Origin of the sequence: Komagataeibacter xylinus (genome assembly GCF_031081985.1) — a bacterium.
Classification (GTDB): Bacteria; Pseudomonadota; Alphaproteobacteria; order Acetobacterales; family Acetobacteraceae; genus Komagataeibacter; species Komagataeibacter xylinus_E.
Genome location: NZ_JARWSK010000006.1, coordinates 111,604 through 164,968, shown reverse-complemented (window position 1 = coordinate 164,968; position 53,365 = coordinate 111,604). Strand labels below are relative to the sequence as shown.

62 protein-coding genes (2 of these 62 running past the window's edge) are annotated in these 53,365 nt (G+C 62.7%); 24 read left to right on the top strand and 38 right to left on the bottom strand.

Features of this window, described 5'->3' with window-relative positions; translation table 11 throughout:
* From QEG70_RS12705 to QEG70_RS12695, 3 genes are all read left to right on the top strand, one after another.
* Positions 1-115, top strand: partial view of a hypothetical protein gene (locus QEG70_RS12705; RefSeq protein ID WP_308721006.1) — the final stretch only. 218 nt of this gene lie to the left of the window's left edge; only the last 115 of its 333 coding nucleotides appear in the window; the start codon falls outside the window, past its left edge; the stop codon is at positions 113-115.
* 177 nt (positions 116-292) lie between these two features.
* Positions 293-883 carry a twin-arginine translocation signal domain-containing protein gene (locus QEG70_RS12700; RefSeq protein ID WP_308721005.1) on the top strand — a complete coding sequence of 197 codons (591 nt, stop codon included), beginning with the start codon at positions 293-295 and terminating at the stop codon, positions 881-883.
* 556 nt (positions 884-1,439) lie between these two features.
* Entirely contained in the window at positions 1,440-1,859 is a 420-nt protein-coding gene (locus QEG70_RS12695; RefSeq protein WP_308721004.1) for a hypothetical protein, read from the top strand.
* Between the two features lie 144 nt (positions 1,860-2,003).
* Here the strand turns inward: QEG70_RS12695 and QEG70_RS12690 are convergent, their stop codons facing one another.
* Positions 2,004-2,513, bottom strand: a complete 510-nt coding sequence (locus tag QEG70_RS12690) for an HD domain-containing protein (protein WP_308721003.1) — start codon at positions 2,511-2,513, stop codon at positions 2,004-2,006.
* Between the two features lie 36 nt (positions 2,514-2,549).
* On the opposite strand from QEG70_RS12690, the gene QEG70_RS12685 reads away from it, so the two are divergent.
* Together QEG70_RS12685 and QEG70_RS12680 are read left to right on the top strand one after the other, a co-directional pair.
* A complete protein-coding gene (locus tag QEG70_RS12685) occupies positions 2,550-3,350 on the top strand; it encodes a hypothetical protein (protein ID WP_308721002.1) in 801 nt (266 codons plus the stop codon).
* Positions 3,347-3,955: a hypothetical protein gene (locus QEG70_RS12680; RefSeq protein ID WP_308721001.1), complete on the top strand. Its 609-nt coding sequence runs from the start codon at positions 3,347-3,349 to the stop codon at positions 3,953-3,955. The genes QEG70_RS12685 and QEG70_RS12680 overlap by 4 nt, the downstream gene beginning before the upstream one ends.
* Positions 3,956-4,282: 327 nt before the next feature.
* Here QEG70_RS12680 and QEG70_RS12675 read toward each other — a convergent pair whose 3' ends face one another.
* On the bottom strand, positions 4,283-4,540 hold the full coding sequence (locus QEG70_RS12675; protein ID WP_374762604.1) for a tyrosine-type recombinase/integrase: 258 nt from the start codon (positions 4,538-4,540) through the stop codon (positions 4,283-4,285).
* A gap of 92 nt (positions 4,541-4,632) precedes the next feature.
* On the opposite strand from QEG70_RS12675, the gene QEG70_RS12670 reads away from it, so the two are divergent.
* Entirely contained in the window at positions 4,633-4,767 is a 135-nt protein-coding gene (locus QEG70_RS12670; protein WP_308721000.1) for a hypothetical protein, read from the top strand.
* A 280-nt stretch (positions 4,768-5,047) separates the two neighbouring features.
* Here the strand turns inward: QEG70_RS12670 and QEG70_RS12665 are convergent, their stop codons facing one another.
* Entirely contained in the window at positions 5,048-6,946 is a 1,899-nt protein-coding gene (locus QEG70_RS12665; RefSeq protein WP_308720999.1) for a bifunctional diguanylate cyclase/phosphodiesterase, read from the bottom strand.
* Complete coding sequence (locus tag QEG70_RS12660; protein ID WP_308720998.1) at positions 6,943-7,473, bottom strand: heme NO-binding domain-containing protein; 531 nt, start codon at positions 7,471-7,473, stop codon at positions 6,943-6,945. Before QEG70_RS12660 ends, QEG70_RS12665 begins: the two co-directional genes overlap by 4 nt.
* A gap of 411 nt (positions 7,474-7,884) precedes the next feature.
* Between QEG70_RS12660 and QEG70_RS12655 the strand changes: the two genes are divergently transcribed.
* Together QEG70_RS12655 and QEG70_RS12650 are read left to right on the top strand one after the other, a co-directional pair.
* Positions 7,885-8,346 (top strand): hypothetical protein, encoded by a 462-nt coding sequence (locus tag QEG70_RS12655; RefSeq protein WP_308720997.1) that lies wholly within the window; start codon positions 7,885-7,887, stop codon positions 8,344-8,346.
* The gene (locus QEG70_RS12650) at positions 8,343-8,846 is read left to right on the top strand and encodes a hypothetical protein (RefSeq protein ID WP_308720996.1); all 504 of its coding nucleotides are present in this window, start codon (positions 8,343-8,345) and stop codon (positions 8,844-8,846) included. Before QEG70_RS12655 ends, QEG70_RS12650 begins: the two co-directional genes overlap by 4 nt.
* Before the next feature lie 509 nt (positions 8,847-9,355).
* Here the strand turns inward: QEG70_RS12650 and QEG70_RS12645 are convergent.
* Positions 9,356-10,615: a peptidoglycan-binding domain-containing protein gene (locus QEG70_RS12645; RefSeq protein WP_308720995.1), complete on the bottom strand. Its 1,260-nt coding sequence runs from the start codon at positions 10,613-10,615 to the stop codon at positions 9,356-9,358.
* A 957-nt stretch (positions 10,616-11,572) separates the two neighbouring features.
* Between QEG70_RS12645 and QEG70_RS12640 the strand changes: the two genes are divergently transcribed.
* Together QEG70_RS12640 and QEG70_RS12635 are read left to right on the top strand one after the other, a co-directional pair.
* Positions 11,573-11,761, top strand: coding sequence for a CsbD family protein (locus QEG70_RS12640; protein ID WP_308720994.1), 189 nt, complete (start codon positions 11,573-11,575; stop codon positions 11,759-11,761).
* A gap of 121 nt (positions 11,762-11,882) precedes the next feature.
* Positions 11,883-12,122: a hypothetical protein gene (locus QEG70_RS12635; RefSeq protein WP_308720993.1), complete on the top strand. Its 240-nt coding sequence runs from the start codon at positions 11,883-11,885 to the stop codon at positions 12,120-12,122.
* On the opposite strand, the gene QEG70_RS12630 is transcribed toward QEG70_RS12635, so the two are convergent.
* A complete protein-coding gene (locus tag QEG70_RS12630; protein ID WP_308720992.1) occupies positions 12,097-13,371 on the bottom strand; it encodes a DUF2075 domain-containing protein in 1,275 nt (424 codons plus the stop codon). The two genes, QEG70_RS12635 and QEG70_RS12630, sit on opposite strands and share 26 nt — an antisense overlap.
* 140 nt (positions 13,372-13,511) lie before the next feature.
* Between QEG70_RS12630 and QEG70_RS12625 the strand changes: the two genes are divergently transcribed.
* On the top strand, positions 13,512-13,763 hold the full coding sequence (locus QEG70_RS12625; RefSeq protein ID WP_130731662.1) for a hypothetical protein: 252 nt from the start codon (positions 13,512-13,514) through the stop codon (positions 13,761-13,763).
* A gap of 81 nt (positions 13,764-13,844) precedes the next feature.
* On the opposite strand, the gene QEG70_RS12620 is transcribed toward QEG70_RS12625, so the two are convergent.
* Positions 13,845-14,060, bottom strand: coding sequence for a hypothetical protein (locus QEG70_RS12620; protein ID WP_308720991.1), 216 nt, complete (start codon positions 14,058-14,060; stop codon positions 13,845-13,847).
* Between QEG70_RS12620 and QEG70_RS12615 the strand changes: the two genes are divergently transcribed.
* Both QEG70_RS12615 and trhA read left to right on the top strand, forming a co-directional pair.
* On the top strand, positions 14,059-14,295 hold the full coding sequence (locus tag QEG70_RS12615; protein WP_308720990.1) for a hypothetical protein: 237 nt from the start codon (positions 14,059-14,061) through the stop codon (positions 14,293-14,295). The two genes, QEG70_RS12620 and QEG70_RS12615, sit on opposite strands and share 2 nt — an antisense overlap.
* Positions 14,296-14,322: 27 nt before the next feature.
* Positions 14,323-15,000, top strand: coding sequence for a PAQR family membrane homeostasis protein TrhA (gene trhA / locus QEG70_RS12610; protein WP_308720989.1), 678 nt, complete (start codon positions 14,323-14,325; stop codon positions 14,998-15,000).
* Positions 15,001-15,050: 50 nt separating this feature from the next.
* Here trhA and QEG70_RS12605 read toward each other — a convergent pair whose 3' ends face one another.
* The gene (locus tag QEG70_RS12605; RefSeq protein ID WP_408887018.1) at positions 15,051-16,445 is read right to left on the bottom strand and encodes a sugar porter family MFS transporter; all 1,395 of its coding nucleotides are present in this window, start codon (positions 16,443-16,445) and stop codon (positions 15,051-15,053) included.
* 214 nt (positions 16,446-16,659) lie between these two features.
* On the opposite strand from QEG70_RS12605, the gene QEG70_RS12600 reads away from it, so the two are divergent.
* Positions 16,660-17,988 (top strand): DUF6056 family protein, encoded by a 1,329-nt coding sequence (locus QEG70_RS12600; protein ID WP_308720987.1) that lies wholly within the window; start codon positions 16,660-16,662, stop codon positions 17,986-17,988.
* 18 nt (positions 17,989-18,006) lie between these two features.
* Here QEG70_RS12600 and QEG70_RS12595 read toward each other — a convergent pair whose 3' ends face one another.
* The gene (locus QEG70_RS12595) at positions 18,007-18,315 is read right to left on the bottom strand and encodes a hypothetical protein (RefSeq protein ID WP_308720986.1); all 309 of its coding nucleotides are present in this window, start codon (positions 18,313-18,315) and stop codon (positions 18,007-18,009) included.
* 199 nt (positions 18,316-18,514) lie between these two features.
* On the opposite strand from QEG70_RS12595, the gene QEG70_RS12590 reads away from it, so the two are divergent.
* Together QEG70_RS12590 and QEG70_RS12585 are read left to right on the top strand one after the other, a co-directional pair.
* On the top strand, positions 18,515-18,703 hold the full coding sequence (locus tag QEG70_RS12590; protein ID WP_130731669.1) for a hypothetical protein: 189 nt from the start codon (positions 18,515-18,517) through the stop codon (positions 18,701-18,703).
* Positions 18,704-18,812: 109 nt separating this feature from the next.
* The gene (locus tag QEG70_RS12585) at positions 18,813-19,283 is read left to right on the top strand and encodes a hypothetical protein (RefSeq protein WP_308720985.1); all 471 of its coding nucleotides are present in this window, start codon (positions 18,813-18,815) and stop codon (positions 19,281-19,283) included.
* A 209-nt stretch (positions 19,284-19,492) separates the two neighbouring features.
* Here the strand turns inward: QEG70_RS12585 and QEG70_RS12580 are convergent, their stop codons facing one another.
* The 4 genes from QEG70_RS12580 to QEG70_RS12565 all read right to left on the bottom strand — a co-directional run bounded on the left by QEG70_RS12580 (position 19,493) and on the right by QEG70_RS12565 (position 23,182).
* Positions 19,493-19,789, bottom strand: a complete 297-nt coding sequence (locus QEG70_RS12580) for a hypothetical protein (protein WP_308720984.1) — start codon at positions 19,787-19,789, stop codon at positions 19,493-19,495.
* A 102-nt stretch (positions 19,790-19,891) separates the two neighbouring features.
* A complete protein-coding gene (adhP, locus tag QEG70_RS12575; protein ID WP_130731674.1) occupies positions 19,892-20,926 on the bottom strand; it encodes an alcohol dehydrogenase AdhP in 1,035 nt (344 codons plus the stop codon).
* Positions 20,927-21,059: 133 nt separating this feature from the next.
* Positions 21,060-22,319, bottom strand: a complete 1,260-nt coding sequence (gene metC / locus QEG70_RS12570; protein WP_308720983.1) for a cystathionine beta-lyase — start codon at positions 22,317-22,319, stop codon at positions 21,060-21,062.
* An 11-nt stretch (positions 22,320-22,330) separates the two neighbouring features.
* Positions 22,331-23,182: a sulfurtransferase gene (locus QEG70_RS12565; protein WP_308720982.1), complete on the bottom strand. Its 852-nt coding sequence runs from the start codon at positions 23,180-23,182 to the stop codon at positions 22,331-22,333.
* Positions 23,183-23,301: 119 nt separating this feature from the next.
* On the opposite strand from QEG70_RS12565, the gene QEG70_RS12560 reads away from it, so the two are divergent.
* Positions 23,302-24,378: an AI-2E family transporter gene (locus tag QEG70_RS12560; RefSeq protein WP_308720981.1), complete on the top strand. Its 1,077-nt coding sequence runs from the start codon at positions 23,302-23,304 to the stop codon at positions 24,376-24,378.
* A complete protein-coding gene (locus QEG70_RS12555) occupies positions 24,375-25,088 on the top strand; it encodes an endonuclease/exonuclease/phosphatase family protein (protein WP_308720980.1) in 714 nt (237 codons plus the stop codon). The genes QEG70_RS12560 and QEG70_RS12555 overlap by 4 nt, the downstream gene beginning before the upstream one ends.
* On the opposite strand, the gene cls is transcribed toward QEG70_RS12555, so the two are convergent.
* Positions 25,079-26,497 carry a cardiolipin synthase gene (cls, locus tag QEG70_RS12550; RefSeq protein ID WP_308720979.1) on the bottom strand — a complete coding sequence of 473 codons (1,419 nt, stop codon included), beginning with the start codon at positions 26,495-26,497 and terminating at the stop codon, positions 25,079-25,081. The genes QEG70_RS12555 and cls overlap by 10 nt on opposite strands.
* A 218-nt stretch (positions 26,498-26,715) precedes the next feature.
* Between cls and QEG70_RS12545 the strand changes: the two genes are divergently transcribed.
* The gene (locus QEG70_RS12545) at positions 26,716-27,105 is read left to right on the top strand and encodes a YraN family protein (RefSeq protein WP_308720978.1); all 390 of its coding nucleotides are present in this window, start codon (positions 26,716-26,718) and stop codon (positions 27,103-27,105) included.
* A gap of 99 nt (positions 27,106-27,204) precedes the next feature.
* Here QEG70_RS12545 and QEG70_RS12540 read toward each other — a convergent pair whose 3' ends face one another.
* The 10 genes from QEG70_RS12540 to purB all read right to left on the bottom strand — a co-directional run bounded on the left by QEG70_RS12540 (position 27,205) and on the right by purB (position 34,875).
* The gene (locus tag QEG70_RS12540) at positions 27,205-27,537 is read right to left on the bottom strand and encodes a hypothetical protein (protein ID WP_308720977.1); all 333 of its coding nucleotides are present in this window, start codon (positions 27,535-27,537) and stop codon (positions 27,205-27,207) included.
* A gap of 143 nt (positions 27,538-27,680) precedes the next feature.
* The gene (grxD, locus tag QEG70_RS12535) at positions 27,681-28,016 is read right to left on the bottom strand and encodes a Grx4 family monothiol glutaredoxin (RefSeq protein ID WP_308720976.1); all 336 of its coding nucleotides are present in this window, start codon (positions 28,014-28,016) and stop codon (positions 27,681-27,683) included.
* A gap of 42 nt (positions 28,017-28,058) precedes the next feature.
* The gene (locus tag QEG70_RS12530) at positions 28,059-28,292 is read right to left on the bottom strand and encodes a BolA family protein (protein WP_061274211.1); all 234 of its coding nucleotides are present in this window, start codon (positions 28,290-28,292) and stop codon (positions 28,059-28,061) included.
* A gap of 19 nt (positions 28,293-28,311) precedes the next feature.
* Entirely contained in the window at positions 28,312-30,522 is a 2,211-nt protein-coding gene (purL, locus tag QEG70_RS12525) for a phosphoribosylformylglycinamidine synthase subunit PurL (RefSeq protein WP_308720975.1), read from the bottom strand.
* Positions 30,519-31,223, bottom strand: a complete 705-nt coding sequence (gene purQ / locus QEG70_RS12520; RefSeq protein WP_308720974.1) for a phosphoribosylformylglycinamidine synthase subunit PurQ — start codon at positions 31,221-31,223, stop codon at positions 30,519-30,521. Before purQ ends, purL begins: the two co-directional genes overlap by 4 nt.
* Positions 31,220-31,603 (bottom strand): Rap1a/Tai family immunity protein, encoded by a 384-nt coding sequence (locus QEG70_RS12515; RefSeq protein WP_308720973.1) that lies wholly within the window; start codon positions 31,601-31,603, stop codon positions 31,220-31,222. The genes purQ and QEG70_RS12515 overlap by 4 nt, the downstream gene beginning before the upstream one ends.
* Positions 31,600-31,842 (bottom strand): phosphoribosylformylglycinamidine synthase subunit PurS, encoded by a 243-nt coding sequence (purS, locus tag QEG70_RS12510; RefSeq protein WP_061274203.1) that lies wholly within the window; start codon positions 31,840-31,842, stop codon positions 31,600-31,602. The genes QEG70_RS12515 and purS overlap by 4 nt, the downstream gene beginning before the upstream one ends.
* Entirely contained in the window at positions 31,839-32,603 is a 765-nt protein-coding gene (purC, locus tag QEG70_RS12505; protein ID WP_130731683.1) for a phosphoribosylaminoimidazolesuccinocarboxamide synthase, read from the bottom strand. Before purC ends, purS begins: the two co-directional genes overlap by 4 nt.
* Positions 32,604-32,739: 136 nt before the next feature.
* Positions 32,740-33,480, bottom strand: coding sequence for an NRDE family protein (locus tag QEG70_RS12500; RefSeq protein ID WP_308720972.1), 741 nt, complete (start codon positions 33,478-33,480; stop codon positions 32,740-32,742).
* 42 nt (positions 33,481-33,522) lie between these two features.
* A complete protein-coding gene (gene purB, locus QEG70_RS12495) occupies positions 33,523-34,875 on the bottom strand; it encodes an adenylosuccinate lyase (RefSeq protein WP_308720971.1) in 1,353 nt (450 codons plus the stop codon).
* Between the two features lie 229 nt (positions 34,876-35,104).
* On the opposite strand from purB, the gene QEG70_RS12490 reads away from it, so the two are divergent.
* From QEG70_RS12490 to QEG70_RS12475, 4 genes are read left to right on the top strand one after another with little or no spacing between them, the layout of a single operon-like run.
* Positions 35,105-35,707, top strand: a complete 603-nt coding sequence (locus tag QEG70_RS12490; protein WP_308720970.1) for a YjbE family putative metal transport protein — start codon at positions 35,105-35,107, stop codon at positions 35,705-35,707.
* A complete protein-coding gene (locus QEG70_RS12485; protein ID WP_308720969.1) occupies positions 35,707-37,680 on the top strand; it encodes a lytic transglycosylase domain-containing protein in 1,974 nt (657 codons plus the stop codon). Before QEG70_RS12490 ends, QEG70_RS12485 begins: the two co-directional genes overlap by 1 nt.
* Positions 37,680-38,144 carry a phosphatidylglycerophosphatase A family protein gene (locus QEG70_RS12480; RefSeq protein ID WP_308720968.1) on the top strand — a complete coding sequence of 155 codons (465 nt, stop codon included), beginning with the start codon at positions 37,680-37,682 and terminating at the stop codon, positions 38,142-38,144. Before QEG70_RS12485 ends, QEG70_RS12480 begins: the two co-directional genes overlap by 1 nt.
* Before the next feature lie 34 nt (positions 38,145-38,178).
* The gene (locus QEG70_RS12475; protein ID WP_308720967.1) at positions 38,179-38,682 is read left to right on the top strand and encodes a CinA family protein; all 504 of its coding nucleotides are present in this window, start codon (positions 38,179-38,181) and stop codon (positions 38,680-38,682) included.
* A 162-nt stretch (positions 38,683-38,844) separates the two neighbouring features.
* Here the strand turns inward: QEG70_RS12475 and QEG70_RS12470 are convergent, their stop codons facing one another.
* The 14 genes from QEG70_RS12470 to QEG70_RS12405 form a co-directional block, all read right to left on the bottom strand.
* On the bottom strand, positions 38,845-39,126 hold the full coding sequence (locus tag QEG70_RS12470; protein ID WP_308720966.1) for a hypothetical protein: 282 nt from the start codon (positions 39,124-39,126) through the stop codon (positions 38,845-38,847).
* A gap of 33 nt (positions 39,127-39,159) precedes the next feature.
* Positions 39,160-39,642 carry a type II toxin-antitoxin system RatA family toxin gene (locus QEG70_RS12465; RefSeq protein ID WP_308720965.1) on the bottom strand — a complete coding sequence of 161 codons (483 nt, stop codon included), beginning with the start codon at positions 39,640-39,642 and terminating at the stop codon, positions 39,160-39,162.
* A complete protein-coding gene (gene lipA, locus QEG70_RS12460) occupies positions 39,643-40,635 on the bottom strand; it encodes a lipoyl synthase (RefSeq protein WP_129551302.1) in 993 nt (330 codons plus the stop codon).
* 150 nt (positions 40,636-40,785) lie between these two features.
* Entirely contained in the window at positions 40,786-42,195 is a 1,410-nt protein-coding gene (gene lpdA / locus QEG70_RS12455) for a dihydrolipoyl dehydrogenase (protein ID WP_308720964.1), read from the bottom strand.
* A gap of 13 nt (positions 42,196-42,208) precedes the next feature.
* Positions 42,209-43,441, bottom strand: coding sequence for a pyruvate dehydrogenase complex dihydrolipoamide acetyltransferase (locus QEG70_RS12450; RefSeq protein WP_308720963.1), 1,233 nt, complete (start codon positions 43,439-43,441; stop codon positions 42,209-42,211).
* Between the two features lie 12 nt (positions 43,442-43,453).
* Entirely contained in the window at positions 43,454-44,809 is a 1,356-nt protein-coding gene (locus tag QEG70_RS12445; protein WP_308720962.1) for a pyruvate dehydrogenase complex E1 component subunit beta, read from the bottom strand.
* 7 nt (positions 44,810-44,816) lie between these two features.
* On the bottom strand, positions 44,817-45,776 hold the full coding sequence (gene pdhA, locus QEG70_RS12440; protein ID WP_308721108.1) for a pyruvate dehydrogenase (acetyl-transferring) E1 component subunit alpha: 960 nt from the start codon (positions 45,774-45,776) through the stop codon (positions 44,817-44,819).
* Positions 45,777-45,911: 135 nt separating this feature from the next.
* Positions 45,912-46,403: a cyclic pyranopterin monophosphate synthase MoaC gene (moaC, locus tag QEG70_RS12435; RefSeq protein WP_308720961.1), complete on the bottom strand. Its 492-nt coding sequence runs from the start codon at positions 46,401-46,403 to the stop codon at positions 45,912-45,914.
* Positions 46,400-47,293 carry an indole-3-glycerol phosphate synthase TrpC gene (gene trpC / locus QEG70_RS12430; RefSeq protein ID WP_308721107.1) on the bottom strand — a complete coding sequence of 298 codons (894 nt, stop codon included), beginning with the start codon at positions 47,291-47,293 and terminating at the stop codon, positions 46,400-46,402. Before trpC ends, moaC begins: the two co-directional genes overlap by 4 nt.
* An 18-nt stretch (positions 47,294-47,311) precedes the next feature.
* Entirely contained in the window at positions 47,312-48,646 is a 1,335-nt protein-coding gene (gene trpD / locus QEG70_RS12425; RefSeq protein WP_308720960.1) for an anthranilate phosphoribosyltransferase, read from the bottom strand.
* A gap of 6 nt (positions 48,647-48,652) precedes the next feature.
* Positions 48,653-49,249, bottom strand: coding sequence for an anthranilate synthase component II (locus tag QEG70_RS12420; RefSeq protein ID WP_308721106.1), 597 nt, complete (start codon positions 49,247-49,249; stop codon positions 48,653-48,655).
* A 101-nt stretch (positions 49,250-49,350) separates the two neighbouring features.
* Complete coding sequence (gene trpE / locus QEG70_RS12415) at positions 49,351-50,856, bottom strand: anthranilate synthase component I (RefSeq protein ID WP_374762603.1); 1,506 nt, start codon at positions 50,854-50,856, stop codon at positions 49,351-49,353.
* 56 nt (positions 50,857-50,912) lie between these two features.
* Positions 50,913-52,847, bottom strand: coding sequence for a peptidylprolyl isomerase (locus QEG70_RS12410; RefSeq protein WP_308720958.1), 1,935 nt, complete (start codon positions 52,845-52,847; stop codon positions 50,913-50,915).
* Between the two features lie 124 nt (positions 52,848-52,971).
* Positions 52,972-53,112, bottom strand: a complete 141-nt coding sequence (locus tag QEG70_RS12405) for a hypothetical protein (protein ID WP_156470301.1) — start codon at positions 53,110-53,112, stop codon at positions 52,972-52,974.
* Between QEG70_RS12405 and tpiA the strand changes: the two genes are divergently transcribed.
* A protein-coding gene (gene tpiA, locus QEG70_RS12400) for a triose-phosphate isomerase (RefSeq protein ID WP_308720957.1) crosses the window boundary here: on the top strand, positions 53,111-53,365 show its 5' portion. It continues 489 nt past the right edge of the window; only the first 255 of its 744 coding nucleotides appear in the window; it begins with the start codon at positions 53,111-53,113; its stop codon lies off the right edge, out of view. The genes QEG70_RS12405 and tpiA overlap by 2 nt on opposite strands.

Genomic DNA, 53,365 nt, shown 5'->3' with positions numbered 1-53,365 from the left:
GAAAACGGCGATCGAGACCGGACCCGCAACAGCCAGCGCCACTCCGGCCGCAACACCTGCCCCGGAAAAGGTCGAGGCCCCGCGCCCGGTCGTGCCCGGCCAGCCCGCGCGCTGAGCGGCAGGCCTGAACGGTCGGAAAATTTAAGGGAGACAGCCCCGGTGCTAGGTGGATGGCCGATGCACTCCGGGGCTGCGCTTTTCATCATACGCAACTTTAGGGCGAAAATATGTCCTGAATTGCAACCCAAAGTAACCGCCCCGCAGCCGGGCGGTTTTTGAACGGGAGCCCTCCATGCACAACCCCACCCGCCGCGCCTTCCTGCGCGGCTCGTCCGCCCTGGTCGCAGGCGCGGCCCTGACGGCCTGCACGGTCACGAAAAACGGTGAAGTCACCACCCTCACCCTCAACGTGGCGGCCATCAAGGATTACGGGCAGGCAGGCCTCAATGCCGTCTCGACCATCCTCAGCATCGCAGCCCTGGCCAGCGCCATTGGCGCGCCGACCGTGGCCATCATCAATGCCGGTGATACCGCCCTGGGCGCGGCCCTGAACGCCTTCTCCTCGGCAGCTGGGTCCACGCTGACCATCACCTACGATGACACGAACTGGAAAAGCCGGGTGGACAGCGTGCTCTCCGCCCTCGGCACGGTCGAGAAAGACCTGAGCGCCGCCATCACCGGCGTGGAGACCAAGGTCGCCAGCACTGACCTCTCCAACGCCAACACCGCCCTGAACGCGCTGGCCACCATCGTGTCGGCCTTCAAGGCCCTGCTCGACAGCGTGGCCGTCCGGCGTCCTGTCGGGGCCATGGCCAACGCCACGCTTGCCCCCTCGCAGGCACAGGTGCAGCAGGCGCTCAGGGTGCTGGGGGTGACGGCATGACGCGCACCGGCATCTTCGCCCTCTGGGCCGCCAGTACCATTGGCGGCGTGCTGGCAGGCGTCATCCTGCTGGCCTATCTGGCGAGCAATTCACGATGACGCCCTTCATGGAGGGCGTCATCTCCGGTGCGGGCGCGACTGTCATCCTGATCGGGTTGCTGGTAACTATCCCGCTTAAACTGCATGCGCTTTATGTCGCAGCTGAATTGCGGGATCGGGGGCTAGAGTAACGGCCAGATGTATGTCAATATGACAACCTTTCCTGCGATTATGGAAGGTATAAATCACCCTTTATAATATTTATAGGAACCGAATATATTTATCCGTAATTTATTGTAGAAAAAATGATACTGAAATATTCCGTTTTTATAAATCTCACCTAATGAAAATAGATAGGTTATATAATGCAGAATAAAAAACACATTGATACGGTTGAATTCTTTTTCGGTTCGGAGCCTATTGGAAAAAAGTATAGTTCATTAGCGCTATTGCGCAACGACATACGTTCTATGGGTAGAGAGATAAATACATATTACTTTCCACGGTCAATCTGTCTTATGGTTGTAATTGATCTTCTTTCCAAAATGAGATTTGGCGATAGCGGAGATTATGGCCAAGTAGGTAAAAGATTTAAAGATTTTGTAAACGAATTTCACAATGAAGAAAACATTTCTATAGATATAGGAGTGATTTTGTACGCATTCAGAAATGCATTGCACCATTCCTTCAATATGGCAACGAATGTTAGACTTGGTGATGTAGACGCTTATAATTTTTGTCTTATTAGTGCACCAAGCGATCAACGTCTTTTGTCAGTAAATTCAAATGTTGTAAAAATAAATTTTAATGCACTAGAAGTTTTTGTAAATAACCTGATAGAATCCTATAAAACACATATACTACACTGCGAAAATGATGCTGAATGCGATAAATTCTCCGTTATGCTGCAAAAGTATGGAATAATGAGAATAGGTTGAATAATTATCAGTGTCTAATACTACAAATACGGTCTCTATGGGAAAATGTATTATCTTCCCGTAGTTTCTGTCCATGAGCGTCCCGAGTGCAGGCTAGGTTGCAAACATGGATTACTGATTATTAACAGAGCTTACATTTGCATTCTATACTTTCTCCACAAGTATCGAAGCACGTCGGTGCAGCCTCTTGTCTCCTTTCTTCAGAATACCAAGAAGCTCCGCTTTCTCCCGCATGTAGACCCTTGCAAATCCCGGATCATATCGGGTGATGGATGCCGTATTGTCGATCAGGTCCGCCAGCTTGATGGTCTGACCTTCGGCCGAGGCCTGGGCCAGATGATCCCGATCCATCGCCTTGCGCACCCTGCGGTTGCCGTCTTCCGGTCGGCTGACATCTGTCACCATCTCGACCAAAGTCGCCACATCTTCACCAAATACAGCTTTGATTTCCTCCAGCGTGACCGGTGTATCTTCCACCACGTCATGCAGGAGCGCTGCTGCGATTACCTCATCGCGGGCACCTGTCTCTTTCACGGTCTGCGCAACGCGCCGCGGATGCACGATGTACGGATCGCCCGTGTATTTGCGGCGCTGGTCGATGCTGGCGTGTGCCGTCGCGGCAAACGCATCGGCTCGTGAGATCAGGTCTGTCATCCGTCGATAATTCCATAAAATTCAGATAGGTAAAATATGACACAGCGAATGCTTGGCTGTCGTCCTGCGCAAACACGCGCGGGCCAGCCCTCCATGTCGACCATGCGCGGCTTCATGGCCCGGCAGGCTCCTGTCCGGCTGGACCGCAGCCATATCGATCCTGCCCCGCTGCTGCTGGGCAATGACGAACTGGGCGACTGCACCTCGGCCGGTATGGGCAACCATATCCGCGCCACGTCTGCGCTGAACGGATTCCAGACTGACATCACCACGCCACAGGCCGTGGCGTTCTACTCCCGCTCCACCGGCTACGTGCCGGGCAACCCGGGCACGGATCGCGGCGGCGTGGAGGTCGATGTGCTGACCACCGCGCTGCGCGATGGGTATGCCGTAACCAACCAGACCCTGTTCCCGCTATGGGGCAGCGCGGATCCGGCTGACCTGAATGGCGTGCGCAATGTCATGGCTGGCCTGTCAGCGGCCTATCTCGGCGTGCAGCTGGCTGACGCCGACCTGTGGGAAGATGAGAACGGCGCACTGGCTCCGGTGTGGGATACCGACACCCCGGCCGGGCATGGCGATCCGAACCCCAACCCCGCGAACGGCCACTGCCTTCTGGGCTGGGATTACACCGGCACCAATGACACGGACATCGTGACCCTGCTCACCTGGGGCACCACCCAGCGCGCGACCTGGCGCTGGGTGCGCTCACGCATCATGGAGGCCCATGCGCTCGCCTGGCGCCAGCTGCTGCCCGCCACGGCTCTGGCACCAAGCCAGCCGGACTGGGAGGCTCTGGTCGCAGCCAATGATGCCTATCTGCGGGGTGTGGCGTGAGGGCGGTTCTGGCGCTGGCCTGCGCCCTCAGTCTGCCTGCCTGCGCCCATCAAGCGCCCGTGCAGACCACAATCCCGGCAGCCATGGCGTCCATACAGTCCAGTCTGGCGCAGGCCGGGGTGGTGTCGGTATCGCATGCGGGCGACTGGACGGCGGAACAGGATGCCCAGTTCACGCGCGCCGTGCGTGCCGTCCAGTGCAGCCAGCACACGCCCGACCCGGTGGTGGGCACGATTGCAGGCGACGTGACGTTGCAGCTCTCCGGCGAGTTCACGCAGGGCGGGCAGTTCAGCGTCGGCGCGGCCACCACTGTGCCCACATTCGGGGTACAGGCCGACGCCAGCCGGACGCGCGAGCAGGCCATCAGCCTGCCGGTGGCCTATGCCCCGTTGTCGTCCATTCCTGATGTGGAGATGGGACGCCAAATTGGCTACGAGGCGTCCGTGTTTGCGCAGAACGATGAAGCACGGCATGCCGAAGCACAACGCTTGATTGTTGACCGCGAGGAACTGCGAGGCAGGGTTCAAGCGATGATTGATACCTGGGCCGATAGCGAGTGCGTCGGACCTATATCGGTCAAGCCGTTTGTAGGCAGCCGCCGATAATTCGAATCGTAGACAGCGTTAGTCAATCTTCTAACGACTCGTGATTCTACGGTGTGCTGCATATGGACAGTTTTTGACCAACGTCTTTGATTTCATGGGGAAAATAGGAAAATCATAATCCCTTGGTCGGCGGTTCAAATCCGTCCACCGCTACCATCTGCGTTAGGATTGATTTCCCTACATTTTTATGCTTTTTCAGGCCCGTTGCCGGATCCGGTAACTTGCGGTTTTAGCACTCCGCCCTCCCCTGTTGTAGCACTCCCCTGTTCCAAACGGTATCGGGAGACCTTTGTTGCGGCGCTCTGCGCGCGGCGCTTCTGGCTTGCCTCACGCACGTAGCGGCTGATCATGGCCGGTGATGGCCATGATCTCGCGTTCAGAGCACCCGGCCTCAGCCATCCACTTCGCCGCCGTTGTTCTCAGCCCATGCGTGACGATGCCAGACAGGCCTGCCGCGCGGATCTGCGCGCCCATCTCGTGCCGAAAATGATCGATCTTCCATGGCCTGCCGCCTGCCCGGGTCAGGATTGTCTCGACGTTGTGTCGGGGCATTGTGTCTAGCAGCCGCCTGCCCTGCTCATGCAGCGGAATCCAGACCGGTGCATTGGTCTTGAGCTGGACAACATAAATCCCCTCGCGCGGATCTGGTCGAGGATCACCGGGCGTGGTCTCCGCTGATGCAGGAACTGGGGGATTACGGCCGCGCGAAGCGCAAATGGGTCGACATCGCTGCCAAGCGTGGCCGCCCCACTACGGAACTGACCCTTGAAGCTTATCTGACCGCCTACCGCCCGCAGGACGTGGCGGCATAAGCTATATATGCAAACTGATCACGCAGGCTTAAGCCAAAGGCTGGCGCAGCAGATTGACCAGCAAAGGTCATATCCGCCTGATGCATGACCCTGCGGTGCGGCTTGTCATCGCATCTGGCACAACGTCCGATTCCGGTCATACTGGCCCACATGAATCAGCTGGGACCAGCTTAAAAACTGTGCCTAAGTTGCGAAAATACCCCGCCATGGCAGGTCCGGTTTGAAGATGCCATAGCGAACACGACCGACAATCCTTTCCTGGCATGCCGGCCGCGTGACGTCAGGCTGGACGACCGATATGGAAGCCCTGCATATAACGAAAACCCAACGTCCGTAGCTGGTCCTGTTCAGCCTGCGTCTCCACCCCCTCGATAATAACCGTTTTGTCCAGCCTTTTGCCCAGATCGGCCATAAGGCGCAGCACATCCACCGTATGGCCATGGGTGTCCATGGTTTTCACGAAGCCACGGTCGGTCTTGATGATGTCAAACGGCATGATGCCGAGATGCGAGAGCGAACTGCGGCCGCCACCAAAGCTGTTGATCGCAATCCGTGCGCCTGCACCGCGCAAGGCGGCAAGATGGCGGACGGATGCGTCCATATCCGGCAGCAAGGCGTCCTCGGTTACTTCCAGTACAATCCATTCAGCCTTCGCACCGGTTATGGCCAGCAGTTCGCGTACCTGTCGCGGCATGTCGGGCTGGCGAAGCTGGTTCGCGCTCAGATTGATATGGGCTGCGATTTCATACCCCGGCGCCTGGTCACGGTTGAAGGCCACAACATGGCGCAGCGCCTGTTCCAGCACCCAGTTGCCAATAGGAACGATCAGACCTGTTTCTTCTGCATTGCGGATAAAGGCCGCCGGGTCATGCAGCACGCCGCGCCGGTCACGCCAGCGCAGCAGGGCCTCATGCCCTACCACACGTCCACCCTGCACATCCACGATGGGCTGGTAATGCAGCAAAAACTCGTTGCGTTCCAGCGCATCGGGCAATTCACCCTGCAAGATAAGCGCGTGGTGCATGCGTGCCAGCAGGTCGGGTGTAAACAGGATAACCCGGTCGCCACCACGACGCTTGGCTTCATACATGGCGAGATCGGCATCGCGCACGATATCAGCCGAGGATTTATGATCGTGATCGGACGTGACAATGCCGATACTGGCGGAAGGCTGCAGGTGATGCCCATCAATCACCATTTCCGCCTCCAGTTCCTGACAGATGCGCGCACCGATCTTCTCAAGGCCGGCTTGGTCGCGCGGGCCGGTCATGATGGCGGTAAATTCGTCACCGCCCAGACGGGCGATAAAGCAGTTCTCCTCGGTATCGAACACGCGGCGCAGACGGTTGACGATCTCGATCAGGAACATGTCGCCTGCATGATGGCCGAAGCTATCGTTCACCATCTTGAACTTGTCCAGGTCGATGAACATTACCGCATGATCGTGGCCAGCTTTCCGGTCGCGCTCCATGATGGCATCCAGCCGCGCAAGAAAAGCCTTGCGGTTGGGCAGGCCGGTCAGCGCATCATGCGTGGCCTCGTGGCGCAGGAGGTCGGCGGTCTCCCGCCGTTCGAGTACATGAGACAGCTGTCGCGCGATGTTGGAGAACATGGCCAGCGTATAGGGATCGCTTTCGTGGCGCGACAGGGCATCGAATTCCAGCACCATCGCCATGCGGCCACTCACCATGACCGGTACCATCAGTACGGTCTGCATGCCTGAGCGGGTACCCTCACCCACGAGCCACAGAGGCGCTGACTCGATCTGCAAACGTGAGCAGATGCTGGGCAATAGCGCATTGTCAGACCCGGTAGGCAGTGCACGGCCGGCAGCCGCATTCTCATGCCCGGAAAGATGGCTGGCCAGACGGAACACCCGGCCGCTGCCCTTACTGTCCGGCAACCATGCCAGTGCCATGCACCATGGCCCCATCTCGCAGGCCTGCGAAAAAGCAAAGCGGACGATGTCCTCCACTGAAAGACCACTATTGGCCTGGGCGGCAACCGCCTCCATCAAGGCCTGCTGGCGATTACGCGCATACAGCTGGCTCAACCCGTCCTCCGCGATGCGTTCAGCTTCCATGCGCACTTCGCGTTCGCGCTCATAACGGCGGCGGATGCGGCGGTACAGGGCTTCATAATCCGTTACTTCTGACTCCGGTCCAGAATTGATGGTCATAGCCACTTCACCCGCAGCATGTTTTCCTTGCCAGATCCGGGTGGGAAACGCTCGACTTCAACCCTGTCGCCAAACACATCGGCCGCACCGAGCACAAAGCCCTGCGCCAGGTCGATCAGGTGGCGTTCGGAACTGTAGGTCATGTCCAGCGTGCCATCATCGTTTTCCTTCATGTGGAAATACGGACACATCGCGCCGGGATAGAGCTTTCGCACTTCGGGATGGATGATGCTGTTCACGCTCAGGATAAAGCTGCGCGAATTGGGATGCGTCCTGAACAGTTCCGGATAGCGTTGCTTGAGGATGGGCATGGCATCCCGCCCGAAGCTGTGCAGCAATTCAGCCGGCGTAATACCCAAATGCTTTGAAGCTGCTACTATCAGCGCCTGCATTTCCGCATCGGGGTAGCTGCCCAGCGAAGTATAGGTGCCGCTGACATTGGCGGCCTCCAGCAGGGTATCCCATGCTTCCGCGCCGTGGTTCTTTTCCACGACCTCTTCCAGAATATTAAAAACAATACCCTTCATTATTTCATAACCTCTTGTAATATATATGCATTTAAAGATGTATCGCGGATATATAATAACGATGTATTCTGATGTCACTTTATGTCTTGTATGCGTTTTGTGCATACCTAATCGATTTTTCAGAAATCTAGGAAATCGCATGCTGAGCATGTGACACCTAATTACAATAAGAATTCGCGGTTTTCTCTAAAATTTCGAACCATCACATTCATTATTGAAATAAATAAGCCTATTATTTATACATATAAAAAATATGTGTTATGGGCTCGTAATAACATAATTTGCAGCATGGGCCATGCATCCCAGGCAGGGCAGATGCAGGCAGCATGATAGAAACGGGGCAGACAGGGCTGCGTTGCCTCTGGAATACCTCATGGCATTTCCGTTACACGCAGTTCAGGGCATCCTCTCATGGCAATACCGCGCCTACTCAAGATTACCTTCCTGGGGTCCGTCATGTCATCGGGCATGGCCATGGTACAGGCCCGCAGGCAGACGGGCGCGTATGGGCCGGGCATAAACTGCACCGCGCACTGGCTTTATGGTGACAAAGCCGCCCATATGAACCAGCCGGGCACGCGGGCCGCCCTTGTGGGGCTGGCCACCAATACGGCCGCCACCCTGTTCTGGTCATGGCTGTATGACAGGGCGCTGGGTAGTCAGCCGCGGCTTATGCGCAGGCTGGTGGTAACCGCAGCCCTCGGTCCGGTTGCCTATATGGTGGATTACAAGGCCACGCCCAAACGTTTTACGCCGGGGTGGGAGTTGGTCATGGCGCCACGGAGGATGGCGCTGGTCTATCTCTCTATGGTCATCGGCATGGCGGTGGGCGCGCGCAGGCGCGGGGCCGATGCGGGGGCGACCCGGTCATGACGGTACGGATTCATGACGGATGCGAAGCCACCGCCACCCGCACCCCACTCGAAGACGGGCTACTGGGCTGGGCTGCAGTCGCCATGCTGGGGGTGTGCCTGATAGGCGTGCGGATGGTGCCCCGGCCACTTGCACCCCTGGTGCTCAGCTTTGCGCGCATGTGGGTGGCAGGGTTGTTCTGCTTTTTTGGCGGGGTGCATCGAGGGGCAAGTTTCTACAACCCGCGCGGGCCGCAACTGTCCGATCCGATTATCTTTCTGGCCATGCACTTCATGGGGCTGGGCATCATGATCCTGCCGCCTCAGGCCGCGTGGCGGCTCGCCGCGCCGGGCATGCTGGCCACGCTGGGCGGCGACCTGTACCTGGCGCGCAGGAACAGGCTACCGCGTTTTTTCCTGCGCCTGCGCCCGCTGCAGCTTATGGTAGCATCCGGCCTGATTGCCCTGCTTGGCCAGATCAAGCCGGAACACGATGATCGCGCGCGCCGGAGCGCTCCGTAATAAGAGAGTGAGCCGATCTATTCTCACCAGCTGCGCGTGCCCGCTCATCTGCGCGCACCGCCTCCGCCGGTGCTTGCCATGCTGGAAATTTCATACTGCCTGTGATTTTGCCCTGAATGGTCCATGGGCAATCAGCCAGAGGTGACGTCAGCGAATGGATTTTGCAAAGACCAGATGTTTCTGATCACTTGATAAGAGGCCGTTTGAAAAGTGAACCCGAAAAACATCCAGCAATCATAAGGACGTTTTTGGTGAAGCTTTTCTCAGAAGCTTTGAAGAAAGCCGCCTTTTTGAAAAAAGGCGGTACCCAAAAACTTTTATCATTTCTTATCAATACGTTGTTTTTAAATAGTCTATAAAATAGTAAAAAAGCAACAAACCATATAAAAAAGAAATGGCACGGCTGACTTTAACAAGAACATCCTAGCAAAAACATAGTAACAAGACCATGATAGCATGCGTAGTTACTTCCAGACACAGGCATTAAGAGACAATGCCGGGATCTTCTTTTACTGACCGCACTGCCCATTGATGTCCTGGCCAATAACCGACTCTCCCCTGCCTACAAAAATCTCCTTTACCCCGACATCGCGCATGGCATGAAGCCCCTCGGTAGCGTATCTGCCATCGCAGTTGAACTTGCCCTTCACGATATCATCGTCGGTTTCGTGCTTCCTGAGTGCATTCTGCCAGTTTGATGCAGCATTAAGGGCCGTTTCATCTATTATCGGGGCATAAACCTCAATATTCACGTAATCCTCGGCATGCGATCCCTGCTTCATCAACCCGATATTGGGGTCAGTGGCGTTACCGCAGCTTTCAAGGCAGTCAGCCACCGGCCGGGCACTGCCGTCCAGCGCGGCGCTCATGTCGCCCATTGTCAGTTCGGCCACTGAGGGGGTTGAGTTCTGGATGAACGGCGTCAGCGGCACCGAACAGGCCGGGGTCACCTTCAGCCCGTAGCCCTGAATCTGGTCGCCCTGTTCATAGGCGGTCAGTTCGCAGCCTTTTATTATGTAAGTATAAGTTGTGGTCTTGTCGGCATAGTGGTTCACATATTTGGCTATCCCCGTAATCTGCTCAAGAAAAGGGCGCTGGATGCCCAGCATGTCCAACTGGAAGATACGCAGCAGGGGCGGCGCATTCGTATCGCTGCTCAGGGAGGGTTCGGGCGGCTGACTGGCCCAGCGCACGGCACGCGAGACGCCAAGCTTCTCGATATGTGGCACTTCAGCATCTGAAATAACGCCCGTCTGGTCATCCCCATAGGCGGCCTGCCAGCTTTTGATGGCCGTGCGCGTGCCCTCGCCGTAAATGCCATCAGCCGCAAGCATGGGAGAGGACGCATACCCGGCATTAATGAGCTTCTGCTGCAGGGCAATATGCAGGTCGATATCGCGCGCGGCTTCCTGCGCATAGACGCCGCTCAGTGACTTTGCCCACTCGCCAGCATGCTGCTCCGTTACTTTCACGTAGCATGAATCTGCACCCGATGGCAGGACCGCGCCCGGCGTGCCCTCTGCCGGAATGCCGCATGCGTTACGCACTGCGGTAGCATAAGCAATGGCCTGCGCCTTGATGGCCGGATAGGCTCCTGCCCCATCTTGGGCGCGATGGGCATAGAATACTTTTTCAAGGTCGAGTTCGGCTTTCGCCATGGCAGGATCGGCACAGATCGCCGTAGCCAGAACATCGGACCCGTCAGGCCGGGGGCAGGCAAAGCCGGGATGGTAGGCCGGGGCCGCAAAGGCCGGCGCCCAAAGGAGCATAACGGGCAGAAAACTGCCACCCAACCAGCCAGAAACGCGCATGGGAAAACCTTTTCTTCGTGAAATATCAGGCAGCAATGAAAGATCTGCCTGTACAATCAAGTCTGGTCTATGGATCGGAACAGGAACCCCACCAGGGCTGATGGCTTTCGCGGTTATAATGCCCCCATGGTCTGCCGCCCATTACCTTTGTACGGGCATGCAAGGCCTGACCGGCATTGAAATCAGGTTGGGCCGTAACCCCGTTGATCTGATTGCGCCCCTGTTATTTCAAACGTGTTTTCAGATCGAGATGCACCCTTTATTCCTGCCATGATTTTTTCATCTGGGCAGATACGCCATGATCTTGTCCAGGTCGTCCGTCATTTTAGGGCATATGGTCTTGTATTCATCGCTCTTGTAGCGCCTTACAAAAGCAAAATCCCCAAGCATGCAACGGATTATACACAACATAACGCCCCGGCTACGTTCATATTCCTGATAGCCGCCAAATAATGATGCCTTGTATTTTGGATAAAAAGCCCTAAGCATCTTTTTTCACTTGAAAAATCATAATGTTTTCCAAGAAAAGAAATTCCCTGCATGAGCATGCGCTCAATCATGTCAGGCAGTTCAGAAATGTCTTTCATATGAGGATGGCGGATTTAATATTTTTGCTTCTCCCACGCATTATTCATAAAGACCGATACAAGATTTTTTCTGCGAATAATTTTATACCAATAAGACAATTTTTGGAACGTCTATCGCATCAGATGCTGCACTCCCTCGGCCCCGCCTGATCCTGTTGACGGCGTGTTCCACGTGTTTCTTGCGCCAAACCCCGTTCATTCCCTCCATTCATGCATTAAATGTCTGTCAGGTATGCATTAGGCGTTGCATTTCTCCATGCATCATGCTGTTATCTGGCATGCGTTCAACGCAGCATTGTTCTGTAAATCTTTGTAGGGGAGACGTGACATGGATCGTTTCAAGACGATGCTCCGCGGTCGCACCAACATGCTGCTCGGCCAGCTCAAGCAGGAAATTGGCTATGCCACGGGCCTGCGGCGGCTGGAGCGCCAGGGCATCGCACAGGAAATGCGTGGCTTTTCACAAACGGCGCGCCTGCACCGCATGACCTCCATGGACCAGCCCGAACAGGGCTGAAAGCCTGCCTGACACCTGTCATGGCAAACGCATAACCGCATCGCGTGCAGGGTGGTTGCCGGGAAACCGGCAACCCGTACCATGGCCTGACTTCCTTTATCCATGCAGGAAATTGATGGCCATGAGCAAAGACCAGATTATCGACATGCCTTTCACCACCGACGCCATGAAGGCGGCGATCGAACGGCGCATCATCCAGTCCCCCCAGCTTTCCGATGCTGACAAGCATGACCTGAGCGTAATCCTCGCGCGGCTTGATGCGCAGGGTCTTGCAACTCTTGTCGAGACCGTTCTCGGCCACGCCATTGAATCCGGCTCCGAAATCCTGCCCTACCTCAAGCGCCTTGGCGAAAAGGGCTGACCCCCTGCGGCGCGGCGGGGGCAGCCTGCCGCGCGTTCCATAAGGCATTGAGCCGTGCATGCAGGCGGGGATCGCTTGCATAGATGTAAAGCCCCCTCACCCCACGCGTCATGAGCACGTTGATGGAGTTGAGGATGATCCGCGCCATGACCACAGGCGGGTTCTCCACCCCGTCGCGCCCGGTAAAGGCGGCGCGGTCCTCATAGCGGGTCGGGTCGATCACAATCCGGTCTGTGGCCGGGTCATAGGTTACGGACGGGCCAAGGATCACGCCCGCGTAATTCAGGTCAAAACCCTGGATGGTATAGACCGAGCCCACTTCATCAATCGTATCGGGCCGTTCCGCCCAGGGCAGGCGGGCCTGCGGCATTGCGCGGTCCCAGCGCAGGTGAAAGCGCCTCTCGGTAATGAAATGGTCATGCCCGTTCAGGGTGTAGGGATAATCGTAGGTGGCCAGCATGCGGCACAGCCCGTACTGCGCGTTGCGCTGACATATGGCCTCGTACAAATCCTGCGCATCATCATAAATACGCAAATCAAAGGGCTGCGGTGCCGGTAACGCGCGCAGGTGGCCATCACGCAGGGCGCGGATCCACTCCATCACATCCGCATGGGCATGCATGCGGAACTGCTGGTCAAGCCGACGGATCACGACCGGATAGCCCGCCACGAGCGCGCGCAGGCGTTCATCGGTCCATAGGCTCTTGAACTTGAGCACCTGCCTTGCATCAAACACGATGACCACGATGCGGGCATGGCGGATGATCTCGGCAAGCTGGTTGTCCTGCCTAAAGCGGTTATAGGGGTCGCTGCGGGTCAGCAGCAGATGGGCCTCATCGACCAGCACGATATCGGCCCGCTGCCCGCTATCTGCCATCTGGTTGATGAAGGTGGTCGGCCGCTCGAAATCCTTCTTGCGCAGGCAGGGCTGGGATTCGGAAATATTGCGGTACAGTTTGATCATTTCCGGGTGGTTGACCAGCAGGGCGTTATGCGTGCCATGCAGCGGGTCGCCTGCATCCCGGTCGCGGGCCGCGTGCTGGATGGCGGTGAACAGCGTGTTGAGCAGCAGGCTCTTGCCCGTGCCCGCATCGCCCTCGATCACGAACAGCGCATGCGCATCGGCCGTGTGGGCACGGCAGAAGGCCAGCACTTCATCCATCAGGACCTGTTGCGGGCCGGTCAGCCCCACAGTGGGGGCCAGTCGGGTCAGGGCGCTGTCGGGCGCGGGGGGAGCGGGCGTTTGCATATGGGTTTCCGTCAGGGGCGTGCCTGCACCGGGCAGGACAAAGCTGATATGTAAAATACGACGTGAGGCCGCGCATCCTATAAGTTATAACACACCCTTACGCGCAGACCGCGCGCCACGTTAACAGGATAGCCTGAACCATGACTGACAAACCCACCGCCGCTGCCCGCGAACACATGCACAAGCTTGCAGCCCGTGGCCTGAAAGAGCCCAAGCTGCTGCAGAAGGAAGAGGTGATCGCCCTCGCCCAGCATGTTGCCAAGGAACATGGCCGCGCCTCGGGCACCGAGCACGAGATTGCCAAAAAGGCCGAGCACAACCCCGAAGGCGTGACCGCAGCCGAAATCCAGGCTCTGTGCGCCCATGTGACCGGCGAGCGCACCGCACGCTGAAGCGGCCTCGCGCCACGACGAGAAACAGGGGGAGACCCCTGTTTTTTTATGTACGGAACAAGCCGCCGCGACACCGCCACTTTACCACCGCATCTTGCTGCCCGTACGCTCAAGCAGGCTGCTGACATAGGCCAGCAGCATCAGGCCGCCCAGAAACAGCCCCCAGACCAGCGCAAAGCAGCCCAGCCCCACCAGCACCATGGCAGCAATATGCCACGGCGTAAGCGCCACGCCGCACACGAAATGCCCGACGCCCAACGCAATCAGCACCCAGACCAGTAGCCATGATCGGGCCATGTCCCGCTTTCTCCCTGTCATCTGGGGCGCGTTGTGCGCCACAAGGCCCCTGCCCCGCAAGTCCGCCCGCATGGGTGCGGCTTTGCGTGGCGCGGGGCCACACACCATGACGGCAGGCATGCCGCAGGCCGGGCAGCGCGTCATTGTGGCACGCGGGTTGGCCCGCCATCACGCAAGCCTGAACGCTTACACATATGGGGAAACAGACTTATTCACGCTACAGGACCGGACCTGAGCAGAAATAAGGAGTAATTTGCGCCGCATGAGCACCCGCACGCGCTTCCCCATCTATTCCGTGGCCGAACGGGCGGCCGACCTTGCGGTCCATATCATCGGTGTCGTGGGGCTTGGCTATGGCGTCGTGTGGCTGCTGCGCACGGCCATGCTGGCGCATTCGGGCCTCGCAGCGGGTGTGACCATGCTGTACTGCGGCGGCATACTGGGCACCTGCCTGTCATCGGCGGCCTATAATTTCTGCCCGCCATGCCGCCTCAAGGGCGGGTTGCAGCGCATTGACCAGTCCATCATCTTCGTAGCCATCGCCGCGACCTACACACCCTTCATCGTGCTCGGAGGGCAGGGGCGCGCCAGCCTGTGGTTCTGCGGGGTGCTGTGGGCCATGGCGGCAGCAGGCATCGTGGCCAAGATGTGTTTCTTCACCTGGTCACGCCGGTTTCATGTAGTGCCTTACCTGTGCGTGGCATGGGTTTTCTTCCTGTGTCCCGACCCGCAGGTCTGGATGCTGCCCAGCCCGACCTTTTTCCTCATCGTGCTCGGGCTGTTCTTCTTCAGCATCGGGGTCGTGTTCTACATGCGCGAGAACATGCCGTTTTCCAACGCGCTATGGCACGTGATGGTGGTGCTTGGCGCAGGCACCCACATGGCGGCGGTGGGCTGCATGCTGCTGCATTACAGCCATGGGCCGGTGCGCGGGTTCTAGCGCAATTCCACTTCACCAGTTCGAACGTGTCCATTCAAACTGGATCTGCCCTAGCGCCCGATGCGGCGGAGCGGCAGGCCAGCCTCAAGGTGCTGCTCAATCACCTCCAGCGGCACATCGCGCGTCTCGGGCACCAGCAGCACGGTAAACAGCACGAAACCGATATTCATCACGCTGAACCCGGCAAAGGTCCATCCCGCCCCCATTGCCGCGACAATGGTGAGGAAGGTGTTGCTCACCGCCCAGTCCATGCCCCAGTTGGCCAGCGTGGAGCACGCCACGCCAAAGTCACGCCCTGCTATGGGCTGGATTTCGGAGCACAGGGTCCACACCAGCGGCCCCGCCCCCATGCCAAAGCCCGCCACAAAGGCCAGAAGCGCCGCCACCAGGCTCAACGTGGCGCCCAGCCCCTGCAGGTGCATCCCCTCGATCATGGCTGCGCAGCCCAGTGCACAGGCCATGATGACGCAGCTTGAAACCAGCAGCGGCCTGCGCCCCCAGCGCGAGACCAGATAGATGGCCGCGATGCCCACCACGGCATTGACCAGCCCGACCAGCACCGTGGCCCATGCGGCGGCGGTGGTGCCAAAATGCGCGCCTTCCAGAATCTTGGGGGCGTAATACATCACCACATTGATGCCGGTGAGCTGCTGCATGATCTGCAACCCTATGCCCAGCGCCACCGAGCGGCGGAAATAGGGTCTGGTCCGCAACAGGGCAAAGCCGCTCACGGCGCGGCCCGCGCCGAGTTCTTGGCGGATGCAGTCAAGTTCGCGGTCGGCCTCGGCTTCATCACCCCGCAGGTCGCGCAGCACCTTGCGCGCCTCCTCAAAGCGCCCGCGCGCCGCAAGCCACGACGGGCTGGAAGGCAGCACCGCGCACGCGGCGAACAGCGCCAGGGCTGGCACCACCGGCAGCCCCACCATCAGCCGCCAGTGCCCGCCGCCCGCAAGCAGGCCGCCCGCCAGATAGCCCAGAAGGATGCCGCAGGACTGGAGCATGGAAAAGGTGGAGACCATGGTGCCGCGCATCTTGCCTGTGGTCAGTTCCGATATGTAGAGCGGCGCGGTAAAGGTGCAGATGCCAATCGCCACCCCGATCAGGAAGCGCCCGAGCAGGATCTGCCCGATCAGCCCGGCCGTTGCGCAAAGCAGCGCGCCTGCCCCGATCAGCACAGTCGCCGTGCCCAGCGCCAGCCTGCGGCCAAAGCGGCGCGAGAACACCCCTGCCCCGAGCGAGCCGAGCAGCGCGCCGATCATCAGCATTGACACGATCCATTCCTGCGCGCGGGCGCTGGCGTGAAAATCGTGGCCTATAAAGCCAAGCGCCTCGGCAATCAGCCCGGTATCAAGCCCTACGAGCAGACCCGCCATGGCGGTGGTCAGCGCCGCGCGCACCCCCGTGGCGCCCGGCGGCGAAGCCTGAGGCGGGCATGGCGTGGCGATGGGCGAAGATACGGGCTGTGACACGTGACTTGATCCCCTGCGCTGCGGCGCCATCCGGATCGAGCGCGCCGCTCACTCTCCCTTCATAGGCTATGCCTCAGGCCTTTATCCATGACACAACCCCGCCCCGAAGCGCATTATGGGCCATCATTTTCACGTATGCGCCGCGCCGTGTTACGCACGCAGGCCCCACACCGCAAAAAAGACCCTGCCCATGACCGTGCCAGCCCATGCCGCCCCCCGCTTCCTGCCTGGCGAGAAACTGGCCCTTGGCCTGTGCTTCGTGTTCCTGCTGTGGGCCAACTGGGTCACGCCGCTCTGGGCTGATGATTACTGCCGCACCATCCCGTTCAGCCCGCGCATGATCTTCCATATTGTATGGGGCAACTATTTTTTCTGGACCGGGCGGTGGTTCATCACCCTTGTCACCTTTTTCATCCTCGACCTGCATCATTACGGCTCGCTGGCCGCGTTTGCGGTAGTGAATGCGGGCGTGTTCGTGTTCCTGGTGCATGTGGTGGTGCATATGTGCTGGCGCGAGGCGGGGCATGAGCCTGCCCCTTCGGCGCGCACCGGCTTTATGCAGTGCCTGCTGGTTTTTCTGATGTTGTGGTGGCTGCCTCGCACCATAGCCGAGGTCGCCTTATGGAAAACTGGCGCCATTGGCTACCTGTGGGCTGTTACGGGCGAGATGTGGATTCTCTCGCGGTTACTGGCGGGGCGCACGCGCATGAACGTGGCGCAGTACACGGTGGTGTTCCTGATCGCCACGGCCATGGAATCGATTTCGCTGCTGATGACGATCATCCTGCTGGGATGGGTCGCATGGGCGTGGAAAAACAGCCGCCCGGTGCCCTGGGCGCTGGCGGCAAGCCACGCGCTGGGCACGTTCACGCTGGGCATCGCTCCCGGCAACTACGTGCGCGAACGGCTGATGACACCAAGCGCGCCACTCGACCGGTTTGATGCGCTGATTGGCAATCTGGGCAGCCTGTTCGACCCGTTCTGGGTGCCCTTCGTGCTGCTGATTGGCGTGGGCCTGTTTCTGGGCAGGCGGCAACTGCGTTTTCCCGCCTGCCTGCGCTGCGGGCGGGGCTGGGTGTTTGCTGCCCTTGCGCTGGCCTACATGCTGCTGCTGCTCATCTTCCCCCGCGCGGCGCTGGCTGCCCGCGTATCGTACCCCGCCAGCGTGTTTCTGGTGTGCTATCTGGCCTGCCTGCTGTTTTCATGCCCGGTGGGCGCCGTTTTCAGCAAGGTCATGGCAGCTGGCTGCGCGGGGCTTGCGGTCACGCATCTGGCCATTGTCATCCCCGACCTCACACTGCTTGCCCGCATCAGCCATGACTGGGCAGTGAGCACGCGCGCGCAGGTGGCACGTGACCAGCCGGTCGTGCTGCACAAGGTGACCATGGGGCCACGGCACAAGCTGCTTTATGTGCACAAGGACATCATTTTCGTTGGCATCAACCCCGACCCGCGCAACCAGTTGACCATGTGTTACGCGTGGGCGATGGGGGCGTCCTCCGTCAGGGCGGTACCCTGACGGCGGGCGGCGCTGGCCTTATTCGCTGCTGCCATTGGTAGGCGGCGGGGGTGGTGCGCCATTGCCACCGGGCTGGCCGCCCTCGGGCTGCTGGTTCTGCTGGGCCGCCCCTTCCCGCTCGGCCTTGCGGGCATTATGCCTGCGCACCATGCCTGCGGCACAGCCTGCCGCGGCACCGCCCTTGCCATGACCACTGCCAACAAAATGTCCAGCCACCCCGCCAGCCACGGCGCCCTTGACGCAGCCACCCGGCTCGGCATGGGCTACAACCGGCAGGGCGATTACTGCCGTGGTGGCGAGGGCGAGTGCGGTAAGCCTTGAAAACATCGGATATCCCATCTGGTCTGTGTCTGTTCAAAGCAACGGGAGCATGGGCGTGAAGTTCCCCGCCACAGACGATACGGACCCTGTGATGGCCATGTGCCAAATCAAGGGCCAGGAAGGGAACGGCAGTCATGCAGGGCGCATGGTTGCCAGCGCGGAGGTCCTATTCCATCGTGACGCATCACGTAACGGAGAGAATTCCATGAGCAAAGAACCGTCTGACATCATCCACGCAGCCCTGATCCACGCCGCTGCCACCCTTACGGCCGCCAAGAAGGACGTGATGGAAAAGGCCTCGCCCGATGAGGTGAAGAAGCACTTCAAGACCTTCCTGCACGCCATTGAAAGCGGCTGGCGCGAGCATGAGGCGGCTGATCACCACCATTCCTGATTGCTGCCAAAACCAGACATGCAGGGGGAGACGTGCGCAACGCCTCCCCTTTTTTCATATGCGCTGACGGCACCCATGCCTGGCGCAGCGTGCAGTCATTGAGGGGCAGATGCGCGGAACACCCAAACCGCTCTACAGAAAGGTCAATACCAAGACGCATGGCGTAACGCATGGTTCTGGCAAAAAATTCCGCTGGGAGCGCCATGCAAAGAAAGCCCTGAACAACCCGTCCCTGCAGGCATCCATGCATGGTGGGCAGCGACATGGGCGCGATTATACGCCGCTGTTCCGGTTTTTATTATCGCGCGTGGGGCAGAAATGGGATGATGTATTCAGGGAAGCCTGTGCACGGCTGGACGACGTCGAGCCAATATCCTGGATGGTCGCAACCTGTGCTGCGGACAGGCGCGCCTATTTCGTGGCCTATGAGAACTCTTATTTCAGTGGTCTTTTTGTAGATGAGGATGGCATCCTGTCCCTTGTTGATCCGGCTCTGGACGAGGACAGCCTGAAACCCACCTGCGCCTGCTGCACGCATAGTTTTAATGGCAAGGTGTTTACGCAACGCTTTGGCGCGTAATAGCTGGTCAATCTGGCATGTAATGACATGTTTAAAAATAACAAAATTTCTGGGTGCCGCTTTTTTGAAAAAATCTGCTCCAAAAAATTCCTTATGATTTCTTGATATTGCCTGAACTGACTTTTCCAAAATTTGGTCATAAAAAATGCCGCCTTAAAAAAAGGCGGCATCCATCAATTTTCATCAATGCGTTGTTTTTAACAAGCGCCTTAACGGTGCCCCGTAAAGAACTGGCTCATGTCACCCTTGGTGTCATGCCCCCAGTTATCGAGCTTCTTGCCGGTGCGGTCGCCCCAATCCTTGGCGCTATCGGTGCCTTCCTCGGCCTTTTTGTGGGCCTTGTGCGCGGTGTGGCGCGTGCCTTCCTTGGTCTCGTGCGCCTTGAGCCGCACTTCGCATTCGGCATGGTCGGTCACGCCATCGCACGAATCAGCCAGTGCTGGCGCAAGCGTCGCCACGTTCAGGCCGGTTGCACACAGCACTGCCGCAATCACTGTCTTTTTCATGATATCCTTACCTGTCCGTCCGTTGGCTGTTGCGGCAGGGCACCCGCAGGGGGCACCCTGCCCTGTCATTGACCCAAACGCCCAAAAACGGTCCGGGTTGCCTTACGCCCCGTTACGGAAGTCAAGCACCACGCGTCCGGCCACCCGGCCATGTTCGAGGTTATCGAAAATGGTGTTGATGTTTTCCAGCCGGTCGGGGCTGACCACGGTGGTCACCTTGCCATCGGTGAAGAAGGACATCGCCTCGATCATGTCGAGCCGCGTGCCCACGATCGAGCCGCGCACCGTGGTGCCGTTCATGACCATGTCAAAGATGGACAGCGGGAAGTCGCCCGGCGGCAGGCCATTGAGCACCACCGTGCCGCCACGCCGCGCATAGCCCACGGCCTGGCTGAAGGCCTTGTCCGACACTGCCGTGACCAGCACGCCGTGGGTGCCGCCCGTCTGCGCGCGGATGGTGGCGACCGGGTCTTCCTTGAGCGCATTGACGGTTACGCGCGCGCCCAGTTTGCGGGCCTCGGCCAGTTTTTCATCGCTGATGTCAACGGCGGCCACGTTCAGACCCATGGCCACAGCATACTGGATGGCCATCTGCCCCAGACCGCCCGCGCCGGAAATGGCCACCCATTCCCCTGCCCGCGTATCGGTCATCTTCAGGCCCTTGTACACGGTCAGCCCCGCGCACAGCACCGGGGCGGTCTTGATCGGGTCGATGTCCTTGGGCAGGTGGGCCACGTAATTGGGGTCGGCGACCACATATTCGGCAAAGCAGCCATTGACCGAATAGCCGGTATCCTCCTGCTTTTCGCACAGCGTCTCCCACCCGCCCAGGCAGTGCTCGCAATGTCCGCAGGCCGAATACAGCCACGGCACGCCCACCACGTCGCCGGTTTTGATCCAGTTGACGTTGCTGCCCACCTCGACCACGTGGCCAATCCCCTCATGACCGGGAATGAACGGGGGGTTGGGCTTGGTGGGCCAGTCGCCGCGGGCGGCGTGCAGATCGGTGTGGCAGACGCCGCAGGCATCGACCTTGACCAGAATCTGGTTTGCGTTGATCTGCGGAATATCGAGTTCCTCGATCGTCAGCGGCTTGCCGAATTCCCGCACGACTGCCGCCTTCATCTTGCCAACCATCTTGCACCTTCAGTTTTACTGCCCTGAGCGGGCCGGTATTGCACCTTGCCGCCTGCCCGCCCGGTCAGGGCGGCGAAGGCGACATCCGGGGCATGACTCTTTCACCACGGCAGCAGATCAGCCTTGATCTGCATCAGGCTGGCCCGTGCCGGTGGCGGGCAGCAGACATGCCATCAAGCCCACGGGCCAGATCAGCCACCAGGGCCGCCCCCTCTTCCAGCCCGATATGCAAACGGCACGTTGGCCCGGCCTGCGTGACCGACGGGCACTGCCGCGAAATCCCGCCCGTGGTGGGCAGGATCAGGCTTTCATATCCCCCCCATGAGGCCCCGATGCCGAACAGGGAAAGCCCGTCGATCATCGCCACCATGTCATCCAGGGTGAAAGCGGCATCAAACACCACGCCAAACAGCGAGGACGCGCCGGTGAAATCGCGCTTCCAGTATTCATGGCCGGGGCACGATGGCAGCGCCGGGTGCAGCACGCGTGCCACCTCCGGCCTGCTTTCAAGCCACAGCGCCACGGCCAGCGCGGTTGCGGCCTGCTGCATCTGGCGCACGCCCATGGTGCGCAGGCCGCGCAGGGTCAGCGCGCAGTCATCGGGGCCAGCCACCTGGCCTGCCTGAATGGCGGCATCACGCAGGGGGCGCCAGTCAGCCTCGCTTGCCACCGTCACCGCACCAAGAATGAGGTCGGAATGCCCGGACGGGTATTTGCTCAACGCCTGCACCGACACATGCGCCCCGTGAGCAAACGGGCTGAACAGGCCGATGCCCCATGTATTGTCCACGATCAGGCGCGCGCCGGTCTGGGCTGCAAGGCGGCCCAGCATTGGCACGTCCAGCACCTCGAACGAGTGGCTGCCGGGGCTTTCGGCAAAGATGATGCGGGTATTGGGCTGGATCAGGGCGCGCAGTTCGCCCTCGGTCGCGCCGGGGGGGAAATAGGTGATCTCCACGCCAAAGCGACGCAGCACCTTCTCGGCAAAGCGGCGGGTCGGGCCATAGACGGAATCAGCCAGCAGGCAGTGCTCGCCTGCTTTTGCATAGGCCAGGAACGGTAACGCACATGCCGCCAGCCCCGAAGGTGCAAGCTGCGCGTGCGTGCCACCTTCGATCGTGGCGATCGCCTGCTCCAGCCGGTGGCCAATCGGCGTGCCCATGGCGCCATAGATCAGTTCATCGCCATAGCGGCCGTGCCCTGCCTGCTCCATCGCCCCGACGCTGGAGAACAGCACGGTGGAGCCGCGCGTGGCTGGCGGGTTGACGAATATTCCCTTCGTCCCCTCCGGCCTGTCACGGCCAAGGGATACCAAGCGGGGGGAAAGCGCGCGCCAACCACGCACCACGCTTTCAAGCTGGTCTGGAGGCACCGGGGCCATCGGATCAATCATATTGGCCGTCCTTATGCGCCGCACACGATGGGCGCATCCGGCGTCGAAGCCCATTCCGCCCATGAGCCATCATACACCACGGGCTCGCCCGCCCCGGCCTGCGCGCAGACCAGCGCCAGCGCGATCATGCATGCGGTCATGCCGCTGCCGCATGAACAGGTAACGGTGGTGGTGTCAGTCACGCCCAGCGTCTCGAATTTTGCCTTCAGCGCCTCAACGGGCAAAAAACGGCCGTTATCATCGAGCAGTTCGCCATAAGGCAGGCTGCGCGCGCCGGGCATGTGGCCCGATTCAATGCCCGCGCGCGGCTCGGGATCGCGCCCTTCAAAGCGGCCACGGCTGCGGGCATCAAGGATCAGGCCGTGCATGCGCCCATGCACGATGTCGAGCACGTCACCCGTGCCGTGCAGCCGGTCATAATGCGGGCGGCTGACAAAGGGGGCTGGCGTGGTCAGGTCCGGCCCGCTTTCCAGCGGCAGGCCTGCGCTTTTCCATGCGGGCAGGCCACCTTCGAGCACCTGCACGCTTTCATGGCCGAACAGGCGCGTCAGCCACCACGCGCGCGCGGCACACGCCATGCCGTCCTGATCATAGAATACGATGCGCTTCGTGTTGGCCATGCCACGCTCGGTGGCGAGGCGGCTGAAACGGGCCTGGCCGGGAATGGTATGCGGCAGGGGAGAATCCGGGTCGGAAAAAGTATCGATATCAAAGCGCACCGCACCGGCTATATGTGCGTTGGCAAAACGTTGCTGCGGATCGAAGGCCTGCCCCGGCAGCGCCATGGAGGCATCGAGCACAAGAATATCACCACCATTGTGGATGGCCTGTGCCAGATCACTGGCTGAGATCAGCGGATGCATACCTTCTCCCGGTCTTCAAGGAATTGCGTGTTCGGCAATAAGGTGCAGCATACACGACAGGAGCGGAAGTCCTGAACATTTGTCTTTCGTTTCATGGCAGGAGGGGATAGGCCACCGATATGGTCGAACGTATCATGATGGGGTTGATGCTGGGGGGGATCGCATTTGGCTGCGTTCTCATCCTCTATCCGTTCCTTACCGCCCTGCTCTGGGCCGCGATCCTGACCTTTTCCACCTGGCCGGTGTTCATGCGGCTGCGCGCGCGCATGTCGCTGCTGCCCGCAGCCCTGGTCATGACGCTGCTGTGCGCGCTGGTGCTGGTGGTGCCGCTGGCCATCGTGGTGTCGAGCAGCATTGCCGATGTGCCCGCAACCTTGCAGTACATGGTCAACGCCGTTGGCGCGCTGCACCTGCCGCCACTACCCGCGCGTATTGCCCATATCCCGCATTTCGGCCCGGAAATTGTTGAAAAATGGCAGAAATGGTCGGCCGATGTCGGCAGCATAGATCAGGTCGTGCGCCCCTATGCCGGGCGCATCGGGCAGTCCGTGCTCAGCGCCATGATGCAGCTTGCCAGCGGGCTGGCGCACCTGGCCATGGCGCTGTTCATCTCCTTTTTCTTCTGGCTGGGCGGCGACGCGCTGGGCAACACGTTCGTAGCCGTGGTCAGGCGCATCGCAGGCGTGTATGCCGACCGGATACTGGGCATCGTGGGCCGCACCATACGCGGCACGGTTTACGGCATTCTGGGTACGGCCATCATCCAGGGCATCCTGACCGGAATCGGGTTTGCCATCGCGGGCATTTCCAGCCCGGTTCTGCTTGGCGCGGTCACCGCCTTCGTAGCCGTTCTGCCCATCGGCGCGCCGCTGATCTGGATCCCGGCTTCGGTGTTCCTGCTCATCACCCACCATCCCGGCTGGGGCATTTTCCTGCTGCTGTATGGCACCATCATCGTATCGGGCGCCGACCACATCATCCGCCCCATGTTCATTGCCCGCGGCGCGCAGATGCCCTACCTGCTGACGGTGCTTGGCGTGCTCGGCGGCGTGCTGACCTTCGGGGGCCTGGGCATTTTCCTTGGTCCCGTGCTGATTGGCGTGGGCTATACGCTCACGGCCGAATTCGCGGCGGGGGGTGCCCGCAGCCGCAATCCCGTTCCTGATGACATCCGCGAGCCGTTTATCGAACCATGACCCTTGCCCGCCCCTATCTCCGCCTGCCTTCCGTCCAGCCACGCCACGGCACGCCGCCCCGACTGGACCTGACCCCGCCCGCGCGTGAGGGCGATGGGGTCAAGATCATCAGCTGGAACCTGCTGCGCCGCATTGGCGCCACGGTACGCGACGTCATCAACCTGATCCATGCCGAGCGCCCGGACCTTCTGCTCATGCAGGAGGCCACGGTGGAGATCGACACCCTGCCCACCCTGATTGGCGGCCACTACGCGCGCTCGCCCCTGCCCGGCCGCATTCACGGGCTGGCCTGCTGGAGCCCGTGGCCCTATCGCCGCCAGCCGCTGACCTGCACCCTGCCCGCGGGCACGCTCATCCGCCGGGTGGCGCAGGTGATCGAGTGCCGGTCGCTCGTCGTGGCCAACGTGCATCTTTCGCACGGGCAGCTGCTCAACCGCCGCCAGTTGCGCCGCGTGGTGCAGCTTTTGCCGCACCAGGCCGCCATATTGGGGGATTTCAACCAGGTTGGCCCGGCGCTGATCCGCCATTTTCAGGATGTGGGGCCACGCGCGCCCACCCACCGCATGGCCGACATGCTGCCCATACGCCTCGACCGCTGCCTGGTGCGCGGCCTGACCTGCACCGAGCGGCATGTGATCGAGAACTATACCTCCGACCACCGCCCCATATCGGTCACGCTGCGCCCCTCTGGCAGCCGCGCCTACAGGTAGGGCAGCATGAGGCGGGCCGCCGCGTCGCGCAGCTTGCGCACGAAGGGGCGGCGGTCAAGGTCATGGTGCGTGAGCCTGATGTGGCGGTGGCTGGCGATGAACGCATCAAGGGAGCCTGCCAGCGCGGCGTCATAGGTTTCGAGGTTGATCTCGAAGTTCAGGCGCAGGCTGCGCACGTCGAGGTTGGAACTGCCCACGAACGACCAGTGCCGGTCCACCACCATGAGCTTGGAATGGTTGAAGGGCGGCCGCGCCATCCATATCCGGCACCCTGAATCCAGAAAGCGCGGCAGGTTGGCCGCCCGCGCCCAGTCCAGCAGGGTGTGGTTGCTGTGCGCGGGCACCACGATATCCACCTCGATGCCGCGCAGCGAGGCCAGTTCCAGTTCGGTGAGGAACCGGTCATCTGGCAGGAAATACGGCGTCATGAGCCTGATGCTGTGCCGCGCCATGGTGAAGGCCTGGAGCATGGTGTACTCGATCTTTTCCAGATCCATGTCCGGCCCGGCGGTCACGATGCGGCCGGGCGTTTCGCCACAGCTTGCCTGGGGGGGGAAGAAGATGTCCGCCGTCAGTTCCTCGCCCATGGTAAAGGCCCAGTCCCGCGCGAAGGCCTCGCTCAACTGGTGCACGACCGGACCTTTGATCTGGAAATGCGTGTCGGATACCGGATGTGTGGGATGGGAGGCAGCGATGTTTTCCTCGCCGATGTTCAGCCCGCCCATGAAGCCGGTCAGCCCATCGACGACCAGAATCTTCTTGTGGTCACGCATGTTGATGAACGGCATGCGCCACGGCAGCATGGAATGCATGAACTGCCCCACCGGCACACCGGCGCGGCGCAGGATGCGGGCCACCCCGCAATTGAAATAACCCGACCCCACGCCATCGACCAGCACCCGCACATGCACGCCACGCCCGTGGGCTGCAATCAGCGCATCACAGAACTGGCGGCCAATGCTGTCGGCGCGGAAGATATAGGAGCACAGCAGCACGCTGCGCTCGGCTGCATTGATGGCGGCCAGCATGCGCGGATAGACCGTATCGCCATCATGCATCGGCTCGATGGTGTTGCCGCCAAGCAGCGGGCGGCCGGTCAGCTTGCCCACCATGGAGCCGAGCGGGGCGAACGCCCCCTTTTCGTCGCACCGCCACTGCGAGGACATGGTGCGGCTGCGCCACGGATGCTGCCCCGCCATGCGCCGGGCGCGCCGGTGCACGCGGTTGATGCCGAACATGAGATAGAGGATGCCGCCGGTCAGCGGCATGAGCACGGTCACGCCAATCCAGCCAATCGAGGCCCCGACATCGCGCTTGGTCAGCAGCACGTGAATCACGACCGGCACGACAAAGCACAGCCGCAGCACAAGCAGGGCCAGGTCCCATATGGTCAGGGAATAAAAGATCATGTCACATCATCCTGCTCCGGCCTGCCCATGCTCTTAGCCTACCCACCGGGTTTTACACACCCACGACGCTGTGGGGCACGCATCGTTTGCATACAACCCGTTGATAAAAAATATTCATGTTTCCGTCTGTCGCCTTTTGTCAAAAAAGCGGCAGGCCTTGATGCCTGTAGCCGGATGCATGCTGGACGGGCGTTTGGAAAAACCTGTAAAAACCGGGCATGACAGCACGCCCGCCTGCCCTTCACCGCCAGCGCCGTGGCAGGCGCGCCTTTGCCGATGGCCTGGCCGCCGAACAGGCCGCCATGGCCGACCTGCGGGCGAAGGGGTGGCAGGTGCTGCTGCACCGTGCCCGCACGCAGTGGGGGGAAATTGACATCGTGGCCCTGCGCGCGGGCTGCCTGGCCTTTATCGAGGTCAAGGCCCGCCCTTCCCTGCGCGCAGCAGGCGAATCGATCCGGCCTGCGCAGGTCACGCGCATCATGAATGCAGCCCAGGCACTCTGCGCCGCCAATCCGCACTGGACCTATGACAGCATGCGCCTTGATGTCTGCGCGGTGCTGCCGGGCAATGTCATTGAATGGATACCGGACGCCTTCAGGCAGTACTGAGCCCGGCCAGGCCCATCACAATAAAAAACGCCGCCTTTAAAAAAGGCGACGCCCGGATACTTTGATCATTTCTGCAAAAGCCCGTTTTCAAGCAGGCCCTCAGGTGCGATGGCGGATCGGCGCCGGGTGGATATGGTGGGTTACGCTGCCATGCGGATGATAGACGATGGCATGCACCATCGTATGCTGCGTCTGGGCAGTGGTGCCATGATGCGCGGCGAGCACGACGGACGCATGGCTCTTGCCCGCTGCCGGATGATAGGCCACATGCCGCACCGGCGGCGGGGCCGCCGTCAGCGCACCAAGCGTGAGCCGGTCGGCCTCGATCTCGGTTACCGCATGGGTGCGGGCATGGGCGGGGGTGGCGATGCTTCCAATCAGACCTGCGCCAAGCAGCAGCATTGTAGCAGAACGCAAGTCAGTATAGCGCATCAGGCCCCCTTGTTTTTTTCAAATGCAGGGGAAAGTTAGGCGAAAGCCATGGCATGACGCAAGGGATGTTATGTCCCAAATATAAAACGGGCGGAACATTTCTGCTCCGCCCGCCCGTTTCGACTGCCCTCGGGCTGCATGGATCATGCAGCGGCGGTGGCAATGCCCTTCTCGGTCAGGAGCTTTTCAAGCTCGCCGGTCTGGTACATCTCGGTCACGATATCGCAGCCGCCAATGAACTCGCCCTTGATATAAAGCTGCGGCACGGTGGGCCAGTTCGAGAAGTCCTTGATGCCCTGGCGCAGCTCGGGGTCGGCCAGCACGTTCTCGGTCTTGAACGGCACGCCAAGGTGCTTGAGCACCTGCACCACGCGCGCGGAGAAGCCGCACTGCGGGAAGTTGGCATCACCCTTCATGTACAGCATGACGGGGTTGGCATCGATCTGCGCCTGAATGCGCTGTGCGATTGTTTCGGCCATAATCTTGTTTCCTGCTCTGGGGGTAAGGATACCGTTTTTGGGTCAGTCGGGCGTCTGGGTCTGGAGTGCCAGCGCATGCAGCTTGCCGCCCATGTGCCCCTGCAACGCATTATAGACCATCTGGTGCTGCCGCACGCGGGGCAGGCCGCGAAAGGCCTCGCTCACCACGCGGCAGGCATAATGGTCGCCATCGCCTGCCAGATCATCGATCGTGATCTTTGCATCAGGCAGGGCCTCGCGGATGTAGGTCTCGATTTCCTGTGCCGTCATTGCCATGTGGCTTAAAACTCCTGCCCTATCGGTCCATCAGTCGCGGAAAGAATTCGGAATGCACCGCGAGCAGACGCGCCTTGGATATTGTGGACCCGCTGGGCAATGTCAAACCCTCGCCGCCCGAACGGCCCAGCCTGCGGCATGGCACCCCTGCCTGTGCCGCAAGGGTGGCAAGGGCCTGCCCGTCACGCACCGCCACGACATAACGCGACTGGTCCTCGCCGAACCAGAAGGCCTCGGGCCGCATGCCCGATTGCGGGGCGTCGAGCACGCAGCCCGCCTGCCCTGCCATGACCATCTCGGTCACGGCTACGAGCACGCCGCCATCGGCCACGTCATGGCAGGCGATGACGGTGCCATCAAGGATCAGCCCGCGCACGAAATCGCCATTGCGCCGTTCGGCAGCAAGGTCGAGTTCAGGCGGCTCGCCATCCTGCGCGCCAAGGATCTCGCGCAGCCAGATCGACTGGCCAAGCTGGCCCTTCGTCTCGCCAAGCAGCATCACGTCGCAGCCATCAGGCATTTCCAGCCCGACCGCCTGGCGCACGTTCTCCAGCACGCCAAGCCCGCCAATGGCAGGCGTGGGCAGGATGGACTGTGATGTGCCATCAGGCGCCCGCGTCTCGTTATACAGCGAGACATTGCCGCTCACGACCGGGAAGTCGAGCGCGCGGCACGCCTCGCCCATGCCGGCGATGGCATCGACGAACTGGCCCATCACCTCCGGCTTTTCAGGCGAGCCGAAGTTGAGGTTGTCGGTCACTGCCAGCGGGCGGGCACCCGTGGCCGTGATGTTGCGCCAGGCTTCCGCCACGGCCTGCGCGCCGCCAAGCTTTGCATTGGCGCGGCAGTAGCGCGGCGTGCAGTCGGTGGTCAGCGCCAGGCCGATCTCGGTATCTTCCACCTTGACGATGGCAGCATCCGCCGCGCCCGGCCTGCGCACCGTCTGGCCGCCCACCGTGCTGTCATACTGGTTGTAAACCCACGCGCGCGAGGCGAGGTCCGGGCAGCCGATCAGCCGGATCAGCGCCTGCTCCACGCCCACGGGGTCGATGATCGGCTCCATGGGCTGCGGCTTTTGCGCAGGCGCCGTGGGGCGACGGTAGACCGGGGCCTGATCGGCCAGCGGTGCCAGCGGAATCTCGGCCTCGACCGCGCCCTTGTGGCGGATGACGATATTGCCGGTATCAGTCAGGTGGCCGATGACGGCAAAGTCGAGTTCCCACTTGTCAAAGATGGCACGGGCCTGCTCGGTGCGGTCGGGGCGCAGCACGATCAGCATACGCTCCTGGCTCTCGGACAGCATCATCTCATACGCCGTCATGCCACGCTCGCGCTGGGGCACGTGATCGAGGTCGAGGTCGATGCCAACGCCGCCCTTGCCCGCCATTTCCACGGCGGAAGACGTCAGGCCAGCCGCCCCCATGTCCTGAATGGCCACGATGGCGTCGGTTGCCATCAGTTCCAGGCAGGCCTCGATCAGCAGCTTTTCAACAAACGGGTCGCCCACCTGCACGGTCGGGCGCTTGGCCAGCGCATCCTCATCAAACTCCGAGGACGACATGGTGGCCCCGTGAATGCCGTCGCGCCCCGTCTTGGAGCCGACATAGATCACCGGGTTGCCAACGCCAGCAGCCGCCGAGAGGAAGATGCGGTCCTGCCGCGCGACACCCACGGTCATGGCATTGACCAGCGGGTTGCCATCATAGGCGGGGTGGAAGTTGATCTCGCCGCCTACGGTCGGAACACCCACGCAGTTGCCGTAGCCGCCCACGCCGCGCACCACGCCATCAACGATGCGGCGGGTCTGCGGGTTGTTGGGGTCGCCAAAGCGCAGGGCATTGAGGTTGGCCACCGGGCGCGCGCCCATGGTGAACACATCACGCAGGATGCCGCCTACGCCCGTCGCCGCACCCTGATAGGGTTCGATGAAGGAGGGGTGGTTGTGGCTCTCCATCTTGAAGATGGCGGCCAGCCCGTTCCCGATATCAACCACGCCCGCGTTCTCGCCGGGACCATGGATGACCCACGGCGCCGTGGTGGGCAGGGTTTTCAGATAGGCGCGGGATGATTTGTACGAGCAGTGCTCGGACCACATGACCGAGAAGATGCCCAGCTCCGTAAAGCTGGGCGTGCGGCCCATGATGGACAGGACGTTGCCGTATTCTTCCGCCGTCAGGCCGAATTCGCGCGCCAGTGCCTCATCAACGGTGCGTTGTGCCTTTGCGCTCATCCGACCAGAGCCTCCACAAGTCCCGTAAACAGGGGTTTACCATCCTCGCCGCCCATCAGCGGATCAACCAGATCCTCCGGGTGGGGCATCATGCCGCAGATGCGCAGGTTCTCGCTGAACACACCGGCAATGGCGTTCATCGAGCCATTCGGGTTGAGCTGCGGGTCGCCTGCGTCCAGCCGGCCATTCTCCGCCACGTAGCGGAAGGCCACGCGCCCGGTATCTTCGAGCATGCGGATGGTCTCGGCCTCGGCAATGTAATTGCCATCGCCATGCGCCATGGGGGTGCGGTACACATCGCCCTTGGACCAGTGGCGGGTGAACGGCGTGTCATTACGCTCCACGCGCAAAAAGCAGTCCTGCGACAAAAAGCGCAGCGCCGCGTTGCGCAGCAGTGCGCCGGGCAGGAGCTGCGCCTCGGTCAGGATCTGGAAGCCATTGCACACGCCAAGGATATGGCCGCCTTTGAGCGCGAATTCACGGATGGCCGCCATGATCGGCGCATGCGCCGCCATGGCACCGCAGCGCAGGTAATCGCCATAGCTGAAGCCGCCGGGCAGCACTACAAGGTCCAGCCCCGCGGGCAGGGCCGTATCACGGTGCCAGACCATGGCCGGGGCCTGCCCGGTCACGCTGCGCAGCGCGATGGCCATGTCACGCTCCCGGTTGGTACCGGGAAAAACTACAATCGCCGCCTTCATTTGCCGCCGCCGCAGGGATAGGATTCATGCAGCGCGGTGAACACGACCTCGCCCGCCGGGCGGCTGAGGTCATCGCGGTGGTCCTTCATCCAGCTTACGACCTTGCCGCGCATGTCCGCAGTCGGCGTGGCGGACGAGATGCAGAAGGCCGGAATGTCCTTGCTATCCTTTTCCGCATTGCGCTCGAACAGGTGCGCAAGCGTTACCGAATCCGCAACGCCGGAGATATAGGCATCGCAGATGCCGGTGCCTGCGGGCTTGGTGCACAGCGAGCCGAGCCGCGCGCCATCAAGGCGCGAGACACGCTGGGCGGATGCATGGGCTGCGGGCAGGCCCGCGGCTAGGACGCAGCCAAGGGCAAGAAGGCGGGCGATCTTCATCCAACGACCTCCGTTGTGAAATCCTCGATCACGAGATTGGCCAGCAGGGCGCGCGCCATGGCATCGGCCTGGGCGCGGGCGCGCTCGCGGTCGGTCTCGTCAACTTCAAGCTCGATCACGCGGCCAATGCGCACCTCGCCCACATTACCAAAATCGAGCACATGCAGCGCATGTTCCACGGCCTTGCCCTGCGGGTCGAGCACGCCTTCCTTCAGCATGACGGTCACGCGCACCTTCATTGCATTACCTCCGGTCCCTTCATGTCGGAATTCGTGGCCTCGGGCAGGATGCCCAGGCGCATCGCAACTTCCTGATAAGCTTCTTCAACCTTGCCCATGTCCTTGCGGAAACGGTCCTTGTCCAGCTTCTCGCTGGTCTTGGCATCCCACAGGCGGCAGTTATCGGGCGAGATTTCATCCGCCAGAACGATGCGCATGTTGTCGCCCTCGAACAGGCGGCCGAATTCCAGCTTGAAATCGACAAGGATGATGCCGATGCCCATGAACAGGCCGCACAGGAAGTCGTTGATGCGCATGCTCAGCGCCACGATGTCTTCCATGTCATGCGGGCAGGCCCAGCCGAATGCGGTGATGTGCTCCTCGCTCACCATCGGGTCGTTCAGGGCGTCGTTCTTGTAATAGAACTCGATGATGGGGCGCGGCAGGCGCGTGCCTTCCTGGATGCCCAGCCGCTTGGACAGCGAACCCGCCGCCACGTTGCGCACCACCACCTCAAGCGGAATGATCTCGACTTCGCGGATCAGCTGCTCACGCATGTTGAGGCGGCGGATGAAATGGGTGGGAATCCCGATATCGTGCAGGCGCAGCATGAGATGCTCGCTGATACGGTTGTTCAGCACCCCCTTGCCGGTGATGATGCCTTTTTTCGCGCCGTTGCCGGCGCTGGCGTCATCCTTGAAATACTGCACGAGCGTGCCCGGCTCGGGCCCCTCGAAAAGGATCTTGGCTTTTCCTTCGTAAAGCTGGCGGCGGCGGCCCATACTCGTCCTTCACATAACGCTGTGGGGACGGGCCGGGAGCGGCCCCTCCCCTGATCTGCAGGATCTGTTTGCGGCATGATCCCCAATGGTTCGCATGCCATAGCAGCGTTCCGGGCGGGAAGATACCATATTTACCTTAAGCCCGTGGCGGCGGCGCCGCGATGTCGATGGGCCGGTAGCCCACGCGGTCAGGCGCGCCCGCGGCAAAGAACCACGACCGGCGGCCATCGCCCGCCACCCCGATGGCCGATGAACTGCACGTGCCAAAGCCCGAGCGCGGCGGGATGTTGAGTTCGCTGCCCGCTGGCAGCGAGCGGTCGGCCAGCAGCGTGGTCCAGGCGGTCCACTCCGGCGGCACGGGCCGGGTTGCCGCACGGAAGCGTGGCAGGTGGCGGGCGATGCGCGGCATGCCCATGTCATCGGGGTCGGTGGTGGCGACCATGTGCACGCCGGGGGCCAGTGGCTCGACCTGCGGCTGGCCGTAACCGGGGCCACGGATGAAGAACGCATCCGCCCGGTCGGCCACGATCATGTTGAACGAGCGCCATGCGCCTGCATCGATGGTGGCGATGTGCTCCACCGCCGCGCGTGCCGTATCAAACTGCCCTGCCAGCAGCGGCAGCGCGCCCCGCGAGTTCTTGCCCGGCATGGGGCCAAGGCTGCCCACGCGGTTCATAATGCCTGCCACAACGCCCGCATCATTGAGCGTGAGCCACGAGCCACCGGCCACCTGGTCCTGCCCGCCAATGACGTTGGGCTGCCCGGCCCAGTGCCGCCCCGGCGGCAGCCAGGGCCGGTCGAGGCGTTCGTCACGGTTGGCCGCCATGAGCAGCGGCCAGTCCTGGTCCGGATCGTGGGAAATGACGACTGTGCACACGCCTCGATATCCTGCTGCTGTTTTCCGTCAGGGCACGGCGCTTCAGCTCCGTGCGGGGCCTGCCTCACCAAACACGCGGGTGAAGGTGTGGTCGATCTTGCCAAGATGGGCATTGCTGTCCATGGCCGCATCGAGCACGTCCGCTGGCACCCGGCCTGCCACCTCGGGGTCGGCGGCCAGGTTCTCGCGGAAGGTCTTTCCGTCCTTGTGGCCCAGCTTCGTCCATGTTTCCATGGCGTTGCGCTGGACGATGCGGTACGCATCCTCCCGCAGGATGCCCGCGCGCGCAAGGGCCAGCAGCACTTCGCCCGAATGCACCACGCCGCCAAGGCTCTCGATATTGGCCTGCATCTGGTCGGGGTAGACCACCAGCTTTTCCATCATGCCCGCAAGGCGCATGAGCGCGAAGTCGAGGCCGATCGTGCCGTCGGGGCAGATGTTGCGCTCGACGGAGGAGTGGCTGATGTCACGCTCGTGCCACAGCGCCACGTTCTCGAGTGCGGGGATGACATGCGAGCGCACGAGGCGGGCCAGCCCGGTCAGGTTTTCCGACAGCACGGGGTTGCGCTTGTGCGGCATGGCGGACGAGCCCTTCTGCCCCTTGTGGAAGAACTCTTCCGCCTCGCGCACTTCCGAGCGCTGGAGGTGGCGCACCTCGGTGGCCAGCCGCTCGATGCCGCTGGCAATGACCGCGAGCGCGCAGAAATAGGCGGCATGCCGGTCACGCGGAATGACCTGGGTGGACACGTCCTCGGGCTTCAGGCCCAGCTTATTGGCCACATAGTCCTCAACGCGCGGGTCGATATGGGCGTAGGTGCCCACAGCGCCCGAGATGGCGCAGACGGCAATCTCCTCACGCGCGCGGACAAGACGCTCGCGGTTGCGGGCGAACTCGGCATAATGGCCCGCGATTTTCAGGCCGAATGAAGTCGGCTCGGCGTGGATGGCATGGCTGCGGCCGATGGTGAGCGTGTATTTGTGCTCGAACGCGCGGCGCTTGAGTGCCGCGAGCACGGCATCGACATCCTGCAGGAGCAGGTCGGTCGCCTGCACCATCTGCACCGACAGGCAGGTGTCGAGCACATCCGACGAGGTCATGCCCAGATGCACGAAGCGGCTGTCCGGGCCGACCTTCTCGGCCAGCCAGGTCAGGAAGGCGATGACATCGTGGCGGGTCTCGGCCTCGATCTCGTCAATGCGGTCAAGGTCGGCCTGCGAGAAGGCGGCCATGGCGGCATCACCCTTCTCGCGGATGGTCTTTGCTGCCTCGGCCGGGATCGCGCCGTATTCCGCCATGGCCTCGCAGGCGAGGGCCTCGATCTCGAACCAGATGCGATAGCGGTTCGTGGGGGACCAGATGGCGGCCATGACGGGGCGGGTATAGCGCGGTACCATGTTCTCGGGCTTCCTTAACTCAAAAGCTTGGGGCAATCAGGATCAGGCCGCCTTCCTAGCCAATTCTGCGCCGTGCGTCTCCCTTATATTCACGCAGCTTTCCGCTCATGGCATACAATCTGTCATGACAGGCATGATTGCATGTTGCCCACGCACGGCGGCATAAAGCACCTGCCAGCCCGCCCCGCGCCGCGGTGGCACGACCTCGCCTTCAGGAATCCATCTGCCCATGTCTGCCATTTTTTCCCCGTCTTCCCTTTATGCACTGGCCCAGGTTGTCCTGATTGACGTGACGCTGGCGGGTGATAACGCCATCGTGGTGGGCATGGCGGTGCGCAACCTGCCGCAGCAGTCACGCCGAATCGCCATATTGTGTGGCGTGCTGGGGGCGGCGGTCATCCGCATCGGGCTGGCGCTGGTGGCGGTCAGGCTGCTGGCCATCATCGGGCTGACACTGGCGGGCGGCCTCCTGCTGATGTGGGTGTGCTGGCGCATGTTCCGCGAGATGCGCGGCGATACCCATGCCGAAACGGACACCCCTGCCCCCGGTTCCCTGCGCAACGCCATCATCCGCATTATCGTGGCCGACCTGTCCATGAGCCTGGATAACGTGCTGGCCGTGGCGGGGGCCGCGGGCGAGCATATGGGCGTGCTGGTGAGCGGGCTGGTCATATCGGTGGTGCTGATGGCGGTCGCGGCCTCGCTCATCGCCAGGCTGCTGGAGCGGTACAAATGGATTTCATGGGTGGGGCTGCTGGTGGTGCTGGCGGTGGCCATTGAACTCATTGTCAAGGGCGGTGGCGAGGTCTGGTCGCATGTGGGGCATGGCTGATGCCGAGGCTGCGTTCCCTACGGCTGGGCCATATCGGCCGGGCCGCCTGCCTTGCCACGGCCATGACGGCGCTGGCCCCCCCTGCCCCCGCAGCCACGGCGCCGGGCGACTGGCCCACGCCGCGACAGGCCGCCACCGGCAATGCCGATGATGACCCCATCGCGGCCAAGCTGCTGGTCTATCTGCGCCTGCTCTCGGGTGCTGGCGGCACGGCGGAGGAATACGCCACCTTCCTGAACGAAAACCCTGCCTGGCCCCAGCGTGGCCTTCTGCTCGCCCACTACCAGCAGGCACTGGCGGGCGAAGCGGATGATACGGTAGCAGGCGCGCTGTGCCCCCGCCTGCCACTGACGGACGTGCATACTCTGCTGCGCTGCGCCCATGCCACCCCCGCCCCCGAAAAACTGGTGGCCTGGGCGCGTGATGCATGGATCAACCGTGCCGACAGCCCCGCAGAGGCACAGGCCCTGCTGGCGGGCTTCGGCCCGCAGCTTGCGCCACAGGACCACTGGCAACGCTTTGACCGGCAGGAACGCGCGGGCAAGGTGGATGCCGCGACCCGGCAGGTGGCGCTGCTTGAAGCCACGCAACAGCCCGTGGCCCGCGCGCGCCTGGCCTTTCGCCGCAACGACCCGCAGGCGGAAGATACACTGGGCACCCTGCCGCCCGAGCAGCAGGCCGATGGCGCGCTGGTGCTCGACCAGTTGCGCTGGCTACACCACGCGCAACGGCTTGATGAGGCGCTGGCCCTGTGGCGCGCCCGTGGCGTGGACACCGAAAAACAGCAGACCCCCGCCATTGCCACCGTGTTCTGGCGCGAGCGTGACGGGCTGGCGCGCGACCTTTTGCTGGCCCACCGGGTGGATGACGCGCTGTTCATGGCCAGCGACACGGCGGATATCGGCTCGGCCAACCATTATGATGCCCTGTTCCTTGCAGGCTGGATCCGGCTGGAATACCTGCATGATGCCGAGCACGCACAGGCCGATTTCGCCCCGCTGGCGCAGGCGGTGCCGGTCATTACCCGCAGCCGGGGGCTGTTCTGGGTGGGGCGTGCGCTATGGGCACAGGGGCGCCATGGCCCGGCCCGCGCGCAATGGACGCAGGCCGCAAGCCTCGCCAACACCTTTTATGGCCAGATGGCCATAGAATGGCTGGCAGGCAACAAAGCCAACCAGCTCATTACACCTGACAAGGCGGGCCGCCAGATCCGCGCGCAACTGCTGCGCGAGAGCGAACCCACCCCCAGCGTGGCTGATTCCGTGCGGTTCGATACCACCGACCTTGCCCGCGCGGCCGAGATCCTCGTGGCATGGAACGACCGCCACCATGCGCGTGACTTCGTTCTTGCGCTTGATACGCAGGGCACCAGTCCCATCACCCACGTGCTCGCCGCCCGCATGGCCACCCGCCTTGGCATGCCCGATGCCGCCGTGATGGTGGCCCGCCTGGCAGGCAAGGATGGGCTGACACTGGTGCATGAGGGCTGGCCCCGCGCCTGCGCGCCGCCCACGAGCACCCTGCCACCCGATGTGGAACTGGCCATAACCCGGCAGGAAAGCGGGTTTGACGCAGGCGTGGTCAGCCCTGCCCATGCGGTGGGCCTGATGCAGCTGCTCGTGCCGACCGCGCGTGAAGTCGCGCGCAAGGCGGGCCTGAACGTGAATGTCAGCGCGGCCAGCCTGACCAACCCCGACCTGAACATGCAGCTTGGCGCGGCCTACCTGGCCGATATTGCCCAGCGCGTGGGCGGTGCCGTGCCCTACGTGGCCGCCGCCTATAACGCAGGCCCCCACCGCACCGATGGCTGGCTGCTCACCCTGGGCAACCCCGCGCGCGACACCCCGGTGCCCGATGCCATGCTGGACTGGATCGAGAGCATTCCGTTTGGCGAGACGCGTAACTACGTGGAACGGGTGGAGGAAAACATGGCCATCTATCAGGCGACCGACCCGGCGCTGGGGGCTGGCTGATGACGTTTTCTCCCGCCCGCTTCATTGCCAGTTTCTGTGGCACCGGCTTTGCGCCGCGCGCGCCGGGCACGGTCGGTTCGCTTGCCGCCCTGATTGTGGGCGTGCCGCTGCTGGGGCAATGGCTATGGATGGCGCTGGCGGTGCTGGTGGTGACCTTTGTGGGCTACCGCGCCACACAGCTTGCCTCTGGCGGGGAAGATCACGGCTGGATCGTGATCGATGAGGTGGCGGGCATGTGGATTGCCATGTTCCCCCTCGCCCCGCTACCGCTTGACGGCCTGCGCTGGGCCGATGGGCTGTGGCTGGCGCTGGCCTTCGTTCTGTTCCGCCTGTTCGACATTACCAAGCCCGGCCCGGTGGGCTGGTTCGACCGCAGGCATGATGCGCTTGGCATCATGGGTGATGACGTGGTGGCCGGACTTATCGCGGCCGCAATTCTGGCAGGCATCCGTTGCCTTGCCTGATGCGTTGACGCCCCTGAAGAGGAGAACGCCGCCGATGTTACCTGATACCTTTCTAAGCCACATGCCCGATGCCCTGGCCCGCCTGCGCGCCGCAGGCCAGCGCGTTGTCACGGCGGAAAGCTGCACCGGCGGCCTGCTGACTGCCGCCCTGACCGAGGCCGCTGGCGCGTCCGATGTCGTATGCGGCGGTTTTGTCACCTACTCCAACAGCATGAAGCATCATGCGCTGGGCGTGCCGCTGAAACTGCTGGAAGACTATGGCGCGGTCAGCCGCGAGGTGGCCGCCGCCATGGCGCAGGGCGCGCTCGGTCATGCGCCCGATGCCAACCTGTCAGTCGCCATTACCGGCATTGCAGGCCCCGGCGGGGCCATGCCGGGCAAGCCGGTGGGGCTGGTCTGGTTTGCCGTGGCGGGTGGCGGCACGGTGCATACGGTCTCGCACCATTTTGCGGGTGAGCGGTGGGATATCCGCACCCAGGCCGTACGCGCGGCCCTTGGCCTGCTGCTTGACCACGCGGGTCGGCTGGCGGCGGAATAAGGGCAACATAATAACAGAAGTTTTTGGTGAAGCTTTTTCAAAAAGGCAACACTCAGAGGCTTTTATTTTCTCTATTAATAAATTGTTTTTCAACAATCTTAAGCTTTTTGAAAAAAGCTTAACCAAAAACTTTCTTCTTTTTTCAGGACAAGCTGACGCGACCTAGTACCCGGCCACCGTGCTGCCGGTTTCCGGCACGCGGATGGGGCTTGCGGTCTGGCCCGTGCCCTGTGCCTGCACGGGGTGGCCAGCAGATGCTGTCGGCGCGGGAGCCTGAAGTGAGGCGCGGGCCTTTTGCAGGCTCTGCTCGTTCAGGTCAGCAGTCTCGGCATCGCTGCCGGGCGCGGGGGCCTGCACCTTGTGCGGCGCAGGCGAGGCAGCGTAAGCCAGCGGGGCCACGCACACAAGTGCGGCCCCCATAAGGGCGGGGAGAATCCTGTTCATGAAGTGTTTTTCCCTGTCGTCGATACGGGCGGATCAGGCGTTGCCTGCCTTGGCGGCGCTCACCTGCGCGGGCTCGGCTGCGGGCGGCGGGCCGTAAATATCACGCGCACGCCGGATGAAGGCCGAGACCATGAGGCGCACCGCCTCGTTGAACACCACCCCGATCGCGGCCTGCAACAGGCGGGACTTGAACTCGAAATCCACAAAGAAATCGACCAGGCAGCCACGCGGCTCGGGCGTGAAGGTCCAGACGTTGTTGAGGTAACGGAATGGCCCCTTCTCGTAGCTGACGCGGATGGTGCTGGGCGCTTCAAGCAGGACACGGCTGGTAAATGTCTCGCGGAAGGGCCCGAACCCGATGGTCAGGTCAGCCACCAGTTCGGTTGCGGTGCGCGTGCGCACGCGCGCACTGGTGCACCACGGCAGGAACTGGGGGTATTTCCCGACGTCGGCCACCAGTTCAAAAAGCTGGCTGGGCGAATAGGCGATAAGCCGACGTTCGGCATGGGTGGGCATCTACTTGATCTCCATTGCGCCACGCTCTGCCTTCAGGCGTTGTTCACGTGCGGCGCGTAGCTGCGCAAAATCTGAATCCGCATGGTACGACGACCGGGTCAGGGGCGAGGAACTGACCTGCAGGAAGCCCTTCACCCGGGCCATGCCCGCATAATCGGCAAATTCCTCAGGCGTTACGAACCGGGCTACCGCAGCATGCTTGACCGTAGGCTGGAGATATTGCCCCAGGGTGATGAAATCAACGTCCGCAATGCGCAGGTCATCCATGACCTGAAGGATTTCGGGCCGTTCCTCGCCCAGACCCAGCATCAATCCCGATTTTGTGAAGATGGAGGGGTCCATCCGCTTCACGTCATCAAGCAGGCGCATCGACTGGTAGTACCGCGCGCCGGGGCGGATGGTGGTGTACAGCCGGGGCACGGTCTCGAGATTGTGGTTGAACACATCGGGCCGGGCGCGGACCACCACCTCAAGCGCGCCGGGCTTGCGCAGAAAGTCGGGTGTGAGGATCTCGATGGTGGTGTCAGGCGCGCTGGCACGGATCGCACCAATCACGCGGGCAAAGTGATGCGCCCCCCCATCAGGCAGGTCGTCACGGTCCACCGATGTAATGACCACATGCCGCAGGCCCAGCTTCGCCACCGCATCGGCCACGCGCCCGGGTTCATCCCCGTCAAGCGCGTTGGGCAGGCCGGTGGTGACATTGCAGAACGCGCAGGCGCGGGTGCAGATCTCGCCCATGATCATCATGGTGGCGTGGCGCTGCGACCAGCATTCGCCAATATTGGGGCAGGCCGCCTCCTCGCACACCGTCACGAGGTTGTTGTCGCGCATGAGCTTGCGCGTCTCGTGATAGGTGGGGTGGTTGGGCGCGCGCACGCGGATCCACTCCGGCTTGCGGGCAATCGGGTTATCGGGCCTGTGCGCCTTTTCTGGATGGCGCAGCGTGGCTTCACCCTTCTTGCGGTGGTCGATCATCAAACGCACGGACATGATGCAAAAAATCCCGTAAACAGGCAGATAACCAGAAGTGAAACGCCTGCAGCAAGACGTCAAGCATTCTTGCCACCCTGAGCCGGGCGCAGGATCACAACCGCACGATCAGGGTGCGGTATGGCCCCTGCCCCCGGCTTTCAGCGGGTGTCAGATATGCAGCGCCCCGTCATACGCGGCCAGCACGGCCTCGTGCATGGTCTCGGATATGGTGGGGTGCGGGAAGACCGTTTCCTTCAGTTCGCCATCGGTCAGCTCACCCGTGCGGGCGATCACGTAGCCCTGGATCATCTCGGTCACTTCCGCGCCGACCATGTGCGCGCCGAGCAGTTCGCCCGTCGCATCATCGAAGATGGTCTTGACCATGCCCTCGGGTTCGCCCATCGCAATCGCCTTGCCGTTGCCAATGAACGGGAAGCGACCCACGCGGATCTTGTAACCCGCGGCCTTCGCCTTCTCCTCGCTCAACCCGACGGAGGCCACCTGCGGGCGGCAATAGGTGCAGCCGGGAATGTTCATGGGGCTGATCGGGTGCACTTCGCGGCCCGCGATCAGTTCCGCCACCATCACGCCCTCATGGCTGGCCTTGTGGGCAAGCCACGGCGGGGCCGCGATGTCGCCAATGGCGAACACGCCCTTCTCGCCCGTGCGGCAGTAGGGATCGACCGTGATATGGGTGCGGTCCACCTTGATGGCCGTGCCCTCAAGGCCGATATTCTCGACATTGCCGACAATACCCACCGCCGAGATCACGCGCTCGACCGTAACGGGCGCGGTCTTGCCGCCAGCGGTTATGTCTATCGTAACCGAATTCTCGGCCTTGGTGATTTTGCCCAGCGTCGCCCCGGTCAGGATTTTCATGCCCTGCTTTTCCAGCGCCTTGCGCGCAAAGCCGCTGATCTCGGCATCTTCCACCGGCAGGATGCGGTCGGCCACTTCCACAATGGTCACCTCGGCACCCATGTTGCGGTAGAAGGAGGCGAACTCCACGCCAATCGCGCCCGAGCCGATCACCAGCAGGCTGCGCGGCATGGCCTTGGGCACCATGGCCTCGCGGTAGGACCAGACCAGCTTCCCGTCAGGCTCCAGCCCCGGCAACACGCGGGCACGCGCGCCGGTGGCCACGATCACGTTCGGCGCGGTCAGCACGGTGGTCTCCCTGCCCTCCACGCTGACCGAGACCTTGCGGTTGGCCCCAGCCGTTCCGGCCAGCTTGCCAAAGCCGCTGATGACCGTGACCTTGTGCTTTTTAAGCAGGTGGGCAACACCTGCCGAAAGCTGCGCCGAAACCGCGCGCGAGCGCTTGACCACCTTGTCAAAGTCAAAGCGCACGTTATCGGCAGCAAAGCCGAACTCGCCAAGGTTATGCAGCAGGTGGTTGATCTCGGAGGCGCGCAGCAGCGCCTTGGTGGGAATGCAGCCCCAGTTGAGGCAGATGCCGCCAAGGGCCGCGGCTTCCACCACCGCGACCTTCAGCTTGAGCTGGGCCGCGCGGATGGCCGCGACATACCCGCCGGGGCCGCCGCCAATCACGATCACATCAAACTGTGTGGTGCTCATTGAACGCGCTCCCTCAGACCACAAGGCTCATGGGGTTTTCGACCACCTTGCGGAAGGCCGATACCCACTGCGCCGCCAGCGCGCCATCCACCACACGGTGATCGACCGAGAGCGTGACAGTCATGACAGTGGCGATGGTGATCTCGTTACCCTTGACCACCGGCCTGCGCTCACCTGCCGCAATGGCGAGGATGGCCGCCTGCGGCGGGTTGAGAATGGCCGAGAACGCCTTGACCCCATACATCCCCATATTGGAGATGGAGAAGGTGCCGCCCTGGAATTCCTCGGGCTTGAGCTTGCCCGCCCGCGCACGCGCCACGAGGTCGCGTGTCTCGAGGCTGATCTGGCGCAGGCTCTTGGTGTCGGCCTTGCGCACGATGGGCGTGATCAGCCCATCGGGGATGGAGACGGCGACCGAGATGTCCACGTCTTCATAGACCCGCACGGCCTCCTCGGTGAAAGACACGTTGACCTGCGGCACCCGGCGCAGCGTCACCGCTGCCGCCTTGACCAGCATGTCGTTGACGGAAATCTTGTACGCCCCCGGCCCCTCGTCGGGCGAGGCCGCGTTCATCTGGCTGCGCAGGGCCAGCAGCGCATCAAGCTCCACGTCCATTTCCACATAGAAATGCGGCACGGTGGACTTGGATTCCGTCAGCCTGCGCGCAATGACCTTGCGCATGGTGGTGTGCGGAATGCTCTCGAAGCCCGCTTCTTCCACCACAGCCGCAGGTGTCGCAGCCTTCGGCGCCGGGGCGGCAGCAGCCTGCTCCACGTCACGGCGCACGATGCGCCCGTTGGGGCCGCTGCCCTTGAGGCTGGCAAGGTCAATGCCCTTCTGCGCTGCAATGCGGCGGGCCAGCGGGGAGGCAAACACGCGCGTGCCTTTGGCCGGTGCAGCAGCCGGAGCCGCTGCGGCGGGCTTTGCTGCTGCCGGGGCAGATGGCGCGGGTGCGGGTGAAGCTGCCGGGGCAGCCGGTGCGGGCGCATCCGGCACGCTTTCCCCCTGCGCCACCAGAATGGCGATGGGCGTGTTGACGGCAATGCCGTGCGTGCCGCCCTCGATCAGGATGCGGCCCAGAATGCCTTCATCCACGGCCTCGACTTCCATCGTGGCCTTGTCGGTCTCGATCTCGGCAATCACGTCGCCTGCGGCAATCGTGTCGCCCTCCGCCTTGAGCCAGCGGGCCAGCGTGCCTTCCTTCATGGTGGGCGAAAGGGCTGGCATCAGGATGTTGATGGACATCGCGCGTTCCCCTCACACAACCTGCCGGACGGCATTGATGATCCAGTCCGTATTGGGCAGGGCCAGCTTTTCAAGGTTGGCGGCGAACGGCATGGGCACGTCAGCCCCCGCCACGCGCACCGGTGGGGCGTCGAGGTAGTCGAACGCATGCTCGATCACCTGCATGGCCACTTCCGCGCCGATGCCTGCAAACGGCCAGCCTTCTTCCACCGTAACGAGGCGGCTGGTCTTCTTCACGCTGTCCACCACGGTCTGGGTATCGAGCGGGCGGATGGTGCGCAGGTTGATCACCTCCGCCTCGATGCCCTGCTCGGCCAGTTTTGCCGCCGCCTCAAGGGCCACGCCCACCATGATGGAGAAGGTGACGATGGTCACGTCACGCCCCTCGCGCTCCACCTTGGCCTTGCCGATGGGCAGGATGAAGTCCTCATCCACCGGGCAGGGAAAGCGCTGGCCGTACAGGATCTCGTTTTCAAGGAACACGACCGGGTTGGGGTCGCGGATGGCCGCGCGCAGCAGGCCCTTGGCATCCGCCGCCGACCAGGGTGCGACCACCTTCAGCCCCGGCACATGGCCGTACCAGCTTGCATAGCACTGCGAATGCTGGGCCCCCACGCGGGCCGCCGCGCCATTGGGGCCACGGAACACGATGGGGCACGACATCTGCCCGCCCGACATGTAGCGCGTCTTGGCCGCCGAGTTGATGATCTGGTCAATGGCCTGCATGGCGAAGTTCATGGTCATGAACTCGACAATCGGCTTGAGCCCGGTCAGGGCCGCGCCAATGGCCATGCCGGTGAAGCCCTGCTCGGTAATGGGCGTGTCGATCACCCGCTTCTCGCCAAACTGGTCGAGCAGCCCCTGCGAGACCTTGTAGGCCCCCTGGTACTGGGCCACTTCCTCACCGATCAGGAACACGTCCTCATCACGCGCAAGTTCGGCGGCCATGGCGTCACGCAGCGCTTCGCGCACGGTAATCTCGGCGGTCTCGCCCCAGTCCTTTTCGGGCTGCGGGGCGACAGGAGCGGCTGTTGGCGGGGCGACGGAGGGCACGCACGAGGGCTGGGCCGCCGCAGGCCTTGCCGCCGCCGTGGGGACTGCCGCCGGCATGGCGGATGCATCCTCGCCTTGGGCCAGCAGAACGGCGATGGGCGTGTTGACCGCCACGTTCTCGGTGCCTTCGGGCACCAGGATCTGGCCAAGCGTCCCTTCGTCCACGGCCTCGACTTCCATCGTGGCCTTGTCGGTCTCGATCTCGGCAATCACGTCGCCTGCGGCAATCGCGTCACCGGGCTTGCGCAGCCAGCGGGCCACCTTCCCCTCCTTCATGGTCGGAGAAAGGGCGGGCATGAGTATTTCTGTTGCCATCTCTAGATCAGCTTTCCACCAGTATGTCCGTCCACAGCTCCGAGGGGTCGGGCTCGGGACTGGTCTGGGCAAACGCCGCCGCATCGGTCACGACCGCCTTGACCTGTTCGTCCATGGCTTTCAGTTCGTTTTCTTCAACGCCCATGGCCAGCAGTTCGCGGCGCACGCGGTCGATGGGGTCCTGGGTCTTGCGGATCTCATCCACTTCCGAGCGCTGGCGGTATTTTGCCGGGTCGGACATGGAATGACCACGATAGCGATAGGTATCGACCTCGAGCAGCACCGGGCCCTTGCCCGCACGGCAATGGGCCACGGCCTCGGCTGCTGCCGCGCGCACGGCCTGCACGTCCATGCCATCGACATACATGCCGGGAATGCCCCACGGCTCGCCATTGCGCCACAGCGCCTTCGAGGCCGAGGCCCTCTCCACGCTGGTGCCCATGCCGTAGCGGTTGTTTTCCAGCACGAACAGGCAGGGCAGCTTGTGCAGGGCGGCGAGGTTGAAGCTCTCGTAAACCTGGCCCTGGTTGGAGGCGCCCTCGCCGTAATACGTGACCGAGACCTCGTCCGTGCCGCGATACTTGTTGGCGAATGCCAGCCCGATGCCCAGCGAGACCTGCGCGCCCACGATGCCGTGGCCACCATAGAAATGTTTCTCGCTCGAGAACATGTGCATCGACCCCCCCTTGCCGTGGGAGTAGCCTCCTTCACGTCCGGTCAGTTCAGCCATAACCCCGCGCGGGTCCATGCCTGCGGCGAGCATCTGGCCATGATCGCGATAGGAGGTGATGATCTTGTCGCCCTGCTTGAGTTCCATCTGGATTCCGACCACAACGGCTTCCTGCCCGATATACAGGTGGCAGAACCCGCCAATCAGCCCCATGCCATAAAGCTGGCCCGAACGCTCCTCGAAGCGGCGGATCAGCACCATCTGGTAATAGGCATGCTTCAGGTCGGCTTCGGTCATGGCGCGGCTGTTATGCCCGCCCCCCAGGCCGGGATCGGTCTCGTTACTCATCGAACGTCCTTGGTTCATGGTGCCCGTGCCGCCACCCGCGCAGGGTAGGGCAGCCGTTGCGATTGCAGGGTGTTGTCGGTGCCATCAGGAACCTGATGCACGGTCATAAGTGCCAGACGCGCCGCCGGATTTATGGATCACATGGATCTGACCAATTTCCATGTCGCGCTCCACGGCCTTGCACATGTCATATAAGGTCAACGCCGCGACGGAGGCCGCCGTCAGCGCCTCCATCTCCACCCCGGTCGGCCCCGTGGTGCGCACGCGCGCGGTAATGTCGATCCCCTCGCCTGCCCTGTCTGGCACAAGTTCCACCTTGACGGAGGCAATGGCCAGCGGGTGGCACAGCGGGATCAGTTCCGCCGTTTTCTTGGCCGCCATGATGCCCGCGATGCGCGCCGTGGCCAGCACATCGCCCTTGGGCATGGCCCCGGCCAGGATCAGGCCCAGCGTTTCAGCGCGCATTTTTATATGGCCATGCGCCACGGCCTCGCGCCGCGTGTCAGGCTTGGCCGAGACATCGACCATGACCGCGTGCCCCGCCGCATCGAGGTGTGACAGGCGGGGTGCGGTCATGGCGTGCTCTCGGCCGGTGGGGCTGCCGCATCCGGGCTGGCCGGGGCGGTGGTGCCGAGCAGGGCATGCACGGCGGCCCCCACATCCTCATGACGCAGCAGGCTCTCGCCCACCAGGAAGCCCGATGCGCCCACGGCGTTGAGCTTCATCACATCCGCATGCGTGCGGATGCCGCTTTCTGACACGATGATCCGGTCGGGCGGCACCAGGGGGGCGAGGCGGCAGGTGGTCTCGATATCGGTCTGGAGGGTCTTGAGGTTGCGGTTGTTGATGCCGATCAGCGAGGTATCGAGGGCCAGCGCGCGGTTGAGTTCGCCTTCATCATGCACTTCAACGAGCACATCCATATCGAGGCCACGGGCGATGTCGAGCAGCTCGGCGGCTTCGGCATCGGTCAGGATGGCCATGATGAGCAGGATGCAGTCAGCGCCCATCAGGCGGCTTTCATGCACCTGCCACGGGTCGATGATGAAGTCCTTGCGCAGGATGGGCAGTTTGCACGCCTCGCGCACGCGGGTCAGGTCCTCGGCGCTGCCATGGAAGCATGAGCCCTCGGTCAACACGGAAATGCACGCAGCCCCCGCCGCCTCGTAGGCTTCGGCAATGACGGTCGGCTCATAGTCGGGGCGCAGGATACCGGCGGAAGGCGATGCCTTCTTGATTTCCGCGATCAGGCCGATCTGGTGGTCGGCGGTCTTCTGCTTCAGCGCCTGGCCAAAGCCGCGCGGGGGCGTGTTCACCTCACGAGCCCGGGCAGTGATTTCCTTCAGCGGCATGACCTTGGCACGCTGCGCCACGTCCACCCGGGTCCGTGCACAGATACGTTCCAGAACATCGGGAATGCTGTCCACATCCACGGGCTGGACACTGCCTGTCTGGGGGGAGGTCATTGGCGTGTCGTTCATGTTTTACCCTGTTACTCTGTTTGGCCCGTCTGCCCGGAACTGCCGGACACCCTCCAGCACGGCCGCGACCGCGCCATTGTCGAGCACACCCGCAGCCTGGCGGATGTTCTCGTGCAGGGCGGCATAGTCAATCACGCCACCGTGCATGATATTGTCCCCTCGCCCCGCCACATGCAATGCCACCGCTGCATTGAGCAGCACGGTATCACGGTAGGCGCCCTGTCCGCCCGCCGCCAGCGCGCGCAGGGCAGCGGCATTATGGGCAGGCGCGCCGCCTGCAATGGCCGCGATGGGAGCAGGTTGCAGGCCGGTCTTTTCGGGCATGATGGTCAGGCTGTGGATCTGGCCATCTTCCAGCACGCAGGCCTGGGTGGGGCCGGCAAGGGTCAGTTCATCAATAAAGCGCCCCTGCCCGCAATCCCCACTTACTGCCCAGACCCGCTCGGAGCCCAGGGCGCGGAGCGTGCGCGCCATCACGTCAAGCCATTGCGGCGCGAACACGCCCACGAGCTGCCGCCTGACCCCGGCGGGGTTGGAAAGCGGGCCGACAAGGTTGAAAATGGTGCGAAACCCCAGCGCGCGACGCACGGCCCCCACATGCCGCATGGCGGGATGGTGGCTGGTTGCGGCCAGAAACGTCACGTTATGCGCCGCCACCATCTGCCCGATCGGCCTAGCCTCAACGGGCATCGGCACGCCAAGTTCCAGCAGCACGTCGGTCGCACCCGAGCGCGATGACAGGGCGCGGTTGCCATGCTTGACCACCGGCACCCCAAGCGCTGCAAGCACGAAGGCCACGGCGGTCGAGACATTGAGCGTGCCCAGCCCGTCGCCGCCGGTGCCGCATACATCGATCGCGCCTACAGGCATGTCCGGCACGGCCAGCATGCGCGCGCGCATGGCCTGCACGGCGGCTTCCAGCTCGCCCACGCTTTCGCCACGCATGTGCAGCGCGGTCAGGAAGGCGGCCAGCATGCCCTCGCCCACCGCGCCGTCCATGATCAGGCCAAAGGCTTCACGCGCCATGTCGGGCATGAGTCTGTCGCCGTCAAGCACGGTATCAAGAATAGTGCGGAACCTGGCGGAGCATGGTGATGGATCGGCCGGCCGCTGCCGCATCACGCCTTCCAGTTCCACGGGGTCGGCGCTTATCAGGTCGCGCATGCGCAACGCGGTCAGAAACGCGATGGCCGGGATCTCGTCCACATTGCCGTTCGTGATCTGATCAAGTCCGGCCCGCGCCACCTCCGTCGGCACATGGCCCGGCCCCACGATACGCTGCACGATATCCCCGAACGCGGCCTTCGCTGTGGGGGGCGTATCCGTCATGCCGCCCATGCCCGCTCAGGCGGCCTTGCGCGGTGTGTTCTCGCCCCGCGCGATGGACAGGAAATTGGCCATGATCTCGTGGCCATATTCCGAAGCGATGCTCTCGGGGTGGAACTGCACGCCAAAGATCGGCAGGCTGGCGTGGCGCAGGCCCATGATCACGCCATCGGAGGTATGGGCGGTGGCGACGAGCGTATCGGGCAGACTGTCGGGGTCGACCGTCAGGCTGTGGTAGCGGGTGGCGTTGAAGGGGTCCGGCAGGCCGGTGAAAATATCGGTGCCGTCATGATAGACCGGCGAGACCTTGCCATGCATGGGCACGGGTGACCGGACCACCTTGCCGCCAAAGACCTGACCAATGGCCTGGTGGCCAAGGCAGACGCCAAAGACCGGCACCCTGCCCGCGGCGGCGGCAATCAGGTCGCAGCAGATCCCGGCCTCGTTGGGCGAACAGGGACCGGGCGAGATGACAATGGCCTCAGGCCTGAGCGCAAGCGCCTCTTCCACGCTGATGGCATCGTTACGGTACACATCGCATCTCTCGCCCAGGTCACCGAGGTAATGGACGAGATTGAACGTGAAACTGTCATAATTGTCGATCAGGAGGATCATGGGCGTATCATGGCTTTTCCGCTGGGCCGGGTCAAACCCTGCGGCCTGCCCCGGCATGTCTGGGCGCATCCTATCATGTACGCCGCCGCTATCAAATCGCCTTATGCGCCGTCATCCGTAGCAAAACGCACAGCTTCCTCCGCCGCGCGAAACAGGGCGCGGGCTTTCTGGCGCGTTTCCTCGTATTCCGCCTCGGGCACGCTGTCGGCCACCACGCCGCAGCCCGCCTGCACGTACATCCGCCCGTCCTTGACCACCGCCATGCGCAGGCCGATGCAGGTATCCATGTCGCCATCGGGGCCAAAATAGCCGATGCACCCGGCATAGGTGGCGCGGCGGGTGGGCTCCACCTCGTCAATGATCTGCATGGCACGGATCTTGGGGGCGCCCGTCAGCGTGCCAGCGGGGAAGCCCGCCATCAGGGCATCAAGCGCCTCGAGCCCCGGCCGCAGCCTGCCTTCCACGTTGGACGAGATGTGCATGACATGGCTGAAGCGTTCGATCACGAACTGCTCGGTCACCTTGACCGAGCCAAGTTCGCACACCCGACCCACATCGTTGCGGCCGAGGTCGATCAGCATCAGGTGCTCGGCGCGCTCCTTGGGGTCGGCAAGCAGGTCCTCTTCCAGCGCCAGATCCTCCGCCGTGGTGTGGCCACGCGGGCGGGTGCCAGCCAGCGGGCGCACGGTCATCGTGCCCTCGCGCAGGCGCACCAGGATCTCGGGGGAGGAACCGACAAGGCTGAACCCGTCAAGGTCGAGATAGAACAGGAAAGGTGCCGGATTGATGCGCCGCAGCGCGCGGTACAGCGCAAAGGGCGGCAGCGTGAAGGCCGCGCTGAAGCGCTGGCTCGGCACGATCTGGAACGCATCGCCCGCCGCGATGTAGTCTTGCAACCTGCGCACGATATCGCAGAACGCCTCACGCGACAGCGTGGATTGCGGCACCGGCGCCTCGATCTCGCCCGCGGGCGCATCAGGCAGCTCCACCGGGGTGGAGAGCGCCGCGCGGGCCTGTTGCAGCCGGGCCTGCCCCTCGTCCCATATGGTCTCGGGCGCAACACCGGGCCGGGGGCGCAGCGGGCTTGCCAGCAGCAGTTCATCGCGCACGGTGTCGAATATGGCGAACAGGCCGGGGCGGATCAGGATGCCTTCGGGCAGGTTCAGGTCATCGGCGGGCATGTCAGGCAGGTGCTCGACCTGGCGCACCATGTCATAGCCAAGGTAACCGAACACGCCGCCGGTCATGGGAGGCAGACCCTCGGGCAGGTCGATGCGGCTTTCATGCAGGATGCGCCGCAGCGAGACCAGCGGGGCCTCGGCCTCGGGCGTGAAGACATGGCTGGGCGCTGCCGGGTCGTGGCATATGCTGGCCCGGCCATCATGGCAGCGCCAGATCAGGTCGGGCAGCAGGCCAATGACCGAGTAGCGCCCGCGCGAAGTCCCCCCCTCGACGCTTTCAAGCAGGAAGGCGTTATGCCCACCATTGCCGCCGCCATGGCTGCGCGCCAGCTTTGCCAGCCGCAGGAAGGCCGCGACCGGCGTGAGCAGGTCGGCAGGCTCGATACGCCACGCCACACCGGCCTGCCCTGCCCGCAGTCGGGCCAGCGCCGCGTCGCGCCCTTCGTGGTCAAGAGAGGCCCCGGGGCCTGCCGTCTGTACGCTCACTGTGCTGCTCCCGCCTTCTGCTGGCCAGTCACTTCCGCCATCACCGCCTGAATGGCACTGTTATTTGGCTTGGGCTTGACGATGCCTTCAAGGGCCGCGCCATAGCTCATTTCAATATCATCGCCCATCGACTGGCCCAGCCCGGCGCGCACCCGGTCATACAGGTTTTTCTGGGTGGCGGGGTCGGGGTGGTTGATGGTGGTGAGCGTGGCCACGACGTACGCATCGCCTGCCTGCGTCATGACACTCTGCCCCGGCTGCGACAGGCGGAAGATCAGGGCCGCCACCTCACGCGGGATTTCGGGCGCGGGCTGCATGGGCGAGATCGGCTGGCTGTGCTCAAGCCCGGCAATGGCGGGGCTGACATGGCCAAGCCCGCCCTGCGCTGCCGCCTGCGTGTAATAGGCGGTGGCCTGCTCGTCGGCCATGTGGCGACGGGCCGCCGCCTGCCACGCGGTGGCAACCTTCGGCCCGGCCTCGGCCAGGGTCTGCACATGACCCGGGGTCACACCATCAACCGCAACGGCGTACCACACGCCATCCGGCCCCTGCACCAGTTCGGGGTTCGCCCCTTTGGCCTGCGAGAACACGCGCGCGATAATGGCCTGCCGGGCGGCATCGCTGCCGGGAATGGGCGCGGGCGTGCCCTCATGCGTCAGGCCCTGCGCGTCCAGGTCACCCGAGACGGCGGTAGCGGCGAGATCGGTGGGAATGGCGTCAAGCCCGCCGCCTGCAATCGCATCCTGCAGCTTCTTCACGCGGTCGGCCAGCAGCGCCTGGGCGCGATCATGCGCCAGCTTGTCGTGCAGGGCCTGCTTCACCTCATCAAAGGGCGTGGAATGGGCGGCATTGATGGCTGTCACACGAAAGACGACCCAGCCCCCCTCGCTCTTGATCGGCCCCTGCGTTGCATTGGCGGGGGCTGCGAAGATCTGCCTGCCCAGATCGGCCGAGGGCACGTCGCCCACCTTGATGCCCGGCAGCTCCACCGCCGCCGCATCCTTGCCCGCGTTTTTCTGCACGCTGGCCCACGCGCCGCCATCCGTCCACTGCGCGGCGAGCGCCTTTGCACGGTCCTCGGTCGGCACGGTCACGATCTGCACGCTGCGCCGCTCGGGCTGGTTGAAGGTCTGGGCCTGCGCCTCGTAGGCCTGGTGCAGGTCGGCATCGGTAATATCCAGCCGCTGGCCGATCGTATCGGCCGACAGCACCACGATGCGGGCATGGCGGTATTCCGGCACGGTAAATTCCCACGGGTGGTTCGCCTGGTAGCGGGCAAGCTGGGCTGCGGTGGGGGTGGCGATCACGTTCTGCGCGTCAAAGGGCACGCGCACGAGGTCGATGGTGCGGGTCTGGGCCTCGAAATCGAATATGCGGCGCACCATTACATCAGGGGCGGTCACGCCATCACGAATCGGCTGCAGCAGCACGCGCGAGGCCTGCTCCTGCTGCACCAGCTCGATCAGGCGGCCCTCGGTCATGCCGCTGCGGCGCAGGCGGTCATTGAACAGGGCGCGGTCGAACTGGCCATCGCGCCCCTTGAAGGCAGGGATGGAGAAGATTTCGTCGCGCACCACGGAATCGGGCACGATCAGGCCGTGACGGTCCGCAGCCTCTGCAATCTCGGCCTGCAGCATGAGGCGGCCGAGCACCTGCTGGGCCACCTGCTCACGCGTGGCGGCGGGAATTTGCGAGGGGTCGGCAAGGTGCATGGACTGCGCCACCTGCGGCATCTCGGTCTGCAACGCGGTCTGGTAGGTCTGCACCAGTATGGGGCGGTTGCCCACGCGGGCGGCCACGTCGGCGCGCTCGGTGCCGATATTGAGCAGCACGTCGCCCACGCCAAAACCGATGAAGGCCAGGAAGAACAGCCCGGCGACGATACGCCCCACCCATGAATCGACAAACACGCGATACAGAAAAGACAGCATGAAAAACCCTGCACCAGGACCAAGACAAACGCGGACGGATCAGACCCGCGCACCCCGTACGCCGTGCGGGCGGCCCTGTTTTCCGGTCGGGCACCATACGGTCACGGTAGCGGTTTGACCAGCGCTAGCATGCATGCGGGCCGGTTGTGCCGCGCGCGCGGGTTGCAACGCCGCCGCAGCCGTGGTGTAGGCTTGCCGCCATCATCGCCATGCCCCGTGCCGCCCGCAGGCCGCACGACCGGGCCATGGCCAGGAGGGGAAACATGAAACAGATCATTGTTGGCAACTGGAAGATGAACGGCCTGAGCGCGGATGCGGATGCGCTGACAGACGCGCTGGCTACGGAACTGGCGAGCCTGCCCACCCGCGCCGACGTGGTGGTCTGCCCGCCCTTTACGCAGCTTGCCCGCCTTGCACCAAAACTGAAGGCGGCCGGCATCGCCCTTGGCGCGCAGGATTGCCACAAGGATGCATCAGGCGCGCACACGGGCGATATTTCCGCCCCCATGCTGGTCGAC

Excerpts from the sequence above, each read along its gene's own strand:
- QEG70_RS12700 (WP_308721005.1), top strand. The coding sequence starts at position 293 with ATGCACAACCCCACCCGCCGCGCCTTCCTGCGCGGCTCGTCCGCCCTG.
- QEG70_RS12695 (WP_308721004.1), top strand. The coding sequence starts at position 1,440 with ATGGTTGTAATTGATCTTCTTTCCAAAATGAGATTTGGCGATAGCGGA.
- QEG70_RS12690 (WP_308721003.1), bottom strand. The coding sequence starts at position 2,513 with ATGACAGACCTGATCTCACGAGCCGATGCGTTTGCCGCGACGGCACAC.
- QEG70_RS12685 (WP_308721002.1), top strand. The coding sequence starts at position 2,550 with ATGACACAGCGAATGCTTGGCTGTCGTCCTGCGCAAACACGCGCGGGC.
- QEG70_RS12670 (WP_308721000.1), top strand. The coding sequence starts at position 4,633 with ATGCAGGAACTGGGGGATTACGGCCGCGCGAAGCGCAAATGGGTCGAC.
- QEG70_RS12665 (WP_308720999.1), bottom strand. The coding sequence starts at position 6,946 with ATGACCATCAATTCTGGACCGGAGTCAGAAGTAACGGATTATGAAGCC.
- QEG70_RS12660 (WP_308720998.1), bottom strand. The coding sequence starts at position 7,473 with ATGAAGGGTATTGTTTTTAATATTCTGGAAGAGGTCGTGGAAAAGAAC.
- QEG70_RS12655 (WP_308720997.1), top strand. The coding sequence starts at position 7,885 with ATGGCAATACCGCGCCTACTCAAGATTACCTTCCTGGGGTCCGTCATG.
- QEG70_RS12650 (WP_308720996.1), top strand. The coding sequence starts at position 8,343 with ATGACGGTACGGATTCATGACGGATGCGAAGCCACCGCCACCCGCACC.
- QEG70_RS12645 (WP_308720995.1), bottom strand. The coding sequence starts at position 10,615 with ATGCTCCTTTGGGCGCCGGCCTTTGCGGCCCCGGCCTACCATCCCGGC.
- QEG70_RS12640 (WP_308720994.1), top strand. The coding sequence starts at position 11,573 with ATGGATCGTTTCAAGACGATGCTCCGCGGTCGCACCAACATGCTGCTC.
- QEG70_RS12635 (WP_308720993.1), top strand. The coding sequence starts at position 11,883 with ATGAGCAAAGACCAGATTATCGACATGCCTTTCACCACCGACGCCATG.
- QEG70_RS12630 (WP_308720992.1), bottom strand. The coding sequence starts at position 13,371 with ATGCAAACGCCCGCTCCCCCCGCGCCCGACAGCGCCCTGACCCGACTG.
- QEG70_RS12625 (WP_130731662.1), top strand. The coding sequence starts at position 13,512 with ATGACTGACAAACCCACCGCCGCTGCCCGCGAACACATGCACAAGCTT.
- QEG70_RS12615 (WP_308720990.1), top strand. The coding sequence starts at position 14,059 with ATGTCCCGCTTTCTCCCTGTCATCTGGGGCGCGTTGTGCGCCACAAGG.
- QEG70_RS12620 (WP_308720991.1), bottom strand. The coding sequence starts at position 14,060 with ATGGCCCGATCATGGCTACTGGTCTGGGTGCTGATTGCGTTGGGCGTC.
- trhA (WP_308720989.1), top strand. The coding sequence starts at position 14,323 with ATGAGCACCCGCACGCGCTTCCCCATCTATTCCGTGGCCGAACGGGCG.
- QEG70_RS12600 (WP_308720987.1), top strand. The coding sequence starts at position 16,660 with ATGACCGTGCCAGCCCATGCCGCCCCCCGCTTCCTGCCTGGCGAGAAA.
- QEG70_RS12595 (WP_308720986.1), bottom strand. The coding sequence starts at position 18,315 with ATGTTTTCAAGGCTTACCGCACTCGCCCTCGCCACCACGGCAGTAATC.
- QEG70_RS12590 (WP_130731669.1), top strand. The coding sequence starts at position 18,515 with ATGAGCAAAGAACCGTCTGACATCATCCACGCAGCCCTGATCCACGCC.
- QEG70_RS12585 (WP_308720985.1), top strand. The coding sequence starts at position 18,813 with ATGCGCGGAACACCCAAACCGCTCTACAGAAAGGTCAATACCAAGACG.
- QEG70_RS12580 (WP_308720984.1), bottom strand. The coding sequence starts at position 19,789 with ATGAAAAAGACAGTGATTGCGGCAGTGCTGTGTGCAACCGGCCTGAAC.
- adhP (WP_130731674.1), bottom strand. The coding sequence starts at position 20,926 with ATGGTTGGCAAGATGAAGGCGGCAGTCGTGCGGGAATTCGGCAAGCCG.
- metC (WP_308720983.1), bottom strand. The coding sequence starts at position 22,319 with ATGATTGATCCGATGGCCCCGGTGCCTCCAGACCAGCTTGAAAGCGTG.
- QEG70_RS12565 (WP_308720982.1), bottom strand. The coding sequence starts at position 23,182 with ATGCATCCGCTGATCTCAGCCAGTGATCTGGCACAGGCCATCCACAAT.
- QEG70_RS12560 (WP_308720981.1), top strand. The coding sequence starts at position 23,302 with ATGGTCGAACGTATCATGATGGGGTTGATGCTGGGGGGGATCGCATTT.
- QEG70_RS12555 (WP_308720980.1), top strand. The coding sequence starts at position 24,375 with ATGACCCTTGCCCGCCCCTATCTCCGCCTGCCTTCCGTCCAGCCACGC.
- cls (WP_308720979.1), bottom strand. The coding sequence starts at position 26,497 with ATGATCTTTTATTCCCTGACCATATGGGACCTGGCCCTGCTTGTGCTG.
- QEG70_RS12545 (WP_308720978.1), top strand. The coding sequence starts at position 26,716 with ATGACAGCACGCCCGCCTGCCCTTCACCGCCAGCGCCGTGGCAGGCGC.
- QEG70_RS12540 (WP_308720977.1), bottom strand. The coding sequence starts at position 27,537 with ATGCGCTATACTGACTTGCGTTCTGCTACAATGCTGCTGCTTGGCGCA.
- grxD (WP_308720976.1), bottom strand. The coding sequence starts at position 28,016 with ATGGCCGAAACAATCGCACAGCGCATTCAGGCGCAGATCGATGCCAAC.
- QEG70_RS12530 (WP_061274211.1), bottom strand. The coding sequence starts at position 28,292 with ATGGCAATGACGGCACAGGAAATCGAGACCTACATCCGCGAGGCCCTG.
- purL (WP_308720975.1), bottom strand. The coding sequence starts at position 30,522 with ATGAGCGCAAAGGCACAACGCACCGTTGATGAGGCACTGGCGCGCGAA.
- purQ (WP_308720974.1), bottom strand. The coding sequence starts at position 31,223 with ATGAAGGCGGCGATTGTAGTTTTTCCCGGTACCAACCGGGAGCGTGAC.
- QEG70_RS12515 (WP_308720973.1), bottom strand. The coding sequence starts at position 31,603 with ATGAAGATCGCCCGCCTTCTTGCCCTTGGCTGCGTCCTAGCCGCGGGC.
- purS (WP_061274203.1), bottom strand. The coding sequence starts at position 31,842 with ATGAAGGTGCGCGTGACCGTCATGCTGAAGGAAGGCGTGCTCGACCCG.
- purC (WP_130731683.1), bottom strand. The coding sequence starts at position 32,603 with ATGGGCCGCCGCCGCCAGCTTTACGAAGGAAAAGCCAAGATCCTTTTC.
- purB (WP_308720971.1), bottom strand. The coding sequence starts at position 34,875 with ATGGTACCGCGCTATACCCGCCCCGTCATGGCCGCCATCTGGTCCCCC.
- QEG70_RS12490 (WP_308720970.1), top strand. The coding sequence starts at position 35,105 with ATGTCTGCCATTTTTTCCCCGTCTTCCCTTTATGCACTGGCCCAGGTT.
- QEG70_RS12485 (WP_308720969.1), top strand. The coding sequence starts at position 35,707 with ATGCCGAGGCTGCGTTCCCTACGGCTGGGCCATATCGGCCGGGCCGCC.
- QEG70_RS12480 (WP_308720968.1), top strand. The coding sequence starts at position 37,680 with ATGACGTTTTCTCCCGCCCGCTTCATTGCCAGTTTCTGTGGCACCGGC.
- QEG70_RS12475 (WP_308720967.1), top strand. The coding sequence starts at position 38,179 with ATGTTACCTGATACCTTTCTAAGCCACATGCCCGATGCCCTGGCCCGC.
- QEG70_RS12470 (WP_308720966.1), bottom strand. The coding sequence starts at position 39,126 with ATGAACAGGATTCTCCCCGCCCTTATGGGGGCCGCACTTGTGTGCGTG.
- QEG70_RS12465 (WP_308720965.1), bottom strand. The coding sequence starts at position 39,642 with ATGCCCACCCATGCCGAACGTCGGCTTATCGCCTATTCGCCCAGCCAG.
- lipA (WP_129551302.1), bottom strand. The coding sequence starts at position 40,635 with ATGTCCGTGCGTTTGATGATCGACCACCGCAAGAAGGGTGAAGCCACG.
- lpdA (WP_308720964.1), bottom strand. The coding sequence starts at position 42,195 with ATGAGCACCACACAGTTTGATGTGATCGTGATTGGCGGCGGCCCCGGC.
- QEG70_RS12450 (WP_308720963.1), bottom strand. The coding sequence starts at position 43,441 with ATGTCCATCAACATCCTGATGCCAGCCCTTTCGCCCACCATGAAGGAA.
- QEG70_RS12445 (WP_308720962.1), bottom strand. The coding sequence starts at position 44,809 with ATGGCAACAGAAATACTCATGCCCGCCCTTTCTCCGACCATGAAGGAG.
- pdhA (WP_308721108.1), bottom strand. The coding sequence starts at position 45,776 with ATGACCGAAGCCGACCTGAAGCATGCCTATTACCAGATGGTGCTGATC.
- moaC (WP_308720961.1), bottom strand. The coding sequence starts at position 46,403 with ATGACCGCACCCCGCCTGTCACACCTCGATGCGGCGGGGCACGCGGTC.
- trpC (WP_308721107.1), bottom strand. The coding sequence starts at position 47,293 with ATGACCTCCCCCCAGACAGGCAGTGTCCAGCCCGTGGATGTGGACAGC.
- trpD (WP_308720960.1), bottom strand. The coding sequence starts at position 48,646 with ATGGGCGGCATGACGGATACGCCCCCCACAGCGAAGGCCGCGTTCGGG.
- QEG70_RS12420 (WP_308721106.1), bottom strand. The coding sequence starts at position 49,249 with ATGATCCTCCTGATCGACAATTATGACAGTTTCACGTTCAATCTCGTC.
- QEG70_RS12410 (WP_308720958.1), bottom strand. The coding sequence starts at position 52,847 with ATGCTGTCTTTTCTGTATCGCGTGTTTGTCGATTCATGGGTGGGGCGT.
- QEG70_RS12405 (WP_156470301.1), bottom strand. The coding sequence starts at position 53,112 with ATGTTTCCCCTCCTGGCCATGGCCCGGTCGTGCGGCCTGCGGGCGGCA.